Below are 55753 nucleotides of genomic sequence, written 5' to 3'. Positions count from 1 at the left end.
ACCCCATGACCTCGGCATAACTGCGGATTGCATCCCTCTGGTTATCGAGTGAGTAGGTCTGGTGGTCGGTGGACATTCGCAGGTATTGCGCGGCACGAACGATCCTCCTCCGAAGGGGGTCGCCTGCCGCCGCAAACTTGTCCATGGGCTTTGCACCGTCGTGCCGGCACTTTAAATTAGCGGTCGTGGGCCGTACGGCAAGGGGACTGGAATGCAGCAATATGTCGGGCTGATTCATAAAACAGAGGCGAGCGACTACGGCGTGTCGTTTCCCGATTTTCCCGGGCTGATCACGGCCGGTGCAACTATCGCCGAGGCGCGTGACCTCGCGGAACAGGCCCTCGCCTTCCATGTCAATGGAATGATCGAAGACGCGGCGCCAGTTCCAAAACCCACCCCGATCCGACGGATCGAGGCAGATCCGGATCATCCCGACCGAACCTTCATCCTGGTGCAGTTGAACATCAGCTGACCGCGCGGATATTTACCGTTCCCAAGGCCACTTTTCGGTTTGGCAACCATGGCATTCAACCGGCGGGAAACCGTGATTCACTTCGTGAGAGGTTCCGCCGCCGTTCCGCCGCAATGCGACCGCACTCGGAATTTTGTTCGCCCCAGTCTGTCAGTCCCCGGGGCTTCAGAGGAGTTCGAGTGATGTTTATCAAGAAGGCCATTCTCGCGGTGGTGATGACCGCGGCGCTCGCCGGCTGCGAGACGCAAACCGAAGGCCAGCAGCGGGCCACCACTGGCGCATTGCTCGGCGGCGCCGGCGGCGCGCTGGTCGGCCAGGCGATCGGCGGCAACACCAAGAGCACGGTGATTGGTGCCGCGAGCGGCGCGCTTCTCGGCGCTGTGGTCGGCTCAGCCACCACACCGCAGCGCCGTGGCGAGCAGCTCTGCCGCTATCAGGACCGCTACGGGCGCATCTACACCGCGCCCTGCGACGACCGGTATTACAACGGCGATTATTGATACTGTCGGGTCTTCCTTCTCTCCTTTAACGCATCTCGTTTGGGGAGAAGGTGCCCTCCCGTTCCCGCGGACCAGGGAACCGCGGTGGGTGCATACCACTAGCGTGCGCCGCAAAAGGTTCTTGTGCGACGCAGCAATCAATGCGTAGATTGATTTGGGCGACTTTGGCGGGTTCGGGATGACCGGAGATCGGTTTGAGACCGGAGACGACCCACTTCGACGCGCTTCACGGTTTGCGTGGCATCGCCGCTGTTCTGGTGATGCTTGGACATTTTCGCGAGCTGACGGCGCAGCACCTTGATCTAGCGCCGTCGGGTTTCCTCGCAGTCGACTTGTTCTTTCTGCTGAGCGGCTTCGTGATTGCCCACGCCTATGACGAGAAGTTCCGAAAAGGGATGTCTTTCCGGGAATTCGCGGAAGCCCGCATCGTCAGGCTCTACCCGTTATATTTCGCCGCCATAGGTATCGCCATGGCCGGCGTGGGCGTGTCCATCGCGATGCACGGGCTAGGCTCGTATTCGCGGCTGGATTTGCTTGCGAGCCTTGCTTTTTCCCTGCTTTTCCTGCCGACGCCGCCGACGCTTTCGATCGTTCCAAGCGTGCTTTTTCCGCTTAACGGTCCGGCTTGGTCGCTTTTCTACGAACTGGTCGCGAACGCTTTTTTCGCCGCGCTGGCCTTGAGGCTTACCGGCCGCTCGCTCATCGCTATCTCCGGCCTTGCTTTCCTGGCGCTAGCGCTGATGGCCTGGGACGGCATGATGATCGGCGGCGGCGCCCATTGGCACAGCACAATCGCTGGTCCCGTCCGGATCGCCTTTTCCTTCTTTCTCGGCGTTTATCTGCGGCGATACTCGATGGGGGAAAACCGGGACGGCAATCTCTACATGCCGTTTCTCCTGGCGCTTTGCGCCGGGCTGATGATCTTCCGTCCGGCCACAAATGCGCAATTGTACGATCTGGCGATGATAGTGCTGGTCTGGCCCTGGCTTGTTCTAACGGCTTCCCGCTTGCGGCTCTCGGGCTTCTGGCGCGCAATCGCCCTGTTCTCCGGCAACATCTCCTACGCCATCTATGCGCTCCACACGCCGCTGACCTGGATGGTGAACGTCCTGAACGAGTTCGCCACCGGAACTCCATGGAACCAGCACGGCCTGACGTTCATCGTGGTGACATCCATCCTCGTCATCGCGGTTTCGACATTCGCGCACTATGTCTACGACAAGAATGCCCGCACCCTGCTGCGGCATCTGCTTTCGCTGCGGCGCGCACGCGAAGAGGTGACGCAGTTCTAGCCGAAGGCCGGCATGGCTGGCGATCGGACCACGCGCTAGTCGGTGCTAATGCTACTCGGCGGGACTTGGCTTAAGCGCCGGCTTCTTCCGCGCGAACCGGCTCAGCACCGCCCGGCCGAGTTGCTGGCCGGGCATCTCGATGACCCTGTAGGTGACGAAGGAGAGAAGGCAGACCACCGGCAGCACGATCGCCAGCACGATGGCGAAGCGCAGCGGCGCGTCCATCTCCTGGCCGTAGCGGGCAATGACGAATGCCGCGACGGGCTGCAGCACCAGAAGATGGATCAGATAGATGCTGTAGGACAGCTCGCCGAGCACGTGGAAGACGCCCCCGCCCAAGGCGACGGCGGTCCTTCGCGCCACCGTGCCCGCCACGCCCGGCAGCATCCGATAGAGGACAAGGGCAAAGAAGCCCAGCACCAGCGCTTCGCGTATCAGGAATTTCGAAAGCCCGTAGCCGTCGCCAAAGGGAATCGCAGCAAGCGCCATGGCCAGGGCCAAATGCAGCAGTGGCCTCGGTTGGCTTTGTGCCAGCACGCCCGCCAGCAGCATGCCGCAAAGAAACACCTGGATCTTCAGCGGCAGGAAGGATGGCATCGGGAAATGGACCGACAGCGACTTGAGGATCATCACAGCCAGGCCGCCGAGCGCCGCCACGAGTATGGCGCTCCATGTCCAGTCGAAGCGGCGCACCAAAAGCATCAGCGCCGGGAAGGCTGCGTAGAACTGCATTTCCAGGCCAAGGCTCCAGTCTGGCAGCGGCGTCCGGTAGGCGAGGTTCGGCGACAGGCCGAACAGGAATGCCAGATGGGCGACGATGTTCTTCAGGCTGCCGTCGAGGAATCGCTCGGGCGCCTGTGGCGCGCGCTGCAGGAAGGCATCGATAACCGTCCGTGACTCATAGAGATACGGCCCGAGCGCCAGGGCGAAGAGCAACATGACGTAGAACAGCGGCGCAATGCGAAAATAACGTCGCGACCAGAATTTCAGCCAGGTCTCAGGCCTTTGCCAGGGCTCCTTGTCCTGGCGCAGCTGATAGTGGAACACCATCAGGAAGCCGGAAAGCATGATGAAAAGATCGACGCCAAGCGCAGGGTCGCCAAGCACCGGAAGATGCCAGCCAGTCAGGAGCAGGCAGTGTCCGACCAGCACCCACAATGCTGCGGCGGCGCGAAGGCCGTCCAGGCATTCGATGCGTGATGACTCGGTAAGGCTACTATTCATGCTGCAATGCAGCATGGCGAGCGAGCCACGAATGTCAACCCGCGATGTGACCAGAACAAGCCGGCGGCAACGGCTGGGTTGGCGCTCTACAACAATCTCGTTGCTAGACGGGAATTGGCCGGACGCCCGCTCGGACGTTCGATGCTAAGGCCGAAGCGCTGCGGCTACACGCCGAGATAAGCCACTCGCTGCTGGATATCGTCCTGGATGCCGGACATATGGTGCATCAAAGCAAGCCGCAGGCGGTTCTAGCCATGATTGATAAGATTGCGGCTCTCGCGAGCGTTGCCGACCCTGTCTTTGGAATCACTCGATGATGCGACAGCTCCAAGCGCGCACCGTCGGGTTTCGATCGGTGGCGGCTGCGAGCCCACAGGGGCGGCCGCCAAATAGGTAGTGAAGATATTTTTCTGCGTATTTTGTAATGACGTGCTCGCGACACCCAGAGTTGTGGCAGCGTGGGTTTTCGCTGCCACGAGATCAGTGGGGATTGCCGGCTTTGGGACGGTAGCAGCAGCACTGCTTTGCAAGGGGGTACTTCGGGCTGCTTATGGGCTGAGATCCCAAGGACCGCGCGTTGGCCAGCCGGGCGCACAGGCCGAGATAACGATTCTAAAGACCTCCCTGGTGCTCGTCCCCATTGATCGTAAGATCAGCTCTGCGAGAGCTATTGCCAGTCCTCCAGGCCGCCTCGCGCTATGGCTGGAGAAGTGCGCCACCATATTGCGCCCAAAGGTGTTCGCAGTCCCATATCCTCAAGCTTGGCGCTCCTGGTTCCCCATATAAGACCATTGCACCGCGAACGTCGTATCCAAGCACCGAGGCATTGGCGACGAACTGGATGGCGTGCCCTAAGCTGATGGCGCCGATCCGGGCTTCAATCTTGCTGGCGAGGTCGATCACTCCGAAGATTTCCGCATCCGTGCCTCTGCCGGCCAAAACAGCCATCGAGATCGCACCGTCCAGGGCAAGGAGCATCGCGTGAGTCCCCGTAAGCAGCGCTTGCTAACTTCGATAAGCGAAATTGGTTCCGCGTCCTGCATGAACCTGAGATCAACCTTCAGTTTCCGTCGCCTGGTGGATATCCGTTAGGGGGAGCGAGTGATCTGGCGCTATGAGTAAATGAACAGCGGGAGCGGCTGCGACACTCTGCTCGGTGGGCCAGGACGAGTCGGGGCCTAACAGTCAAGGACGCGGCTCAGCGTTATCGCGGAGAACGCTTTTTACCCGTGTCCTTCGCCGGCTTAACTCCCCGGCTTGCGGCCAAGATTTGCTAGCCGGGTATCATTTGACGCCGGCGTCGGAAACGGTCCTGGACGCCCACAGGCTTGCTTACAACAACGTCCGAACACCATAAAAGGTGACCAGGTCTGGCGGGCTACGCCATCCTCGCTATGGGAATATTGTGAAGCATTTCAGGCTTCAAATGGGTGTATCGTTTCAACATCTTCCAGTCCTTGTGCCCGGTAACCAGTGCTACTTGTTCAATCGTGAAACCCGCCTCGAAAAGGCGGCTTGTGCCCTCATGACGCAAGTCATGGAAATGGAGGTCGTGGATGCTCAGGACAGCGCATCCCCGACGGAAGGCGGTCCCGACTGATTTGTGATTGAATGGGAAGATTGGATCATCGTCATTGCTTCGCTTTGCGCGCTGTTCCTCAACGATGGCCCATGCGTCGTACCCAGTTGCCGCGAATAGCGGTATGCGCTGATTATTGCCATTCTTGTTGCGCGGGTCTTTCCGGTCGCGGATGAGAAGCATCCGCGTGCGAGAATCGACGTCAGACCACCGCGCTTTGCAGATCTCCTCCTGCCGCATGGCCGTAGCGACGGCAAAACGTATGATGCGACCGACGGGCGCTATCTGCAAAGGGTTTGAATTGAAGTGGGCGATGAGCCTGTCGAGTTCATCCTGGGTAGGCCGCCTGTCGCGCTCACATCCCTTGCCGACAAGGCCGAGGCGCTTAAGTGCGATGCGCGCGAGATCCACGGGTTCGACCTTGACCGGTAGGCCATGGACGGCCGCAGCATGAGACAGGACAAGCTTTATAAAGCCGATGTCAATGCCGAGAGTCATCGGTCCAGCACCTTGCGCGGCCCGGTCACGACCAAAACGAATGAGCCGTTCGCGATCGAGCCCCGCGACATGGCACTTCCCCAGATCTCTTTTCAGCATCGCAAGGGCCGCAGCCTTGGAGCGGCGAGGGGACTTGCCTACATCGCACATGTCCTCGATATGAAGGTCTATGAGTTCGCCGAAAGTTTTCAGGCGCGCTATACGGGACTTGGTCGGCGTCTCACCGCGATCAACTTGGCGCTCGGTTTCGGTCGCCCAGCGGCGTGCGTCGTCTCTCCGCAGGAAAGTCTCGCTGGCGTAGCGACCTTTGCGACGGACTTGCACACGCCAGGAACCGGACGAGAGCTTTGTGTAGGTGGCCATTTTTCGTGTGCGCTCCGTGTGCAATGAGAGGTCGAAACGTGGCGAAAAGGGTCGTATTCTGGCGTAAATTAGTGTGCACTCGGCGCCCTCTAACGATTTGATACTAAAGAAAAAATGCTGAAAAATCAAGAGCATAGGATAGCCGTTGCGCCCATGATGGACTGGACGGACCGGCATTGCCGGTTCTTCCACCGTCAGCTGACGCGCCGCGCGCTGCTTTATACCGAGATGGTGGTGGCGGATGCGGTCATCCATGGCGCGCGCGAGCGACTGCTCGGTTTCGACAATGTCGAGCACCCGGTTGCGCTACAACTTGGCGGATCGGATCCCGCAAAGCTCGCCGAGGCAGTGCGGATCGGCGAAGCCTTCGGCTATGACGAGATCAACCTCAATGTCGGCTGTCCATCCGATCGCGTCCAGTCGGGGACGTTCGGTGCCTGCCTGATGAAGACGCCGGTTCTGGTCGCCGAGTGCGTCGCGGCGATGAAGGCCGCGGTGAAAATCCCCGTCACGGTCAAATGCCGCATCGGCGTCGACGATCAAGACCCAGGGCCTGCGCTCGACATGCTCGCCGACGGCGTGCTCGCCGCCGGCGCCGACGCGCTCTGGGTGCACGCCCGCAAGGCTTGGCTGGAAGGGCTGAGCCCCAAGGAAAACCGCGAGATCCCGCCGCTCGATTACCCGCGCGTCTATCGGCTGAAGGCCAGAAAGCCGGACGAATTCATCGGCATCAACGGCGGCATCCAGTCGCTCGCCGAGGCGTCGGCGCATCTTTCCCATGTCGACGGCGTGATGCTCGGCCGCGCGGCCTATCATACGCCGGGGATCCTGACCGGCATCGATGCCGCCTTCTATGGCGAGACGCCTGCCGCCTTCGATTATTCGGCGCTGATCGATGCCATGGCCGGCTATGCCGCGCGCCATATCGAGCGGGGCGGGCGGCTCGGCCACATTACCCGCCATATGGTCGGACTGTTCCACGGCTTGCCTGGCGCGCGCCGCTTCCGGCAGATCCTCTCCACCGACGCGAACAAACCTGGCGCCGGGCCGGAGGTGCTGAAGACCGCGTTTTTGGCAATCGATTTCGCGGCGGCAGAAGCCGAGGCAGCCTGACTGTCGGCTAATGCGTGTCGCGCCGCATACTGCCGCGCGACACGCATCAGTCCCGCAGGATCATGCGGTCGCCGCGTACGTCAAAACCCGATAATGAGCCGATGAAGTTCATGCCGAGTAGGCTTTGGTCAAGCATGCCGGGCGCGGCGACCATCACCGACATGTCCTTGCGCACGATGCCGCCGATCGCTACCTCGTCGGTCCTGACCGTCGCAGCGCGCGCCCTGCCATTGGCCGTGGCGACATCCACGCTGTAGCTGAGCGCCGCCGGGTTGAAGCCCGCGGCTTGAGCATCTTCAGATGTCAGCACCGTGCTGGTTGCGCCGGTGTCGACCACCGCGCGCACCGGCGTGCCGTTGACCAGGATGCGAGCTTCGAAATGGCCGTTGTCGGCTTTGTCGAGCGTGACGGTCGGGCGGCCATTCTCCACGCCTAAAGCCAACGGACTGCCCGGGACAAAGCCGGCGGTGACGCGGCTCGCCACATCCTGCAACTCGTAGCGATACTGGTAGCCGGCGATCAGCACGAGCACGAATGCCGCCCAGACGCCCAGATTGCGCGCCATGTCGCCCAGCGGTCGGCCGGAGCGGAGCAGGCTCGCACCGATCACCATCACCAGGACGCCGACCCAGATAAGCCGGCCGAAATCATTGTTGTTCATGCCGAAAGTGCGGCCGGCCGAATTGTTGAGCATGAGCAGCACGACCCCGACGCCGATCACCGCCATGACGATCCAGAACAACCGGTTCATCGGTTTCTTCTCACAGAACGCCGCGCTCGCGCGCCATGCGGGTACGCCGGGTTTCGCGGCGCGGCCGCCGCTCGACCGTTTCGAGCCGCGCGGGCAGTTCGGCCATCACCGCCCGGCGCGTTTCAGGGGTCATCGCGAGCCAGGCGGAAATCTCGTCGCGTGTTCGGCCGCAACCAAAGCAGAAGCCGGTTTTCATATCGATCGAACAGACCAGGATGCAGGGAGATTCGATGGCGGTCATGCTGTTCTCTTGGCTTTATTCCACATGGTGCAACCGCCGGAGCAATGCAAGCCCTCCGCATTGCGCCGCAAGGCGACGCGTTCGCGGCATCGCCAGGCAGTTGTGCCGGATGGAGAAGGCGGCTATGCCGCCTGCGACTTCCGCAACGAACTGCGACCGACATAATGCCTGCTAAGCCTTTCGACGATTTCCGAAACCTTCTGGCGGCCCTGCCGCCGGCCGACGATGCGGCGAGCGCCCGCGTCCGGGCGCTTTTCGCCAAAGCCGAAAAGCCGAAGGAATCGCTCGGCCGCGTCGAGGACATCGCAGCCTGGATTGCTGCCTGGAGCGGCCGCGCGCCGCCGGCGATCAATCGGCCCCTGGTGGCGATCTTCGCCGGCAATCACGGCGCCGTCAGGCACGGCATCTCGCCGCGGCCGGTGGCGGCGACCGCAAATGAAGTCGAACTCTGCGCCGCCGGCGGGGCCGCGATCAACCAGGTCTGCATCGCCAACGATCTCGGCCTGAAAGTCTTCGACCTCGCCTTGGATATCCCCACAGGCGACATCACCGAGGAGGCCGCGCTCGATGAACGCGGCTGCGCCGCAACCATGGCCTTCGGCATGGAAGCGGTCGCCGGTGGCGCCGACCTCCTTTGCCTGGGCGATCTCGGAGTCGGCAATTCGACGATCGCCGCCGTGCTTTGCGCCGCGCTGTTCGGCGGCAACGGCATCGACTGGGTTGATCCAGGGGCGGGCGCCGACGCAGCGATTATTGCGCGCAAGGCTGAGGTCGTCGATCGGGCGCTGGCATTCCACGGGCCGGATTTGAGCGACCCGCTCGAAGCCTTGCGCAGGGTCGGCGGACGCGAATTCGCGGCCATCTGCGGCGCCATTCTCGCGGCGCGCATGGAGAAGATCCCCGTCCTGCTCGACGGGTTCGCGGCGACTGCGGCGGCCGCCGTCCTTTATGCCGCCAATCCAGGCTCGCTCGATCATTGCCTGCTTGCCGGCCTGTCGCCGGAACCCGGCCACGCCAAGGCGGCCGAAAGGCTCGGATTGCGGCCGCTGTTCGATTTCGGGATCAGCCATGGCGAAGGGGTAGGGGCTGCTCTCGCCGCCGGTATCGTCAAGGCCGCGGCACTGACCAGCTCGGGCATGGCGCTGGCTGTGCGGCTTTAGCGCCCGGCGGAAATTGCTTCAGCGGCGCCCGCGCGCGGCAACCGTCTTGGTCGGCAAGGCCGGCAATTCCTCCATCACCCGGCTCAACGGGAAGATGGCGATCGCCTCGGTGCCTTCGCGCAGCTTGGAATGAAGCTCGAATTCGCCGCTATGCATGGCAAGCAGCCCCTGCACGATCGGCAGGCCGAGGCCGGTTCCCTGCTCGGCGCTCTTGATGGCGATCGAGCCCTGGCCGAAAGCGGAAAGCACCACCGGGATTTCTTCTTCCGGTATGCCCGGGCCGTTGTCCTTGACCGAAATGTACTGGCCGCCGCCGGCGGTCCAGCCGACACGCACGCGCACTTCGCCGCCGGACGGGGTGAACTTGATCGAATTGGACAGGAGATTGAGCGTGATCTGCCTGACGGCACGCTCGTCGGCGAAGAGGCGCGGCAGGGTCTCCTCGAACTCCTGGATGATACGGATGTCCTTGTTGCGGGCGCGCAGCTCCATCATATGGCAGCAGTCTTCGACAATGGTCACCAGCACGACCGGCTCCTCGTTGAGCTGGTAGCGGCCGGCTTCTATGCGCGACAGGTCGAGGATCTCGTTGATCAGGTCGAGCAGGTGCTGTCCGGACTCATGCACGTCATGGGCATAGTCGCGGTAGGTCGGATTGCTCATCGGCCCCAGCACTTCATTGGCCATCACTTCGGAGAAGCCAAGGATGGCGTTGAGCGGCGTCCTGAGCTCGTGGCTCATCGAGGCGAGAAAACGCGATTTCGCCAGATTGGCGTCCTCGGCGCGCCGCCTTGCTTCATCCGACATCGATTTCGCCGTCTCCAGCTCGGCGATCAGCGCGTCCTTTTCCGAGCGGAAGGACAGCACCATCAACGAAGCCTGATTGAGATGACGCGCGACGTAACCGAAGAAGGGAAGCGCTGCGATGAGCAAGGCCGCCATCGTGGCTTCGATCGGCGTCCACAGGCGCATGACCGTGTAGACATAAACGGCAACGGGAATGGCAAAGGTCGCGAACAGCGCGCCGCCAAGCGAGGAGGCCATCACGGCGGTCGTCGCCATGGCGATCAGCAGCACCATGGCCTTGGCCACATTGAACTGGTCGATCTGGCATGTGGCGCAGCCGAACCAGGCGAACCACGCCCACCCAAGGCCGCAGAGGAAATGGCCGATCAGGAAGTCGCGACGTGTCTGCGCCGGGTCGAGTTCGGCCGCCTCGGTCCGCTCCACGCGACGCGCCATGAAAGCGACGATCGTGTAGCAAAGCAGCGTCGACAGGGCCCAGATGGCGATCTGGCTGTCCAGGCCCGCCAGCCGGCCGATGGCTGCCACGGCTAGCACGAGCAAGGGGATCGCGACCGCGCTGACCACCATGGCGCGCGCATGCAGCTTCAGCAGTTCACGGTCAAAATCGAGGCTGCCCGCCTGCTGCGAAAGGCGGTCGCGCGTCTTGCGCACCGCGCGCGCCACATCGCTGTTGCGGTGCGGTTTACGGCGGTCCACAATAAATTTATCCGCTGTGTTCGAGCGTTGCAAAGGCATACAGACTTCAATTTCTGCGCGCAGCGATTTTCAGTTCGTTAAGCTACGTTCGAATGATTAAGAGACTGTTTGCCATATGAGCCGTTTCGGGCCGCGAGGACCGCGCCGACGCTATGCGGCGAGCCCGCCGCGCAGCCGCTGGCGCAAGCTGCTGGACTACGGACTTGCTATCCTTCTGCTTGGTTTGCTCATCCTGGTGGCGGCACGCCTCGACCGCTTCGAGAGGCGCCAGGAGCAAGGCACGGCGATCGTCAATGACGGCGATTCGATCACGCTCGGGGCCGAGCGCATCCGCATGCGCGGCATCGACGCTCCGGAGTATCAGCAGACCTGCCAAAAGGCCGGTGCCGACTATCCCTGCGGCAAGCTGGCGCGGCAGTCGCTGGTGCGCCTGATCGCCGGCAGGCCTGTTGTCTGCAGCGGCTGGCGGCGCGATCGCTACGGCCGCCTACTCGGCGATTGCAAGGCAGGTGATACCGACCTAAACCAGGCCCAGGTGCAGGCCGGATGGGCGGTTGCGTTCGGCGATTTCGAGACCGAGGAAGCAGCGGCGAGAGCGGCCAAGGCCGGCATCTGGGCAGGCACCTTCGCGGAGCCGCAGGACTGGCGCGACAGCCATCATGGTGCGCCGGTCGAGCGACAGCACGGCGTGCTGGTCTCGTTCGGCGATGCGTTGCGCGAATTTGTTCGCTTCTGGTGATGGGCGGACCCGCACCTATGATCCGGTGGAGAAGCTGGAGGATGGAATGAAGCTGTTTGACGGCGGCCGCGCGCCCAATCCCCGGCGCGTGCGTGTTTTCCTTGCCGAGAAGGGGCTGACGGTGCCGCTGGTGCCCGTCGACATGGGCGCGCTGGAGCATCGCGGCGAGCAGGTGGCTGAGCGCAATCCGCTGCGGCGCCTGCCGGTGCTCGAGCTCGACGACGGCACCATCATCACCGAATCGATCGCCATTTGCCGCTATTTCGAGGAATTGCACCCCACGCCCGCTTTGTTCGGCACGGGTGCGCTCGGCAAGGCAAAAGTCGAGATGTGGCAAAGACGCTTGGAATTGAACCTGATGAGCAGCGTCGCCGCCGCTTTCCGGCACATCCATCCGGCGATGAAGGAATGGGAAGTGCCGCAAGTTCCGGAATGGGGCGAGGCCAACAAACCGAAGGTGATCGAATTCCTGCACCTGCTCGACGACGAACTGGCGGATCGCGAATTCGCCGCCGGCGATGTCTATTCGGTCGCCGACATCACCGGCATGATCGCCATCGACTTCATGAAACCAGCGCGAATCAAGGTGCCGGAAGAGTGCACGAACGTACTGCGCTGGTATGCGGCACTTGCAAGCCGGCCGAGCGCGACGGCCTGAGCGACAGAAATTGGATAATCCGCCCGATACGAGACAAGCGCTGCAGCGCCTCACCGAAAGGGTGCGGGCCTGCCGCATCTGCGTCGACCAGCCGCTTGGCCGGCCTTTGCCGCATGCGCCGCGGCCGGTGCTGCAGCCGTCCTCCACAGCGCGGGTCCTGCTTGCCGGCCAGGCGCCGGGGACAAAAGTGCATGCGTCGGGCATGCCCTTCACCGACGCCTCGGGAGACCGGCTGCGAAACTGGCTCGGTGTCAGCAGCGATGAGTTCTACGACGCTGAAAAATTCGCTATCGTGCCGATGGGCTTTTGTTTTCCTGGACAGGACGCCAAGGGCAGCGACCTGCCGCCGCGTCGCGAATGCGCGCCGGTCTGGCGCCCGGAGCTGATGGCGCTGATGCCGCAGATCGACCTTGTGCTGACCATCGGCAGTTATGCGCAGGCATGGCATATGGGCACGACGCGGCTGCCGTCACTGACCGAGACGGTCAGGAACTGGCGCGCCATATGGGATCGACCGTCGCTGCCGAAAGTGCTGCCGCTGCCGCATCCGTCGTGGCGGAACACCGGCTGGCTGAAGAAGAATCCCTGGTTTGAAATGGATTTGCTGCCCTTCCTGAGGGCGGAAATCCGCTATCGCATTGATTAGGCATTCTGCAAGAAATCGCTCGCATTTACCGCCATCGGCAGAATTTCTTTCTTGTGAAAGGCTCCGGTAAAAGGGATTATAGCCAAACTATTCCCCTGGAGCCTCCCATGGATCGCCTCGATAGAAAAATTCTCCGCCTCTTGCAGGAGGACGCGACGCTCGCGGTCGCCGATGTCGCCAAGAAAGTCGGCTTGTCGACGACGCCATGCTGGCGGCGCATCCAGAAGCTCGAGGAGGAAGGCGTCATCAAGCGTCGCGTCGCCATTCTCGATCATGAGAAGGTCAATGTGCGCGTTACCGTCTTCGTGTCGATCCGCACCAATTCGCACAGCCATGAATGGCTGCGGCGCTTCTCCGAGGTCATCCAGGAATTCCCGGAAGTGGTCGAGTTCTACCGCATGAGCGGCGACGTCGATTACCTGCTGCGCGTGGTGGTGCCCGACATCGCCGCTTACGATGCCTTCTACAAGCGGCTGATTGCCAAGATCGAGATCCGTGACGTCTCGTCGTCCTTCGCCATGGAGCAGATCAAGTACACGACGGAAATTCCGCTCGATTACATGGTGCTGGACAAGGAATCGGGCGCGAACGCGGCGTGACGCTGGTTGCGCCGATCGGCCCTAATTCTTCTTTTTGTTCAGAAAATTCCACGGCGAGTTGACCGGCAGGGTGACCGTGTCCGGCACGCTGTCGACGCTCGCCACCTCGGCCTTTCGCACCGTGTAGCCCGACTGGACCATCGAGACGCCGTCGAGGATGAACAACTGGCTTTTCTCCATGCCGGGCTTCAGCACGCCGGTGACTGCGACCGGCTCGTAGGCCTCTTTCATCTTGTAGGGATGCGCCGGCGTCACCAGCACGATCTGATTGGGCGGCGGCGTCGGCATGTGGCTGCAGGCGCCCGTCCACGGCACCAGCAAGAACTGGTAGACGAGGTCGCCGTCACGATCGACCGGCAATGCATATCCGGCTAATTGTATCGTCTTGTCCTGCAGATTGAGCGACAAGGTCTCGCCATGGTCAGGCAGTTTTGCCGCGATCATCGGCAGGTTCGCGTCTTCGGCTATCGCTTGCGTCGCGGGGCGCAGATCCTTCCAGACAATATGCGCGACATCGGCCGCGGCATCGGCTCCAGTGGCTGCGAGGAGGAGCGCAGCCGCCAGCGCAGCGCATGACTTGAAACGCTTGCTCATGATCGCTCCATCCTCCGCCAGTCCATTTGCTGAATCGAGTAAAAGCGTCGTGACCGGTCCGGGCTCACCGACCCAGCCGCATCACATGCCGTCGCGTACCGGCGGTGCCGGTCTCATGGAAGCCCCTCGTAGTAAACATGTCGCGAAAACCCATGAAGCGATAGCTCGGGGCGGCCTCGTCGACGGGATAGGCCTCGATTGTATGCGCGCCTTTGCTGAAGGCATGGTCGATCGCAGCGTCAAGCAAAGCGGAGGCCAGCCCGCCGCCACGCAGGGCCCTGGGCACATAGAAGCAGACGATCGACCAGATGCCGGTTTCGGTGTCGTCCTGCTGCTTTGAAAGTTTCCGGTAGGTCTCGCGTGGCGCGACCGAGCACCAGCCGACCGGCCTGCCGTCCATCTCAGCGATGATGCCGACCGGGGTGCCTTTGTCGATGAGCGCCATCATCATGCGCTTCTTCTCATCGTTCTGAATGTGTTCGCGGGTGGAATGGCGCCAGGCCATGCACCAGCAATATTTCGGTGCGCCGGGCTGCTCGAACAGGTTTTCGAAGTCGGCAAGTGTCTCTGGCGTCACCCCGACGAACCGAATCCCGGCAAGGTCATGCTTTTGCGGCTGCGAGCCTTTCGAGCTGTCTGGCATCCGTCAGTTCCTTCACTGCATCCTTGCCGATCCAGCGCGCCGTCTTGTCCGGCGATGCCGCTAATCTTTCCGCCAGCGCAAGGGCAGGGGCGTGCAGGCTCATCGACCGTTTGCCGATTTGCCGCAGCGCCCAATTGACTGCCTTGCGGACGAAATTGCGCGGATCGCCGGCATGCTTCTCGATCAGCGGCAGATAGGCGAGGAAGGTCGCGTCCGGTTCTTTCTTGAGATGCACCGCGCTCCAGGCCAACATGGCAAAGGCGGTGCGGCGAACGAATTCGCGTTCGTCTCCAGCGAACTCGTCGATCAATTCGCGCCAGAACGGTGTTTCGGCAAACAGGTCCGCAACGGTGTCGACGATCTCCCAGCTGTCGAAATCCGCGGCCCAGCGCCGGCATTGATCGATATCGACCTTCTTCGGCTCGCCGGTGAAGGCGGCCATCAGCCGCGCTTCGCGGATGCCGCTGTTCCAGAGCTGCAGCGACCGCTCGTGGTTCCTCTTCAGCTTGCGCGCCAGCAGCCGCAATTGTGAATTCCCGACGCCGAGCGCGCTGGCGGTGTTGATGCCGAAGCGCGCCATGCCCGCCCGATTGTCCTCAGTGCCGACCGAACGCAAATGAGCGACGATGTCATCGGCGCTCCAGCTCGGATCGGGCAGGGGCATCGTCACCTATCTTTCCAGGCGCGCCAGCAACGAGGACGTGTCCCAGCGCTTGCCGCCCATGTCCTGCACATCCTTGTAGAACTGGTCGACCAGGGCGGTCACCGGCAGCTTGGCGCCGTTGCGATTGGCCTCCGCCAGGCAGATGCCGAGATCCTTGCGCATCCAATCGACGGCGAAGCCGAAATCGTATTTGCCGGCATTCATTGTCTTGTGGCGGTTTTCCATCTGCCAGGAGCCGGCAGCACCCTTGGAGATCACCTCGATGACCTTCTCGATGTCGAGGCCGGCCTTCTTGCCGAAATGGATGCCTTCGGCCAGGCCCTGGACGAGGCCGGCGATGGCGATCTGGTTGATCATCTTGGTCAACTGGCCTGCGCCAGCCGATCCCATCAGGCCGACCATGCGGGCGTAGGCGTCGATGACGGGCCTGGCCTTGTCGAAGGCGGCCTCATCGCCGCCGACCATGACGGTCAGCACGCCGTTCTCGGCGCCGGCCTGGCCGCCTGACACCGGCGCGTCGAGGAAGGAGAAGCCCGCCTTGCGCGCGGCGTCGTCAAGCTCGCGCGCGACCTCGGCCGACGCGGTGGTGTTGTCGATGAAGACGGCGCCCTTCTTCATGGCGGCGAAGGCGCCGTTCGCACCTGTGGTGACCGAGCGCAGATCATCGTCATTGCCGACGCAGGAGAAGACGAAGTCCTTGCCCGCCGCCGCATCGGCCGGCGTCAGCGCCAGTTTGCCGCCATGCTGGGCCACCCACTGCTCGGCCCTTGCCTTGGTGCGGTTGTAGACGGTGACGTCATGGCCGCCTTTGTTCCTGAGGTGCCCGGCCATCGGATAGCCCATGACGCCAAGACCGAGAAATGCAACCGATGCCATAGACCTGCCTTCCAACAAAACACAGTTTCCAGTGGCGGAAGGTCTAGGCCATGCGAAAAATTCGTCAAGGCACGGCTGGTCGCATCGACTGGCACAGGCACGGGCGGCTTAATCTAGCGGTGCAGATGGATAGTGATGCGGCGCTCGATCCATTCGACGCCGTGGCGCAGGATCTCGACCATCACCAGATAGACGATCGCCACCCAGATATAGGCCTGGATGTCGAAGGATTTCGCATAAGCGAGCTTGGCGTTGCCCATCAGGTCGTAGACGGTAATGATGGCGACGATCGCGGAAGCCTTGATCATCAGGATGAGCTCGTTGCCGTAGGGCCTGAGCGCGACAATGATCGCCTGGGGCATGATCACCTTGCGCAGCGTCTGCAATTTGTGCAGTCCGAGCGAGGCCGCACCTTCCCATTGGCCGCGCGTCACGCTTTCGATGGCGCCGCGCAGGATTTCGGCCTGATAGGCGGCGGTGTTGAGCGAGAAGGCAAAGACGCCGCAATAGAAGGCCTCGCGAAAGAACCACCACAGCCCGACCGTCTCAAGCTCAGGCCGGAACGAGCCGATGCCGTAATAGACCAGGTAGGTCTGCACGAGCAGCGGCGTGCCGCGGAAGAAATAGACGTAGCAATAGGCAAGCGCGGACAAGATCGGGTTCTTCGACATGCGGCCATAGGCGACCGGCAGCGACAGGAGCGCGCCAACGACCATCGAAATGCTCACCAGCGATAGGGTGGTCCCCAGGCCCTGAAGATAGGCGGGAGCATATCTGGCGAAGAATTCGGCGTTCCAGGCATAGACCAGATAGGCGACGATGCCGGCGCCGAACAGCACCCAGATGCCGACCAGCGCGTAGCCGAGGAAGCGGACCCGCTGCCAGCCGCGCGCTGGCGGCGGCGGCTTGTCGATGGCGATAGCCTGGCTGACGCTCATCGCGCTTCCCTCCGTCCGAGATAGCGCAGGATATAGCTCGTGGCGATCGACGACAGGACGGCCAGCGCCAGGAAGATCAGCGCCGCGACGCTGTAAAAGAGGAAGGAATGCTTGGTGACGCGGGCCGCCACGCCGGACTGGCGCAGGGTCTCCGCGAGATTGACGACCGAAACCAGCGAGGTGTCCTTGAGCAGGCTCAGCCAACAATTTTCGAGACCCGGAAAAGCGATGCGTATCAGCTGCGGCAGGATCACCAGCCGCATTGTCTGCCATTTCGACAGGCCAATGGCGTAGCCACCCTCATATTGGCCTTTCGGAATGGCGCGGAACGCGGAGAGGAACACCTCGCTGGCGTAAGAGGAGAAGATCAGCGCCAGCACGATCATGCCGGCGACGAAGCTGTTGACGTCGATAGTTGCGTCCGGATTGAACAGCCGGACGAGATATTGCAGCAGAAGCGGCATGCCGAAGAAGAACAGGAACAGCGTCACCAGTTCCGGCAGGCCGCGAAAGACCGTGGTGTAGATGTTGCCGGCAAGGCGGAGCGACGGCTCTTCATGCTGCTTGGCAAAGGCGACGAAAAAGCCGATCACTAGGCCGATCGGCAGTGTGGCGAGCGCCAGCGCGATGGTGACCAGAACGCCAGAGGCAATGTCGTCACTCCAGCCCTCCGGTCCCCAGCTGAGAAGTGTCCAAATGCTTTGGGCCGGCATTGACGGGTCGTGTCTCCGTGGCGATCCCGGAAGGATTTAAGGGCGGCGAGGGATGCCTCACCGCCCTTGGCTTATCGATCAGGACTCGGCGCCATAGACGTCGAACTTGAAGTATTTGTCGTTGATTTCCTTGTACTTTCCGTTCTTTCGGATGGTGTCGATCGCTTCATTCAGCTTGTTGACCAGATCGGTCTCGCCCTTGCGCACGGCGATGCCGGCGCCCGGTCCGAAGATTTCGACCGGCTGCGGCGAGGGCTGGCCGAGGATCTTGCAGCAGGCGCCGTCCGGCGAATCCAGCCACTGCTGCAGCACGACGATGTCGTCCTCGATGGCGTCGAGACGGCCATTGGCGAGGTCTGCCTGCTCCTCGGGGCTGCTCGGATAGCCCTTGATGGTGCTGTCCGTGTAGGTCTTCGAAGCATAGTTGTAGTGCGTGGTGGTGGTGGCGACGCCGATGGTCTTGCCGGCGAGGTCTTCCTTGGCCACGCCTTTGAGTGGTGAATCCTTCGGCACGGCGATGGCCGAGGGGGTGTTGTAGTATTTGTGGGTGAAGTCGACCTTTTCCTGGCGCTCGGGCGTGATCGACATCGAGGCGACGATGGCGTCGAACTTGCCGGCCTGGAGCGCGGGGATGATGCCGTCCCAATCCTGCGCGACGAAGGTGCACTTCACCTTCATCTCGTCGCAGAGCGCCTTGGCGATATCGATGTCGAAGCCGACCAGCTGGCCGTCCGAGGTCAGGTTGTTGAAGGGCGGGTATGCGCCTTCGGTGCCGATCCTCAGGGTCTTTTCCTGAGCCTGGGCGACGCCGAGTGTCAGCAGCGCGGCCGAAGCGGCGAGCGCGATACGCAGTGCAATACGCATGATAATCCTCTCATATTGTCATGGCCGCTGTCCCGTGCGGCTCTTGTGGGCGGTGCTTTCTTGACCGCCCGCTGAGGCGGATACTCCCACTCTTTGCGAGAAAAAAGCAACTGCAAATCAACGGCAAACGACAATCAGGATGTGCCGCTGCGTTACTTGGTCTGAGCCACGAGACCTGTGCTGCGCTCGATGAAGTCGGCTATCGATTTCGTGTCGTCGAGGTCGAAAACCGGCAGGTCTTCGCCTTCGACCGTGAAGTCGGCGGCGACCGCGACAATGTTGGGATCGTTGGCCGAAAGCGGCGTCCGATCCTTGGCTTCAAGCCGCCTTGCCTCGATCTTCTTATGCGCTTCGCGCTTGTAGCCTTCGACCAGCACGATGTCCGAGGGCGACAGCCGCGCCAGAATGTCGTCCAGCGTCGGCTCGTTCTCCTCGCGCAATTCGTGCATCAGTGCCCAGCGCCGGCCGGAGACGATGGCGACTTCCGTCGCGCCCGCCTGGCGGTGGCGGAAGGAGTCGGCGCCCGGCTTGTCGATGTCGAAGTCATGGTGCGCGTGCTTCACCGTCGACACCGTCCAGCCGCGCGCCACCAGCTCTGTGACCAGCTTTTCCGTCAGGGTCGTCTTGCCGGAGTTCTTCCAGCCGGTGATGCCGAATACGCGTCTCATGGCCCGAGGCTTTGCAATAGACGCTCCGCCGCCGCAAGGTCGTCCGGCGTGTTGATGTTGAAGAACGGATCGATCTTTTGGCCGCGAGCCTCGATCATGGGGAACTCAACCTCGACATGGCCGTGCCGCTCCATAAACGCGGAAACCCGTCGGTTGTTCTCGTCGACCAGGAAATGGCGCAGGGCGTCGCGCAGGCCGAGCGGCCAGAGCGCGAAGGTCGGGTGCCATCTGCCGTCGGAGCTGGCGACGGCGATCGTGCCGGGCCGATCGAGCGCTGCCACCACCAGGCGCTCGACGAGGTTGTCGGGAAAGAACGGCGTGTCACCGGCGGCGCTCACCAGCCACCGGCAGCTTGTTTGCTTTGCCGCCCATTCGAGGCCGGTGAGAATGCCTGCGAGCGGGCCGGCATGGCCCGGCACCGTATCTTGGATGACCGGCAGACCCATGCCGGCAAATCGCGCCGGATCGCCGTTCGCGTTGAGCCCCAGTGTGGCGACCTGCGGCCTCAGTCGCGTGGCGACATGGTCGATCAGCCTGGCTTTGCCCAATGAAAGGAGCGGCTTGTCGCCGCCGCCCATCCGGCGCGACTGGCCTCCGGCCAGAATGATCCCCGCAACACTTCGGTCCATTGCGCCTATATGCCGTCCGGTGCCATGTCGGGTCCAGCGCTTTCGGCGGCAGGTTGCTGCCGGCCGACGACGCGCTCGCGGTAGAGCGCATAGAGGCCCGAGCCGATGATGATGGCGGCGCCGACGGTCATCGGCGCATCGGGGATATCGCCGAAAATGACGAGGCCGAGCAGGATCGACCACAATAGCGCGGTGTAGCGGAACGGGGCGATGAAGGAGATGTCGCCCGAGCGCATCGCCATGATGATGAACTGATAGCCGATGAGCACCAGTACCGCCGCCAGCGCCAGAAGCGTGGTCGCCCGGCCGCTCATCGGCGTCCAGCCGCCCATCGGCGACAAAAGCAGCGCGCCCAGCACCGTCATGGCAAGCGCGGTCGCCGTCGACACCAGCATGGTCGGGATCGCGTCGGGGATCCGCTTGGTGGCGAGATCGCGCACCGCGCAGCAGGCGACGCTGGTCAATGCCAGCAACGAGTAGACGCTGAAGCCCTCGAAGCCCGGCCGCACGATGATCAGCACGCCGGTGAAGCCGATGGCAATGGCAAGCCAGCGCCGCCAGCCGACGCCTTCGCCGAAGAACAGCGCCGCGCCCATGGTCACCGCCAGCGGCAGCGCCTGCAGCACGGCCGATACGTTGGCGATCGGCAAATGCGCAAGCGCGATCAGAAACGATACCGTGGCGCCGGCTTCGCCCGCGACGCGCGTCGCCACCATCGGCTGCAGCATGGCCGCCGGATTGGCAAGCGCGCCGCGCCGCCAGGCGAGCAGGCCGACGAACAAGGACGCGAAGGCGCCCCGCACCAGCATGACCTGCGCCATGTTCATCGATTCCGACGAGAATTTGGCGATCGCGTCGTTCAAGGTGAAGCCGACCATGGCCACGATCATGAACAGCGCGCCGCGCAGATTTGGCGAGAGAGGCAAGGGCGTTTCCGGACTATTTTAATTCAGCCGTCTAGCAGGCAGCCGGAAAACAGCAACGGCAAAGAAATGGGCCACGAATTTCTGCGTGGCCCATGAGATCGATTTGCCGAGCTTTGGAAGGCTTACTTCGGCGTCAGCACCTCGGTGCCGTTACCGTTCTGGCCGGCGATGGTCCACAGCCCGTGCAGGGAGCCGTCCTTCTCGATCTTGTAGACGACGAGACCGATCTCCTTGCCCATCGCGTAGCCGGCGGAAAATGCATTGTCGTTACGCATGCAGATGCCGTCCGAGGTCGAGCCGCCGGTTTCCCAGTGGATGGTGCAGGTCGTGTCGCTGGTCAGCGTGATGGTTGCCTCGCCGTCATATTTCGAGCCGTCGAAATTGGTGCCGGCGACGGTGTAGGTGCCGCCGATCGACTGAGCCGCGGCCGATACGGAAGCAACCCCAAGCATTGCCAGTGAAAGCATGAATGTGCGCATGTGCACTCCCCCTAGAGCGATAATCGCGCGCGAAGGCTAGGCTGGAAAAGGCCGGCGGTAAATCGGCCGGAAGGCGACGCCAGCGCTTTATTTTCAGTGTGGGCTCAGGCTGACCTCAAGGGCCGCGCAGGGTCTTGGCGATGGAGCCGGCCAAAGGGTCGTATTTTGCCTTGAGCGCGGCAGGGTATTCGATCCAGACGGTGCGAATGACGTCGTCCTTTCCGAACAGGCGCCGTCGTAAAAAATGTTGCCGTCCTTGGTGCCGGAGAGCACCGCCCAATTCTTGCCGGTCTTGCTGTAGGTGATCTTGTAACCCGGTTCGGTGTTGGCTTTCTCCTGGACGACGAAAGCTTGCGGCGTGTCGCTGTCGATGTTGTAGATGCCGGAACAGGTCAGGCTGGCGCCGTCGGCGCTAACCCATTGCTGTCCGTCGCCATTTTCCGGCTCGGGCATCGGCTTGTTGAAGATGTCGTCGGGAAAAGTGCAGGACTGGCCGAACCGCGCATTCACATAGGTGAAGGGCTTGGCCATCGCGGTCGCCGGCACGATTGTCGACAGGGACAAGATCGCCGCTACCGACGACCAACCGATGCGCTGCGGACGTTTCATGATCCCCCCTTTGGTCGATGACCGAAGGTGATCCTGCACCAAATCGCAGAAAAAATCAGCCGCCGGTGACGCTCATATGCCGAGATACCGATGGGCGGCTGGTGCGGCGGTCGATGACGAAATCATGGCCCTTGGGCTTGCGGCCGATGGCTTCGTCGATCGCCTCGCCGAGCAACTCGTTGCCTTCGGTGGCGCGCAACGGCGCCCGGAGGTCGGCGGCGTCCTCCTGGCCAAGGCACATGTAGAGCGTGCCGGTGCAGGTCAGCCGCACGCGGTTGCAGCTTTCGCAGAAATTATGCGTCATCGGCGTGATGAAGCCGAGACGGCCGCCGGTCTCCGTGACATGGACATAGCGGGCCGGGCCGCCGGTCTTGTAAGGAATATCGGAGAGCGTGAACTGGCGCTCCAGCGAGGCGCGCAGCAGCGACAGCGGCAGATACTGGTCGGTGCGGTCGGCCTCGATCTCGCCCATCGGCATCGTCTCGATGAGAGTGAGATCCATGCCGCGGCCATGCGCCCAGCGCATCAGCTCGGGGATTTCGGCGTCGTTGAAGTCGCGCAGCGCAACCGCATTGAGCTTGATCTTCAACCCGGCCTTCTGTGCGGCATCGATGCCCTCCATCACCTTGCCGAGATTGCCCCAGCGGGTGATCTGGTGGAATTTCTCGGCATCGAGCGTGTCGAGCGAGACGTTGATGCGCTTGACGCCGCAATCGGCGAGCTCAGCGGCGAAGCGCGACAGCTGCGAGCCGTTGGTGGTCAGCGTCAGCTCTTCCAGGGCGCCGCTCTCCAGATGCCGCGACAGCTGGCGCACCAGATGCATGATGTTCTTGCGAACCAGCGGCTCGCCGCCGGTCAGCCTGAGCTTCCTAACGCCCTTTTCGATGAAAACGGTGCAGAGCCGGTCAAGCTCCTCGAGCGACAACAGATCCTTCTTGGGCAAGAAGGTCATGTCCTCGGCCATGCAATAGGTACAGCGAAAATCGCAGCGGTCGGTGACCGACACGCGCAGATAGCTGATGGTGCGACCGAAGGGGTCGATCATGTCCATTTGCAAACGTTTCCCATGGCCTGAGCGGCACCGTTATATACAGCTATGTGATACGATCCAATGCCGCATTCAAGATAGACGGTCTTGATCTTTGGTAACATTCCCCGGCCGACATCGCGTGTCGGCTGGCTGAAAGCCTTTGTCGGATGCATGTCGTTTGTCCCAGAACCGCTGCCCACTTCTGGGCGACATGCATTGGGCACCGGTCTTTCCGGATCGCGCGAAGCGGCGTAGGGAAGGGCGCAACCCAGAGCATGATGCCGAAAAGTGTGAAGCGGTTTTTCGGACGACATCATGCTCTATCTCTTTGACTTAGAGACGGATTCAGATTTCAGGTCGAACAGACCTGAAATAATCCGGCTCTAGACAGGACAGTCATGACCGCGCCAAAGGAACTCAGGGTCTCGAAGGACCGCAAGCTGCTGACGGTGACCTTCCCGGGCCATCAACCGTTCGAATTGCCGGCGGAGTTTTTGCGCGTGGCTTCGCCATCGGCGGAAGTACAGGGCCATTCGCCGGAGCAGCGGGTGACAGTTCCGGGCAAGCGCAATGTCACGATCCTCAAGATCGAGCCGGTCGGCAATTATGCGGTGCGCATCACCTTCGACGATTTCCACGACACCGGCATCTTCACCTGGAATTATCTGCATACGCTCGGCCACGAAAAGGACGAGCGCTGGAACGCCTATCTCGCCGAGCTGGCCGAGAAGGGGCTGAGCCGGGATCGCTAGCCGGCGCGTGGCAATCCAATGTCGGCAGCCGCCGTCGTCAAGGCGTCATGGACATGGAGTAGCGCCGGCAAAAGGTCAGGAGGCGAAAAAGATGTCGCGCATCACATCCGTCGAGCAGCTCGAGGCCCTCTACGGGCTGCCGGGCGAGGCTTCTGTCGTCAAGGAACTCGACCATGTGATTCCCGAATATGCCGCCTTCATCGAGGCCTCGCCCTTCGTGGCGCTGGCGACGAGCGGGCCCGAGGGCCTCGACTGCTCCCCGCGCGGCGATCTCGCCGGCTTCGTGCGCATTGTCGACGACAAGACTCTGATGATGCCCGACAGGCGCGGCAACAATCGCGCCGATTCGCTGAAGAACATCATTCGCGATCCGCGCGTCGGGCTGCTCTTTCTGGTGCCGGGCTCGGGCACCACGCTGCGCGTCAACGGCCGCGCTCACATCACGACCGATGCCGGGCTTTGCGCGTCCTTCACGGTCGACGGCAAGCCGGCCCGCTCGGTCACTGTCATCGATGTCGATACGGTCTATTTCCAATGCGCCCGCGCTATCGTCCGCTCGGAACTATGGAACCCGGCCAGGCATATCGACCCGAAGTCGCTGCCGACACCCGGCCAGATTCTCGAGATCACCAGCCGTAAGAACATCGACGGCCAGAAGTACGACGAGGAATGGCCGGAAAGAGCGAAGAAGACGATGTGGTGATTGGAAGCCGCGCTCAGGCTTCCTTCAGCACGTCGGCGATCTTGCGCATCTGCTCGCCGATCATGTCGCACTGCTCCGGCGTCGACTGGCTCATCGCCTTCTCGATCAGCGCCATATGAACCTTCAGGGCCTTCATCAGCAGAGCCTCGCCCGCCTCGGTGAGGTTCAGCCGCAGCACCCGCTTGTCCTTCTCGTCGCCTTCGCGACGCAGCAACCCGCGGGCCTCGAGCTGCGGCAACAGCATGGTGATGTTGGAGCGGCCGACGAGCAGCTTGCGGGCAAGGTCGTGCTGCGACATGCCGGGGTGGCGGTAGAGGTTCATCAGCACGTCGAGCTGCGCCGGCTTAAGGTCGAGCGGGCCGAGCTTAACCGCCAGCGTGCGCTCCAGCACATGGCAGGCGCGCGCCACCGCAACCCAGTTGCGAAAGCGAGGGTTGTCCCAGGGTAGCTCTTGCTTAATGTTCATCTTTGAACTATTATGTTCATGCTTGAACGAATGGATGGACTGCCAATATGGCATCATTTGGAATGAAGGTCATCCGGGGCGTTTTCGGCGCGGCCGAGCATGTTGCGCCGCGTCTTAGCGGCCGTGCCGCCTTCGAATTGTTTTGCCGCACACCAAACGTCAAGACCTTGAGCGACGGCGAACGCCGGGCCGTCGAGCGGGCCTCAGCCTTCATGGCCGAGGCGCGCCATCACAGGCTGAAAACCAGGACCGATTGCGTCGCAGTGCATGAATTCCGGCCGGAGCCGGGCAGGGAGTCGCGCGGCACGGTGCTCGTCATTCATGGTTGGCGCTCGCGTACCGAATATATGCGCGCCCTTATCGAAGGATTTCGCGGCGCCGGCTACAAGGTTGTTTCGCTCGACCTGCCTGGGCATGGCCATTCGCTCGGCCGCCATCTCAACATGGTGACTGCCGTGGACGCGGCGCGGGTCGCCGGCGAATGGTTCGGCCCCTTTGCCGCCGTCGTCGGCCATTCCTTCGGCGGCGCGATTGCCGCCAATGCCGTTGCCGCATCGGTCAAGGGCATGCCGCCGCTTGCGGCGCAAAAGCTGGTGCTGATTGCGGCGCCGAGCTCGCTGCCTGCAATCTTCGACGACTTCAGCGATATGATGAATGTCGGGCCGCGCTCGCGCGTCGCCATGGCGGACCGGGTGAAGCATCTGTCCGGGCGGCCGCTCAGCGAATTCACCGGCGACCGCCAGCTTGCGGAGGCGTCGGTGCCGACGCTGATCATCCACGCGCCGGACGATCGCGAAGTCCATGCCGATCATGCGAAGCGTTATGCGGGCGCCGGCGAGCATGTCCACCTGCATTGGGCCGAGGGGCTTGGCCACCGGCGTATCCTCACCGACAGGGACGTCGTCGCGCGCGCGGTCGGCTTTGTGACTGGGCAGCGGGAAACGGCCCTGCACTAATCGCCTATCAGTCCGCCTTCTTTTTCTGCCCCGGCTCTACGGGCAGGCCCGCTGCTTTCCAGGCGCTATAGCCGCCGAGGATATGCTTGACCGGCGTCAGGCCCATGTCCTGGGCCGTCTTCGTGGCAAGCGCCGAGCGCCAGCCTCCGGCGCAGAAGAAGACGAAGGTCTTGCCGCTGGCGAAGAACGGCTTGTGATACGGGCTTTCGGGATCGATCCAGAATTCCAGCATGCCGCGCGTCACATGCTTGGCGCCGGGGATCTTGCCGTCACGTTCGACCTCGCGCGGGTCGCGCAGATCGACGAAGATCGTGTCCTCATCCTCCAGCAGCCCCGCTGCCTCCTCAGGCGACACGACCTCGATCTCGGCATTCGCCTCGTCGAGAAGCTGGCGATATCCCTTCTTCACTGCACATCCTCCAGGCCGTGGCTCGAGGCCGCCGGAATTTCGATCACAAAGACCGCGCTTTGTCACGCCTTGGCCGTCCCGCACAGGGCGGCCGTCGAATCCGCCGGTGATTCCTGCTTGACGACAGTCCACTCGAAACGCTGCTCGCGTACCTATGTGACTTTTTCGCCTATCAGCAACGCCACGCCTGATTGTCCCGGGTGTCGGAACACTTGGAACGGCCAGCTCGTTTTAGGTCTCACAAGGATGTGAAACCGTTCTGCAACACGGCTCCGAAAATTTATGGAAGCTTAACGAAATCAGTATGAATCGGTATAGTCACGTCATACATCCGCCTTGCGGAGGGCGGGACCGTCCAGCGGCGTGGAACGGGAACCGGTTTCAACCGGTGCGGGTGAAGCATGAAAATCCTCGGAAACAAAAAAGCCGTCCTGCCGATCGCGGTCGCGGCGACTCTTGCCCTCGGGCAGCAGTCGGCAAGCGCGCAAGGGCTGTTCGACATGCTGTTCGGCGGCGGCATCCGGCACAGCCCGCAAGGCGAGTTTCCGCCGCCGCCAAAGCCGCGCAAGGTGCGGCCGGCCGGAGAGGATGGTGGCGGCGTCAGGATCAGTAGCCCGACCTATAACACCTACAGGGCCGACAAGCTTGTGCGGGTCGATTTCAAATCGCTGCTGCCGGCACCGCAGGCCGCGACCGCTCAGGACGCCGCCTTTGTCCCGTCGGTGACGAGCAATAGCTTCCGTGATGCCGTCGCAGGCTTGAGCGACTACGAGTTGTTTGCCGAGCCGGATATCGCCAAGGCGCTGATCGCCTATTATTCGGCCAATCCGGATTTCATCTGGGTGAGCGACAATACCCCCAACAGCCGGGCGCAGGATGCAGTGCGCGTCCTGGGGGAGGCGGCGAGTTATGGCCTGACGCCGGCCGACTACTCCGTCGATGTCCCGGCAGCCGCCAATTCCGCCGCCACACCGGAAGAGCGGACCAAGGAACTGGTCCGCTTCGAGATGGCGCTGTCGGCGCGCGTGCTGCGCTATGCCCATGATGCCCAGAGCGGTCGCGTCGATCCCAACCGGATGACCGGCTATTACGATTTCCCGGCCAAGCCGCTCGATCTTGAAGGCGTGCTGAAGACGCTGGCGCATACCCAAGAGGTCCGCACCTATCTCGAATCGCGCCACCCGCAGAATGCCGAATACCAGGCGCTGCGCGTCGAGCTGGAAGCGCTCGAGGCGAGCGAGGAAAACGAGATCGTCGTCGATCCCAAGCTCCTGCTCAAGCCCGGCGAAAGCAGCCCGGAATTGCCAAAGTTGCTGACGCTTATTTCCCGTAATCTCGATGACGAGATGGGTGGCAGCTATGGCGAAGTGCTCGCGAGGCTCGGCAAGAGCGAGCTCTACGATCCCGAGCTGGTGCCGGTGATCAAGGCGGTGCAGCAGCGCGCCGGCATGAAGGGCGACGGCGTCATCGGCCCGCGCACGGTGGCTTCATTGGCCGGCGCCTCAAAGGCGGACAAGGTCGAGAAGGTCAAGGTCGCGCTCGAGGAACTGCGCTGGATGCCGTCTGATCTCGGCAGCCCGCGCGTCTTCATCAACCAACCCGCCTTCACCGCCAGCTATATCGACAATGGCGAGGAGAAGCTGAAGACCCGCGCGGTCATCGGCCGGGTCACCAACCAGACCGCCTTCTTCTACAACCAGATCAAGCAGGTCGACTTCCATCCTTATTGGGGCGTGCCGCAGTCGATCATCGTCAACGAGATGCTGCCAAGACTGCGCGGCGATCCGGGCTATCTCGACCGCGCCGGCTATGAGGTGACGGATTCGCGCGGCAAGCGCATTCCGTCGGCGGCGGTCGATTGGGGTGCCTATGGCGCCAACATTCCGTTCAGCGTGCGTCAGCAGCCGAGCGAGGCCAATGCGCTGGGCGAGTTGAAGATCCTCTTCCCCAACAAGCATGCCATCTACATGCACGACACGCCGCAGAAGTCGTTCTTCGAGCGCGACATGCGCGCGCTCAGCCATGGCTGCGTGCGGCTACAGGATCCGCGCGGCATGGCCGCCGCCGTGCTGGGCACCACGGTCGACGATATCGCCGAGAAGCTGAAGCACGGGCATTCGACCGAGAATGTCACGCGCGTCATCCCGGTCTATGTCGCCTATTTCACCGCATGGCCGGACATGTCCGGCAAGGTCGAGTATTTCGACGACGTCTATGGCCGCGATTCCAAGCTGATACAGGCGCTCGACGCGACCGAAGCGGTGCGCACGCCGTCAAGCTGAGCGCTTTTTACTCTCGGACGGAAGGCCACGGCGAAGCCGCCGAGCCGGACCGCTTCACAATTTTCCTGGAATTGCTTTGATCAACGACCGGCGCAAGCCGGCGTTGCGCCCGGCAATCAGCCAATAGATCAGGCCGGCCACGAGGCCGCCGCCGGCGATGATGCCCATGTCCGCCCAGCGTTCCGGATCATTGGCGGCGTCCGGCCAGATCAGCATGAAACCGGCTGCCGCGGCAGCGGCGCCGAACAGCATATGCAGCCAGAAGCTTCGCAGCGAAAAGAACTCTGCGATCATTGCAAAGACCAGCGTCTGCATAGCCGTCAGGAGGATCGTAAGAAAGTAGATGAACATGCCGAGCGGCGGCACCACCAGTGCGGCGACCGGCGTGAACGCCATAAGCTCGAAGTAACCCGGAGCATTGGGCAGCGAACTCAATATCGCGTAGATCACCACCACGGCGATCAACCCGACAAGCACCGCGACCAGATAGCCGACAAGCACCATCAGGATGCGCTTCAGGACGTAGCCAATCATTGCCATGCACCCCCGTGCCCGCAATCATGGCGGGCAGTCAGCCACCAAAGCTGTGACGATGCAAGGGCGGTCCGTCGCGTTGGAACGCGGCACAGGAGCATTCAGGCGCTAGATCAGGATGACGTTTCGTTGAATCGCCATCCGATCTAACTCTTGTTGGAGACGATCTTCTCTGAAAACCGGTTCCCACTTGTCGGGATAATGCTCCAACGCACAGATGCCGGGATCGGGCAGGGGTCCATTTGCCCCTAGTAGGCCTGGCGGAATGGCCGCAGGCGGACGCGGCCTATTTGGGTTCGCCGGTCACGGGATCGTAGGTGATTTGGACCTTGGCCTTGTCCGTCGTGTAGTAAGTGATGGTGTAGCCGTCGCTATCCCATTCGACCTCCTTCACATAGCGGAAGTCTGTGCGGTGCTCGACCTTGGCGACGATCTCCGAGAGCTTCTTGGCATTTTGCGACGGCAGTGGCTGGTCGTCCGCCGCAAAGGCTTGTCCACTGATAAGCAGGAAAGCGATACCGGTTGCTGAAACAACAGTGCGCATGAGAGCCCTCAAATCTCGTCGGCGTCAGTGCCGTCAGAAACTCGCGCGCAGGCAGGTTGGTTCCGCAGCGCCGCAACAACCGACTTTTGCGGCGCATGCCTCGATGCGGCCGCAGGAACCAGCCAATATTGCCTGGCGGAGAAAATGTAACAATTTCAACTGGTGAGGTCGCACTTTGGATGTGTCTCCTGACGTAATGAACGACTAACCATGCGCCGGAGGGTGAATTCGCCATATTAGCTGTTCGTGGTAGAGCTTTCGGCAAGACCCTGATAGAATTCTGGTCATAAGAGGGTGGCAACAGTGCGCCGGGCCTGCCGAGGATTTCCGTCGGCAGCCGGCGACGCGTTTCTTTGAGCGCAGGTCGCCCGTTCTGGACTGCAGCGGGACTGGGGGCTCAATCATGGCTGAACGGAATTATACCCGTCAGCTTGCGACAATCATTTCAATCGACGCCGTAGGATTCTCGAGGCTTATGGGCATCGACGACGAGTTGGCTGTTGCCGCCTTCGAGGAAAGGCGCGACATCATCGCCGACAGTTGCGGAGCATTTGGCGGGCGCACGTTCGGCGATGCCGGCGACAGCATCATGGCCGAATTCGGCAATCCAATCGAAGCCTTGCGGGCAGCCTTCGATTTCCAGGCCCGGATCGTGGCGCTGAATGCCGCTGTCGCCGAGGACATGCGCATGCCTTTTCGCGCCGGGATAAACACCGGCGACGTCATCGTCCGGGAGGGCCGTCTCTACGGCGACGACGTGAATATCGCGGCCAGGCTTCAGGAATTCGCGCCGCATGACGGCGTCGCCATCTCGGCCACGACGTGGCATCACGTGAAGGACAAGACGGCGGCCGTCTTCACCGATCTCGGCGAGTTCAGCCTGAAGAACATCGCCCTGCCGGTGCGGGTCCTGATCGCCGGTCGCGGCGGCAACGGCCCTGCCGCGACGGCTTCCTTTGCTTCCATTCCCGCCACGCCCAGTCATTCCAGGCCGATCGCCAAGGGCCCCCCGGCAATCGCCGTGCTGCCGTTCCAGGGCAACGGCAGCGAACCCGATGTCGGCTACATGGCCGACGGTATCGCCGAGGACATCATCTACGGTCTTTCCAACACGCGCTGGCTTTCGGTCATCGCCAAGGGCTCGAGCTTTCAGTTTCGCGACGATAGCCTCGGCACAAGGCTCATCGGCAACGCGCTGGGTGCCCGCTACATCGTCAGCGGCACGTTGGCGCGCTCCAACAGGCAGATCCGCCTCAATACGTCGCTCACCGATACCTCGAACGGGCGCCTGGTCTGGTCGCAACGTTTCGACCGCGATCTCGTCGATATCTTCAGCCTGCGCGACCAGATCGGCAGCGAGATCGTTTCCATACTCGACAAGGAGGTCGACCGCGCCGAGCAGGCGCGTACGTTCCAGGTGCCGTGGGAAAGTCTCGAGACCTGGCAATTGGTCAGGCGCGGCCGCTGGCACATGAACAGGCGGACACGTCGCGATACCGAAATCGCGCTCGACTTCTTCGACAAGGCCTACCAGGAAGATCCGAATTCGAGCGCCGTGCTCAATGAGCTCGCATGGTGGTATTTCTGGCGGGCCTGGCTGCGCTTCGGCGACAGCGACGATCTGGAGAAAGTCGAGACGCTTGCGCGCAAGGCGCTGCTGATGGATAGCCTCGATGCGCGTCCGCATGCCTATCTCGGCGCAGCCGACATCATGCGCGGCCAGCCGGCATTGGCGGCCGAGCATCTTGCCGAAGCGATCCACATCAATCCGAGCTTCGCCTTCGCCCGCTCGGCCATGGGCAGCGCACACCTTTTGCTTGGCGATGCGACCAGCGCGATCCCCTTCTTCCTCGACACTGACCGATTGAGCCCGTTCGACCTCTATCGCTTCCATAATCTGGGGGAACTGGCCGCGGCCTATTGCTTCGTCGAGGACTGGCAGGCCGCGATCGCCACCGCCGAGCGCTCGCTCAACCTGTCGCCAGGTTACTTCTACGCAAGATTCCTGAAGATAGGCGCCCTGATGAGAAGCGGTCGGCGCGACGAGGCGGCGCATGAACTCGCGATTTTCATGACCAGGCACCCCGATTTTTCCGAGCAGAGGATACGCTGGATACCATTCGTGGACCCAGCCAAGAACAATTTCCTGATCGGCAATTTCGATCAGGCCAAGTCTGCCGCATGATCGCCGGGGCCGACAACAAATGACTGTGAACGAATTCACATACGGCGGACCGATGCAAACCTAGGCCAGACAATGCCGGCATCGCATTGACGTGGATAGCCGGGGGGCTTGAACGCGATGATCACTTTGAAGTACTTCGCCGCCGTCCGCGCTGCTCAGAAGAGCCAGCGTCCGCTCGCCGAAATGCCATCGTTCGACATCAACCGGCTGCGTTCCAAGAGCGGCTTTGCTTCCCGCATCGCCGGTTTTCTTCTCAGCGATCCGCGCTGGCTACTGGCGCTGCTGCGCCGTTTCTGGCCGAATCTCGGCTTCGGCAATTTCCTGCTCGTCACCAAGGGCGCGGATGTTCGCGACATATTGGAGCGGGGCGACGAGTTCGAAACGCCTTACGGGCCGGAAATGGCCGAACTCGCCCGGGGCTCGAATTTCATTCTCGGCATGCAGGACGGCGCCGCGTACCGGCAGATGAAATCGGCGGTGCTGAGCGCGTTCCCGCCGGCGGAGGTCGAAGCCGCCGTCAGGCCGATCGCCGAGCGCCATTCGCACGATATCATGACCCGCGCCAGCCCCGGCTTCGATGCCATCGCCGGATTGATGAAGATCGTGCCGGTTCGCATCTGCCGCGACTATTTCGGCCTCGAGATCGACGACGAAACCGAGTTCGCCGACTGGTCGATCGCGCTCAGCGCGCTGTTCTTTTCCGATCCGACGGCAAGTCCCACCACGCGCCAGCTTGCCGTGGTCGGAGGCGATCGGCTGATCAAGGTCATAAACCGATCGATCGCCGCGGTCAGGGAGAGAGCGGGCAAAGACGACCGGCCGCTTGCCCGTCTCGTCGCGCTGATGGACCAAGGGCGCCTGTCGTTGCCCGACATTCATTCCATCATGCTCGGCATGGTCGCGGGCTTTGTGCCGACGAACGTGCTTGCCGGCAGCAATTGCCTGGATGTGATCCTGTCGCGATCCGATGCGCGGCAGGCTGTGGATGAGGCCATCGCGGCCGGCGACACCGACAAGCTCGACCGGGCGATCATGGAAGCCATGCGCTTCAAGCCGATCTGGATCGGGCCGTGGCGCTATACCAGGCGTGACGCGGTCATCGGCAAGGGCACGCGCCGCGAGCGCCTGGTCAAGGCCGGAACGGTGGTCATGCCGGCGACGCTTTCAGCAATGTTCGATCCGGAGATCGTGCAGCGGCCGAACGAGTTCGATACGTCGCGCGCGCATCGCGACTACATGGTTTTCGGTTACGGCATCCATCTGTGCATCGGCGCCGAGATCGCCCGCATCCAGATCGGCGAATGCATCCGCGCGCTGTTCGGCAAACCGAAGCTCGCCCGCGCGCGGGGCAGGGCCGGCAAGATGGTCAATGTCGGCGCCTATCCGGCAAGCCTCAAGGTCGATTTCGAGCGCCCGCCGCTTTGCCGCACCGCCGACCAGTCGATGGTGACGGTTGTCTGCCCGATCACCCGCGCCATGCCGCTCGATGCGGTGCGCGACAAGGTCGCCGACCTAGGCAATCCCGCGATTGGCGAGATCAGCGCCGCACTCGACAAGGTCGCCACCATACATTTCACCAGCCTGGCCGTCGCTCCCACAGGCAGGGACAAGAAGACGGGGGTCGAGACCGGCGCGCTGGTGTTCGAAATCTCCGGCGACGGCAGCACCGACGACGTCATTGCCGCCATTGCGCAATCGATCGGGTATCGGCTGCGGCCGATCTTCAGGGATGTCTGCGGCCTGCCGGATGGCGGCTCGCTGGAGGACTTCCTGAAGAAGAACCAAATCAAGATATCGCCCTCCTTCGGCAGCGCGGCCGGGCTGGTTTTTTCCGGCACGCCTGGCCATTCCGTACGCCGCATCCTTGCCGAGGCGCGGCTGGCCGACAGCGTGCGCGAGATCGTCGAAAAGCCGCGCGTGGGCGCCGGCAACGCGATGGATGTGCTGGCCGAAGCGCGCCGGCATGTCCGCTGCCTCGGGCAATTCGGCTGGGCGTTCGAGCCCGCCGAAAGCCTGCTGGAAAGGCCGCCCGGCCACTGGTCGCGCGCGCTGACGACGACGCTTTTGACGCCGGCGATGTTCGCCACTGTCGCGATCGTCGTTCTCGCCTTTTGGCGCATGACTTATGTGCTCGTGTTCGGGAACCCGCATGGCGTCACCTTCGCCAATATCGCTATCGCCGGCGCCGCGCTTCTGCTGACGGTGCTCGGTCTGCTCGCTATTCTGGCTCTGTTCGTGGGCCTTTGCTTCCTGGCGTTGCGGCGGCTCGAAGACAAGGACCGGCCGGCGAACAAGCCGGTCGATATCGGCGCGCTGGAAAAGATCCTCGCCAATGAGGACCACTGCGCGCAGAACAACCTGACGGCGATCTCGACGATGAAGCCGGGGATCTTGCGGCGGCTGGCGCTGCGGCTCTCCTTCTACCTGATCTCGATATCGGCGCAGAAAGTGTTCAGGCCTGGTTTCCTCGCCACCATTAACACCATTCATTTCGCCCGCTGGGTGCTGCTGCCTGGCACCGACAGGCTGGTGTTCTTCTCCAATTACGGTGGCAGCTGGGAGAGTTATCTGGAGGATTTCATCGCCAAGGCTTCGGCCGGCCTGACCGGCGTGTGGAGCAACACCGAAGGCTATCCGCGCACGCGCTGGCTGTTCCTGGACGGCGCGCGCGACGGCGATCGTTTCAAACGCTGGGCGCGGCGCCAGCAGGTGCCGACGCTGTTCTGGTACAGCGCCTATCCGCATCTCAACACCACGCGCATCCGCATCAACTCCAGGATCAGGCGCGGTATCGCGTCGGCCACCGGCAACGAGGCGCGCGACTGGCTGAGCCTGTTCGGTTCGCTGCCGCGCCCGCAAGCACGGCCGGCGGACGCAACCGGCCTGGCTGGACCGGCGTCCGCGCCGCTCGAAGAACTGGAATCCGGAGAAATCCAGTCCATCTTCTTCGGTCCGTTCGGCGCGCTCGGCCATGCACACATGCTTGCGATCGGGGTGCCGGACGGTTTGCCGGCAGCGAAGCGCAAGGCGTGGCTCGACTTCGTGACCGAAAAAACCAGCTTCGGCGACGGCGTGCCTGCCGGCCGCGCCATGACCGTGGCGTTCGGCCCCAACGGACTGCGCCGGCTGGGGCTCGAGGGCGGCGTCGATGACGAGCCGCTGGACACGTTTCCTGTCGCTTTTCGCCAAGGCATGGGAACGCCCGAGCGCAGCCGCATCCTCAACGACACCGGTCCCGACGCCCCCGACAAATGGCAGTGGGGGTCACCCGCCAATCCCGCCGACGTCGTCATCGTCTGCTATGCCGGGACGCCGGCCGCTTTGAAGGCGGAGATAGCGGCCATGAAGCGACAGACGACAGGCGCGGGGATGTCCGTGGCCGCCGAACTGCCGCTGATGGTTCGGCGCGACGGCAAGCGGGCCGTCGAGCATTTCGGCTTCGTCGACGGCATCTCGCAACCGATCGTTCGGGGTACGTCGCGCGCCGCCAAGGGAGCCGCGCCGATGCATTTGCTGGCACCGGGCGAGTTCCTGTTCGGCTACCGCGACGAGCACGGCTTCTACCCGGCTTCGCCGTCGGTGGACGCGGCGCTGGACCGAACCGGCATCCTGTCGCAGGTGCGGCGCAACCGTCAGATACCGGGGCAGCCGCCTCCGCCGCGCGATTTCGGCCGCAACGGCACCTTCCTCGTCCTGCGCCAGTTCGAGCAACATGTCGAACTGTTCGACGATTATTGCAGGAAGGCCGCGACGCAGGCAGCATACGAGACTGGCGACGCCGCCATCACACCGCATTGGGTGGCGGCAAAGATGCTCGGTCGCTGGCAGGACGGAAGCTCTCTGGTGCGCAATCCGAACGGACGCCCGGGCCGCGGCGTCGACAATGATTTCGCGCTCGGCGCCGAGGATCCGCAGGGGCATGCCTGTCCGCTCGGCTCCCACATACGCCGGTCCAACCCGCGCGATTCGCTTGGCGAGGACCGCGAGACACAGATCAGGATCGGCAAGCGCCACCGTATCCTGCGCGTCGGCCGCACCTATGAGAAGAAGGGCAAGGGCGGGAAGATCGAGAAGGGCCTCCTATTCATGTGCCTCAATGCCGATATCGAGCGTCAGTACGAATTCATCCAGCAAACCTGGGTCTCGTCGAACTCGTTCCAGGGTCTTGTCGGCGAGACCGATCCGACGATCGGCGCGCGGGGCGGCGGCGGCCGGTTCTCGATCCCATCCTGGGAAAAGGTCACGGTGCTCAAGGATGTGCCGCAGTTCGTCACCACGAAAGGCGGCGGCTATTTCTTCATGCCGAGCCGGTCGGCGCTGCGCTATCTGATCTCGCGGCTCTGACCGGGTGCGCTGAAAGCAGTTCGTCGTTTCTCGAAAGCGACGAACCAGCGGAGCAATGGCGAAGCTTCCGAGCGGACTATGGCGAAGGCGCCGCGCGGGCTACGGCGAAGTCGCCGAGCCTGCTCAGTCGTCGTCCTGCGATTCGGCGATGTGGTTCAGCGCGGCGGCGTTGGTGATGCGCAGGCCGCCGCGCTTGATGGCGATCATGTGCCGGCTGCGCCAGTCGTTCAGCGTCTTGTTGACGGATTCGCGCGTAGCGCCGAGGAATTCGCCGAGCTCCGACTGCGAAATCGGAATCCAGCCGGCGGCGTCTGCCATCACGCCGCTCAGGAACACCAGCCGCTTTGCCAGCCTGGCCTCGATACCGAAAAAGGCCTGGTCGCCCAGCTCGCCGCTGACCCAGCGCAGCCGCGTGCACAGCAATTCGATCATCGCGCGGGCCAGAGACGGGTTTTTCTCAATGCGATCAAAGAGTTGTGTCCGGCTCAGCGAAACCAGCTCGCATGCCGTTAGGCAGATGGCGGTCGCCGTGCGCGGGCGCCCATCCAGGGCTCCGATCTCGCCTACGAGGCTGCGCGACAGCTCGATATTGGCCACCAGCTTTTGCCCACCGGGCGAATAGATCGAAATCTCGACGGTTCCGCTCATCACGCCGTAGATGCGGTCGGAAGCGTCCTCCTGGACGAACAAATGCTGGCCCGCGGCATAGCGCTCAAGTTTGCAGCCGCCGAACAACAGATCGAAGTGGCGCGGGTCGATGCGCGCCAGGCGCGGCAGGTTCCTGTCGTCCGCGCCGTTTGTAGCCATGATACGATTCCGCCTCTCGTTAGACGGAAATTGTAGGATAAGTGCGTGCTCGATCAAAGCGTCGTCTCCTTCTGTGGTGGCTGACCGAAATCGGCAGGTGGCGGACAGACGTTCCAGGTCACGCGTCACACGCCGAAATTGGATAAGCCGGCAAACTGTAAGGAGACCGGGCGCACTGGCGGTTGCGGGCCGATCTTGGAAACGCCATCCGCGCGCTTGGGTGGGAGGTGCCCATGCGCGCAGACGGCAAACCTGAAAATGGCTAGGTGATCGAAATTTCTCCTCGAGAACCGCATCCATATCGCAGTCCGGCAGCAGCTTCGGACGCCGTAGTCAGCTCGGGCCGTCGATGCCGCCGTTGCAAGATCTGAGCGCAAGCCCTGTCCGGCGTATGTGAAGGCGCTCACAGATATACGCATCTGGCGGACCGATGGTTATTTTAGAAGTGTATGGTCTTTGCTTTGCAACCGGCACGATTGCCTAGTCGGCAAAGAGATCAACCGAAGTATGGCTGGAACCTTGTCTTGACTGCAGGTGACGGTCGGCCTCATGGTTCATTTTGGGGAGGGGCAGGCCATGGCAGCCACGAAGGGACTCCTTGTAAAGGTTCGCGGCGACGGCGCGGGGCTCTCGGTCCGAGGCGGGCCGCCCCGGATTGGCGGCATCGAAGCCGAGCCGATCCTCTCTCTGCCTGCCGACGCAAGTGCCGGCACGGCCGCGGCCGGGGATCGCGGCGCCACCTGGTTGCGGTTGGCCACGGACGCCGCCGATACAGACAACCCCTGGGACCATGCCCACGATCTTGTCGCCCGGAACCCGGCGCTGGCGGCCGCGGGAGCCGAGGTGCTCGCAATCGAGCCCGATATCGTGCAGCAGTGGGATTATAAGGACAGCGGCGGCGATCGCGGCATGGCGGCAAGCGCAGCTCCGGTCTGTGCATTCGACGATCAGGACCCGCAGGGCGGACAGGCGGTGGTCGCGGGGCGCATCGCCTGGAATGCCGCGCCGGACTTCAGCCAGTTCGCGGCGGCGCGCGAGAAGGTAGGCGCCAAGCAGGCCAACATCACCATCGCCCATCTCGATACCGGTTTCGATCCGGGCCATCAGACCATTCCCGCCGCGCTTCTTACAGCGCAGCAGCGCAATTTCGTCGACGACGGGACGGGTCCGAACAACGCGACCGACCACGCTCCGGCCGGCACGCTGACCAGCAATCGCGGCCATGGAACCGGCACGCTCAGCCTGCTTGCCGGCAACAAGCTCGACGGCTCCTCGCCGCACTGGCCGGGCTTCAACGATTTCGTCGGCGGTGCGCCACTGGCGAAAATCCTGCCGGTGCGCATCGCCGACTGGGTGGTGCGGCTGACCACCGGCACCATGGTGCAAGGCATCGACTATGCACGCAAGCAGGGCGCGCAAGTGTTGTCGATGAGCATGGGCGGCCTCGCCTCGCAGGCGCTGGTCGACGCCGTCAACCTTGCCTACGACCACGGTGTGGTCATGGTCACGGCGGCCGGCAACAATTTCACCATCACGCCGCGCAGCATCGTCTATCCCGCGCGCTACAATCGGGTGCTTGCGGCCTGCGGCGTGATGGGCGACGGGCGCGCCTATGCCGGACTCTCCTTCGGCACCATGCAGGGCAATTACGGGCCGCCTTCGAAAATGGATACGGCGCTCGGCGCCTACACGCCGAATGTGCCCTGGGCCGAGATCGATTGTCGCAAGGTGGTCGACATGGACGGCAGCGGCACCTCCGCCGCGACCCCGCAGGTCGCGGCCGCGGCCGCTCTCTGGCTCGCCGAGCACTGGGACGTGGTGAAGAATTACCCTCAGCCCTGGATGCGTGTCGAAGCCGTACGCAAGGCCTTCTTCGCGAAAGCCTTGAAGTCGACCGCCAAGATGAATGCGGCGGAGACGAAGGAGAAGATCGGGCAGGGCGTCTTGCGGGCCTTCGATGCGCTGGGCTTCCCTCCGCCGGCGGCAAACAGCCTGACCAAGCTCGCTCGAGCCACCTATACGTGGAGCTGGCTGGACCTTTTGACCGGAGGGAATTCGTTGGCGGCGCCACCACCGGCGACGCTTCGGCAGCGAACGATGTTCGCGCTGGAACTGATGCAGATGGCGCAAACCACGGCGGCAGTCGACCAGGCGATCGCCGACCCGGATGGCGATCCGGACAAGGTTTCGGCCGCGGCGCGCAACCGCTACCTGGAGGCGGCGCTCGACCAGGGCAATCCGTCGAAGCCGTTGAAGGCCTTTCTGGAAGGATGGCTGGGCCGGCCAGGCGCCAGCGTAGCGGTTCCGGCGCCAGTCATGGGCCCGGCACCGGCCATTAGGCGCAAGCCGCGGCCGCTGCCGCCGCCGCAACGGCGCCTGCGCATCTACGCGCTCGACCCGTCGGTGGCGAAACGGCTGGATTCGGTTTCGGTCTACCAGGCGACGCTTTCGGTGCCGTGGGACGACGAGCCTGCGACCGACAGGCCGTTGCTGCCCGGTCCGATCGGCGAATATCTCGAGGTGGTCGATGTCGACCCCGCGTCCGACCGCGTCTACGATCCGGTCGACCTCAACGACAAGGTGCTGCTGGCGCAGGACGGCCTGCCGCCTTCGGAGGGCAATCCGAAATTCCACCAGCAGATGGTCTACGCGGTGGCCATGACCACGATCGGCCATTTCGAGCGCGCTCTCGGCCGTCGGGCGTTGTGGGCGCCGCATTACGCAGCGGCTCCCGGCCGCACCGGCGATATGACGGTGAAGGCGCATTACGTGCCGCGCCTGCGCATTTATCCGCATGCGTTGCGCGCCGAGAATGCCTATTACAGCCCGGAAAAGAAGGCGCTGCTGTTCGGCTATTTCCCGGCGACCAGCAATCAGGGCGATGTCACCACGCCCGGAACGACGGTGTTCTCGTGCTTGTCCAGCGACATCGTCGCGCATGAGATGTCGCATGCGCTGCTCGACGGGCTGCATCGTCGCTTCCAGGAAGCGTCCAACCCGGATGTGCCGGCCTTCCACGAGGCCTTCGCAGACATCGTCGCGCTGTTCCAGCATTTTACGTTGAAGGAGCTCGTCGGCTTCGAGATCGGCAAGGCGAGGGGCGAATTGTCGGCCGCTTCGCTGCTCTCGGGCATCGCCAAGCAGTTCGGCGAAGGCAGCGGCAGGGCCGGGCCATTGCGTGAATATGGCGGCGCCGGCATGGCCGAGCTCGACTACGACAAAACCTTCGAGGCGCATGACCGAGGCTCGATCCTGGTTTTCGCTGTCTACCAGGCTTTTCTGGCCATCGCCGACCGGCGGACGGACGACCTGATCCAGCTTGCCACTGGCGGCTCCGGCATCCTGCCGGCGGGCACCTTGCATCCGAGCCTGGTCGAGCGCCTCACCGACGAGGTTGCCAAGACCGCCACGCAGATGCTGACGATGTGCATCCGCGCGCTCGACTATTGCCCTTCCGTCGACATCACTTTCGGCGAATATCTGCGCGCGCTGATCACCGCCGACCGCGACGCCTACCCGGACGATCCGCTGCACTATCGCCTCGCCTTCCTGGAATCGTTCCGCAAGTGGAAGCTGTTGCCGCGCGACGTTCGCACCATCTCGGAGGAGACGCTCGCCTGGAGCGCGCCGGAGGATCCGTCGCCGGTCTGGCTGAAAGGCCTGCTCGGCAAGATCGACCTCGGCTGGAACCAGAAATTGAAGCGGGCCGAGATCTTCGCGCTCAACGACAAGAACCGTTATGCGCTGTGGAAGGCGATGCACAAGGCCTTCGCCTCCGATCCGGACCTCTACAAGCAGTTCGGCCTGATGCCCGATCTGCCGCGCTACAATGACGACGGCACGGTCATGCACCCGCCGAAGAAAGGCGAGACGACCTTCGACATCTACAGCGTGCGCCCGACGCGACGCGTCGAGCCGGACGGCTCGTTCCGCGTCGAGGTGGTGGCCGTGATCCAGCAGCGCATTCCGGTTGCGCTGGACGGCACGGCGATGCCGCAAGGCATGGCCAAGGGCGAAGGCTTCTTCTGGTTCCGCGGCGGCGCCACGATCATCATTGATCCGCGCGAGCGCTTCGAGGAAATCCGCTACTCGATCATCAAGAACACCGGCAGCGCGGACCGGCAGAAGCGTCAGGCCGGGACGATGGCGGCCAACTATCTCTCGCCGCTGCGAGCGCTCTATTTCGGCGGCGAAGTATCGGAGCCTTTTGCGTTGTTGCATGCCAGCGACGGAGACGACGACCATGTCTAGAAAAACGGCGGCAAGAACAAGGCCGGCAAAATCGGCTCCCGCGGCGACGCCGGCATCGGGCATCACCGTCAGGCATTACTGCCAGGGCATCGGCGACTGCCACTTGCTGACGTTCAAGAAGCCGGACGGTAAGCCGTTCCGCATTCTCATCGATTGCGGCATTCATGTCTCGATCAAGAGTGGCTCGGCGCTGGTCTCCGACATCGTCGCCGACCTCAAGAAGGAGACCGGCGGCAAGATCGACATCCTCGTCGTCACGCACGAACACTGGGATCATGTTTCCGGCTTCCTGACCGCCAAGGACCTTTTCAAGGATTTTGTCGTCGGCGACGTCTGGATGGCCTGGACCGAAAATCCTGCCGACGCGGAGGCCGCGGAGCTCGACAAGTTCAAGGGCCAGGCGCTGGCGGCCTTGCAAGGCGTGGGCCAGAAGCTCGACGGGATGCAGGGGCTCAGTTCTTACATGGCCGGCATCCGCGACGGCCTGCAATCGGTGCTCGGCTTCCAGTTCGGCGCCGCAGGCGAGCGGGTGCGCTCGGCCCGCGACGCGGCGGCAAAACTGTCGCAAAAACCGTCGCCGACCTATTTCGAGCCTGGCGGGCCGCCTGTGACGATCGACGCATTGCCAAACCTGCGCGTCTATGTGCTCGGTCCGCCGCGCGACAAGGCGGCGCTTCGCCTCGAGGAAAAGGCGAGCGAGATGTTTCCGCTGGCCAGCGGCGGTCCGTACGCGCGGGCGCTGACGAGCGGCCTCAAGATCAACGAGGCGGCCGATGCCGGTTACGTCGACGAGCTCAGTCCGTTCGAGCGCAATGTCGGCACGCCGCTCTCCGCGGCGCTCGCCGGCGACAAGGGCAGCGATCCGGCCATCGACATCGCCGCCTATGTGCGCAAGCATTATTCTGGGCCGGTCTCGGCCGCGGCATCCATGGAAGACCGCGACCAGTCCTGGCGGCGCATCGACGCCGACTGGATGGGGATCGCCGCCGACCTGGCCTTGCAGCTCGACCGCGGCGTCAACAACACCAGCCTGGTGCTTGCCTTCGAGTTCATCGACAGCGGCCGGGTGCTGCTGTTCCCGGGCGACGCCCAGATCGGCAACTGGCTGAGCTGGAAGGACCTGAAATGGCCGGTCGGGCAGGGCACCGTCACATCGGCCGATCTTCTGGCGCGCACCGTCTATCTCAAGGTCGCGCATCACGGCAGCCAGAACGCCACGCCGCAGAAACAGGGTTTCGATCTGCTGATGAGCAGCGACCTGTCGGCCTTTATCCCCACCAACAAGGTCGACGCGGTGAAAGTGCACTGGGGCGAGATGCCCTATGACGGCGTCCTGACCGCGCTCGAGACAAAGACCAAGGGCCGCGTCATCCGCGCCGATGATCCATGGCTGGCGGACAAGAACGGAAAGCCGGCTTTTGCCGCGCCGTCCGGCTCGGTCCAGGCGGTGCGCAGCGCGCCACGCGATGCGGCACGCGGGCCGGGCGGACTGTGGGTGGAAGTGGATCTGGTTTAGGACCACCGGAACGCCGCCGCGCGGCAGGCGCCGATCAGTCCGGCCTCAAAGCCGATTGCGAAAAATCGAAAACCGATTTATGGAGCGAGCGGCTGAATGAGGGCGGCCACTCAACACATTGCACAAGGTCGCCCCATGCCCGATCAATTCTCGCGCGTCATCGCCTTCCTTGCCGTGGTCACGGCCCTGCTGTTTGCCGGGCTGCATTTCCATCAAGGCCACATCATCGCCACGCTCTATTTTATGACCGGCGCCGTTCTGGTGACCGCCGTGACGCGCATGAATGTGAGGCGAGGGCTGATCTAGAATCCGGTTGTCGGGCCATCCAAGCAGGTCGAATAGACGGTGCGTGGATTGAATCTGAGACCTTCTGTGTTCACCCACGCTGGACGGCGGCGGGCTGAAGCTTCGAGCGGAGGCGCCATGCCATTGCGTGGCCCAATCGAACGCCTGGACGTTCGACTGCCGTATGCTGCATGTGAGCCAGCGGAGTGATGACGAGGACCGAAAAGGCAAACGAGGCGAGTGCCAGTGTGATGGGAGAAACTCCTGCATTGACGGCCTTTGCGAGTAGCTCAGGCATGTTCCAAAGAGCGATCAGCACCAATGGGTGCAACAAGTAGAAGCTGAAAGAGATGCGGCCGAAATACCTGGCCACAGCCATCAGACGACCTTTCCGCAACGGAACGCCATAGGCGATCAACGCCGAGATAAAATCCGCGAAAGCCGTCTCGAAAATCACGGACCAGTTGGACCACCATCCAAGCAAGGGGCGCGAGAGTGCGAACCCGGCGACCGCGAGGGCGAGCGACAGGGCCGGACGAGGAAGGCGAGCGACTATCTTCCTTCCATAGGCACAAGCGATCATTCCGGACACGAAGGAGTAGAGGTTCCCTAACGAAACGCCCTTTCCGGGCGTTCCAGACCACTGCCCGCTGAATGACAGGCCGAGCAAGATGAGGGCGGGCAGAACCAGAGCGACAGCGCCCCATCGCCGCCAGGACCAATAGAGCAAAAAAATCAGTGGGGCCGCGATCATTTCGGTTTGGAGCGACCACATCACGCCGTTGATGTCGGTACGTAGCAACAGCGCATTGGCCATCACATTCCTGGTCGTATAGACCTCGGCCGGCCCAAGCGACATGCCGGTCAGCAGAAACAGTCCGACGAAGATCGCGATGGTTGAAAAGATGGCAGGGTAGATGCGCAGAACGCGTCCTATGAAAAATGGGCCGGCGCTGGCCTTGAGGTCATCCGTCTGCCGACTGAGCATCATCATGAGAACGAAGCCGCTCAGGACAAAAAAAATACGACGGCGCCGTGGCCGTTCCCGGCTATGCGGAAAGCCGCATCAAGGTAGCTTTGGCTTCGATGCGAGCCCTGCACCAAAGAGACCGCTTGCCGCGTCGCATCATAATATGTCGCCTGACCGCAATGAAAGAGCGCGACCATCAGCGCGGCGACGCCGCGAGCTGCTTCGAGGCCAGGTACGAATTCACGGCGCGAGATAGCGATATCCCCCATGTCGCTGACGTTTCCCCCGCAATCTCCTCTTGATGCGCTCGGACGGCACCGGGCGGCATCCCCCGAAACCGACTGTGCCCAATTCGAGCCGCATAAGCTCCATTCCCTACGCGCATTTGCGCGGAGGTCGTCATAAGAACTGTGGAAAACCAAGGGAAATGGTGGGCGATGCAGGGATTGAACCTGCGACCCCACCCGTGTGAAGGGTGTGCTCTCCCGCTGAGCTAATCGCCCGCCTTGGGCCCGAAGGCCGAAGCGAGCCGCGATATAAGGTAGGCGGGTGCGCGAAGTCAAGGCGATGTGCCAAGCTTCTCGCTCGGACCAGTTTCCGGTTTGTCAGCCGTCCGATCCGAGTCCCGCTCAGCGTGCCGCCGCGATCAACCGCTCGGCCAGTTGCGGCGTCAGCGTGTCGAAATGCGAGATCACCAGAGTTGGCTCGAATTCGCGCACATGGCGGTCGGTGTAGCCGAAATCGACCGCGACCACCGGAATGCCGGCTGCCTTGGCAGTGTCGATGTCGGTCTGCGAATCGCCGATCATCAAGGCGTTCTCCGCATCGCCGCCCGCCAGCCGGATCGTCTCGGTGAGATGGCGCGGATCGGGTTTGCGGAAGGCGAAAGTGTCCTGGCCGCAGATCGCGGCAAAGTAGTTCGACAAGCCCAGCGCGCCGATCAGCGTCGCGGAATTGGCTTCGTATTTGTTGGTGCAGACCGCCATCAGATAGCCGGCAGCCTGGAAACGGTCGAGCGCGGCGACGACGCCGGGATAGGGGCGCGACTTGCCGGGAATGTTCAACGTGTAATGGTCGAGGAACAGCTTCAGCAGCCGGTCGTGCTCCTCCGCCATCAGCGCCTTGTTCTGCGCAGCATGCGCGCGTTCGATCATGACGCGGCCGCCATGGCCGACGAAGCGTCTGAAGCCGGCTTCGTCGACAGCGGCGAGGTCGCTCGCCGCCAGGCTGTGGTTGAGGCTGTCGAGCAGGTCGGGCGCGGTGTCGATCAGCGTTCCATCCAGGTCGAAGACGATGATCGGGCGAGTCATGGGTGGATCCTGCGGCAATTGCGTTGCCGCAGCCGATACAGGCTGGCCCAAGTTCAAGCAAGAAGCCTCGATCGGTCCACAGAGCCTTTGAGGGCGAGCCTTTGACGGGACAGGCAAAAATGCTAGGAGGCGCGCGAAACCGGCGAAATCGGGGCTCCCCATGGATGCAAGGCAGTTGAAGGTCGAGGCCGCGCGGGCAGCGCTCGCCCATGTCGGCAGCGGCATGCGGCTTGGCATCGGCACCGGCACCACGGCGGAAGAATTCGTGCGGCTGCTGGCCGAGAAGGTTGCGACCGGCCTCAAGGTCATTGGCGTGCCGACTTCCGAGCGCACCGCAGCACTCTGCCGCGAGCTCGGCGTGCCGCTGTCTACACTGGAAGAAACACCCGAGCTCGACCTCACCATCGACGGCGCCGACGAGGTCGACCCGGAGCTGACCCTGATCAAGGGCGGCGGCGGCGCGCTGCTGCGCGAGAAGATCGTCGCGGCGGCGTCCGAGCGCATGATCGTGATTGCCGACAAATCCAAGATGGTCGGAACCCTCGGCCGGTTCCCGCTGCCGATCGAGGTCAACAAATTCGGCCTGCGCGCCACCGAGATCGCGGTACGCGCCGCCGCGGCAGGGCTAGGCCTTTCCGGCCCGCTTACATTGAGGATGACGGGAAGCCACCCATTTGTTACAGACGGCGGCCACTTTATCCTCGATGCATCTTTTGGCCGCATTCCGGATACAAGAGCGCTGTCGAATGCTCTCTTCGCCATTCCAGGCGTAGTCGAGCACGGTCTATTCATCGGGCTGGCGTCAACGGCCATCATCGCCGGCGGCGACGGTATCGAAACCGTCCATGCAGCCTGAAACCAGGGAGTTCTACCGACTATGATTTTGCCTAAACGAGTTCGCCGCTTTTCGACGCTTCTGGCGGCCTCGGCCGTCCTTGCGCTGTCGTCACCGGTGTTTGCTCAGGACATCAGCGAATCGCATCTGAAGGCCGCGCGCGCGGCTGTCGCGGCGATCCATGCCACGGACTCGTTCGACAACATCCTGCCGCAGGCGGCCGGCGCGCTGGAGTCGCAGCTCATCCAGAAAAACCCCGACATGCAGGAACTGATCGGCAAGACCGTGACCGAGAAGGCGCTTGGCATGGCCTCGCGGCGCGCCGACCTGGAAAAGGAGGCGGCCATGGCCTATGCCAAGGTGTTCTCCGAGAAGGACCTCAACGATATCGCCGCCTTCTACAGCTCCGAGGCCGGCAAGAAGCTGCTGGATAGCGGCCCCGCGGTGACGCGCGACCTCGTCAAGGCTGCCGACATCTGGCAAAATGGCGTTGCCCGCGATCTCGCCCAGCAGGTCGGTGAGACGCTTGCGGCCGCCGCCAAGGCCAAGGCGCCGGCAGCGCCGGCTCCGGCCGCCGCACCTGCCGATGGTTCCGCTCCGGCGGACAATTCGGCTCCGGCTGACGATTCGCAGAACTGATCGCTGTCAATCCGCCGACAGCGGCCGGACCACAAAGCCCGGGTTTGCCCGGGCTTTTCTTTTGCCGCTTGGCAGCCTACCTCTGACCCCCGTCTTTCTCATTCGCAGGAGCCCAAGCGATGGCCGCTTATGACTATGATCTGTTCGTCATCGGCGGCGGCTCCGGCGGGGTAAGGGCGGCCCGGGTGGCGGCGGCTCTCGGCAAGCGTGTGGCCATCGCTGAGGAATACCGCTTCGGCGGCACCTGCGTCATTCGCGGCTGCGTGCCGAAGAAGCTCTATGTCTATGCTTCGCAATTTCCCGAGCATTTCGCCGACGCCGCCGGCTATGGTTGGACGGTGCCCGAGGCGAGCTTCGACTGGCCGACGCTGGTCGCCAACAAGGACAAGGAGATCGCGCGGCTCGAAGCGATCTACAAGAAGAATGTCGAAGGCTCCGGCGGCGAGACCTTTCATTCACGCGCAGTGCTCGTCGACACGCACAGCATCTATCTGGTTGCCGAGGACCGCACGGTCAGCGCCGACCAGATCCTGATCGCCACAGGCGGGCGTCCGGCGCCGCATCCGGCGCTGCCAGGCCATGAATATTGCATCTTCTCCAACGAGGCCTTCGATCTCAAGGAGCTGCCGAAGGCGATCATGATCGAGGGCGGCGGCTACATCGCCATCGAATTCGCCAACATCTTCCACGGTCTGGGCGTCGACACCACGCTGGTCTATCGCGGCCAGGAGATTCTGAGCCGCTTCGACATGGATCTGCGCCGCTCGCTGCACGAGACAATGGAGAGGAAAGGCATCAGGATTCTTTGCCATGCGGTTTCGGAATCGGTGCGCAAGACACCGGAGGGCAGGCTGGACGTGCTGCTGTCTTCCGGCCAAACGCTGACGGTCGACCAGGTGATGCTGGCGATCGGACGTATCCCCAATACCGAGAATATGGGCCTGGAAGGCGTCGGCGTCGAACTCGGCAAGACGGGCGCGATCGTCGTGGACAAATATTCGCGCACCAATGTCGATAACATCTGGGCGATCGGCGACGTCACGCATCGCGTGCAACTCACGCCAGTGGCGATTCACGAGGCGATGTGCTTCGTCGAGACGGCCTTCAAGGACAACCCGACAGCGCCGGACCACGACACCATTCCGACGGCTGTATTCTCGCAGCCGGAAATCGGCACTGTCGGCCTGTCGGAAGACGACGCAATCGAGCGCTATGCGGATGTCGAGATCTACCGCGCATCCTTCCGTCCGATGCGCCACACGCTGTCCGGCCGCGACGAGAAGATGCTGATCAAGCTGGTGGTCGACGGCGCATCCAGGAAGGTGATCGGCGCCCATATTCTGGGCCCCGATGCCGGCGAGATGGCGCAGCTTCTCGGCATTCCGCTGAAGGCTGGCCTGACCAAGGAGGACTTCGACCGCACCATGGCCGTGCATCCGACCGCGGCCGAGGAGCTGGTGACGATGTACAAGCCGACCTATCGCGTGAAGAACGGCGAACGGGTCTGACCGGATCGTGGGATTGCGACGGCCGCCGGCGATGCCGGTGACCGTCAAGACGCTTCTACAAAAGCGTGCCGCGCAGGATCATCAGCGCCACCGAGAAGTAGATGACCAGCCCGGTGACATCGACCAGCGTGGCAACGAACGGCGCCGAGGCGCTCGCCGGGTCGAAGCCGATGCGCTTCAGCGCGAAGGGCAGCATCGATCCCGACAGCGAGCCGAAGGTGACGATGCCGACAAGCGCCGCTCCTACCGTCGCCGCGATCAGCATCCAGTGCGGGCCGTAGTCGTAGAAGCCGAAATACTGCCAGAGCGCGATGCGGCAGATGCCGACGATGCCGAGGATCGAGCCGAGCACCAGACCGGTCGGCAGCTCGCGCAAGGCCACTCGCCACCAGTCGCGCAGCCCGATCTCGCGCAACGCCAGCGCGCGAATGACGAGCGAGGTCGCCTGCGAGCCGGAGTTGCCGCCGGAGCTCATGATCAGCGGGATAAACAGCGTCAGCACGATCGCCTTCTCCAGCTCGCCTTCGTAGCTCTGCATGGCGTTGGCCGTCAGCATCTCGCTGAGGAACAGCGCGCAAAGCCAGCCGGCCCGCTTCTGGATCATGGCGAGGAAGCTCATCTTCATATAGGGCTCGTCCAGCGCCTCCATGCCGCCGAAACGGTGCACATCCTCGGTCGTCTCCTCGATCATCGTGTCGATGATGTCGTCGATGGTGACGATGCCGAGGAGCTTGCCGTGGTCGACGACCGGCAAGGCGAGCAGGTCGTATTTGGAGATTGTCTGCGCCAGGGTCTCGCGATCGGTGAGCGGCGTTACCGTCACCGGCATGCGATCGGGCGCCACCGACAGGATCGAATCCTCCGGATTGCCGGTGATCAGCCGGCGCAATCCGGTCGCCCGCAGTAAAAGATGCGTCTCCGGGTCGACGATGTAGATGGCGTAGATGGTTTCGCGGCTGCGCTCGACCTTGCGGATGTAGTCGAGCGTGCGCCCAACGGTCCAGTCGGAAGGCACGCTGACGAATTCCGTCGTCATGATCGAGGCGGCGCTGCCTTCCGGATATCCCAGAATGGACAGCAGCGTCGCGCGCAGCGGCGGCGCCAAGGCGCCGAGCAACTCCGAGCGGGCCGGCTCGTCCAGCTCGCGCAGGATGTCGGCGGCGCGGTCGACCGACATGGCAGTCAGGAGCTTGCTCGCCTTCGGGCGCGGCAGGGCCTCGGCAAGCTCGGGTGCTGCTTCGAGCTCAGGCTGGTCGAAAATCTCAACCAGCCGCTCGAACGGCACGGCGCAGAGAAGCTCGATGGCTGTCTCGCGGGTTTCGTGGTTGAGGGCTTCAACGACGTCGGCGACGTGATCGTTGGCAAGAACACGGGCGACGGCAACCGCTTCGTCGTCCAGTACGGGTGCGAATTCGTTCATGGCTCACTCCTTGCCGTCCGGCAGGACGTGAGCCGTCAGGTCACGTCAGGGCGGACGGCGGTTGCGTTCGACTGTGACTGTCGCCAGGCATGGCGGGTTGACCTTTCTGCTCGCGGGGTTCGAGTTTGAATTTGGCGAGCGGGCGCAACATAGGAGCGGTTTTTGCCGAGTCAATCGCGAAGGGCGCCGAAAAGGGACGCGGGCAGGCCGGATCGCGAGACTGTGATCGAAGACAGACCAAGCGGGGCTACGGTCGCCGGTCAAGGGCTTGGTAGGACTGCTATTTCTGCTTCAGCCGGCGGAAGCGCAGCCACTTTTCCTCGACCGGCCGAGGCTGGGCGAGAATGGTGGTGAGCTCGCGCGGCAGGCTGGGCGCAAGCGGCTTCTTGGTGGCCACGCCGTCGGCAATCGAAACCACGCTGTGGTAGAACTCCTCACCGGACAGCGAGCGCGGCGCCACCGCCTCGTGCATGACGCTGATCACGGTGACGTTCGGGCAATTGTCCTTGATCGCCTGGTGGAAGGCGATCTTACCTTCGGGATCGAGTGCGCCGGTCGCTTCGTCGAGGAATAGAAGTCCCGGCTGCTGCAGGATGATGCGCGCGACCACCAGCTTCTGCTTCTGGCCGCCCGAAAGCACCTGGTCCCAGATCTTGCCCTCGCGGCTCTCGTCGGCCAGCTGCCCGATGAAGTCGCCGAGGCCGGCCTTGTGCAGGGCCGCGGCAACCTGCGTGTCGCTGTGATCGCTCTCTGAACCCGGCAGGCAGACGAGCTGCTTCAGCGAGACCTGCTGCAGCTTTACCTCCTGAGCGGCGTAGAAGCTCGTCACGCCCTCCGGGAAGACGATGGTGCCGCGGCCATATGGCCACAGGCCGTTGATAGCCTTGATCAGCGAAGTCTTGCCGCAGCCGGATTCGCCCTTGAGGAAGGTCCATTCGCCGCGGCGGAAGCGCAGATTGGCGGCGCTGAGGAAAGGCGTCGCGTCCTCGCCCTGATGCGCCAGCTCGAGCTTCTGGATGGTCAGGCCGAACACCGGGTTCTGGGTGGCGTAGCCGAAGTCGGAGCGGCCGGTCTGCTGATAGAATTCGCGCGGGTGCTGAACGTTCTCGATGGCGTCGGCGAGCTCGGTGACGCGCTGGCTGTTGGCCCTGAGCGTCGCGATCGCCGGCATCACATGGATGAACCACGAGCACTGGCTGATCAACTGGGCGACCATTTCGGAGCCGGTGATGTAGCCTTTGTAGTCGAGACGGTTATGGATGAACGACACGAGGCCCGGGGCGTAGGCAACGATACGGGCGCCGACGAAATTGTAGATCAGCTCGAACGAGGTGTAGCTGGTGTTGACGATATTGAGCCGCCCCCACGTTTTGTCGATGTCGACATAGAGCCTGTCATGCATCGACTTTTGCACGCCCTCGCCATGCGAGGCGGCGACGTGGAAGCTGCGGCGCAGGAACGTCGTCAGTTCGCTGCGGTAGCTGCCCTCGGCCTGCTGCATGCGCACGTTGAGCCGCTCGAGCAGCCGCCCGAGCTTGACGGCGATCCAGGTGTTCAGCGGCACGTAGATGGCGACGGCGAGGAAAGCCAGCACCGCGGTGCCGTAGCCGCCGAGGAATTCCAGGCCCTTGACCTCGACCGAGGACCCGATCAGGTTTTCGCCGATGAAATAGAGCGAAGTCGCGACACCCAGCACGCCCATGGCAAGCCCGATGGCGCCGCCGGTCATGTCCTTGATCGATTCCTGGATGCGCTGGTCGATGTTGTCCGGAGCGACGATGCCGCCGGCCGCCGAGCCGTGCTGCGCATGAAAATGGGTATGGTTGCCGTCGAGCAGCGCCTGGTTGAACTGGCTGTTCAGCCAGCCCCGCCATTTGCGGTGCAAGGTCGTTGAAACGAGATTGCGCACGCCGGTGAAGCCGGCATCCTTCAGCACGACCAGCAGCACCAATATGCCGGCATTGGTCAGAATGGTCTGCAACGGGTGGGTGTTGGCGGCGTCGTGGAGGAAGGCGATCGAATTGCCCAACTCGCCCAGTGCCAAGGCGAACCAGACGCCAGCCTTGCTGGACAAAGCCGTCAGCAGCGCGATGACGAATGTGAGGGTCCAGGCTTCCTTCCACCGGTCGGAGAACCAGTAGGCTCGCATCAGCCCCCAGAAGGTGCGCATCGACGATACCGGCGTCAGCGACGAGGTCTTCGCCTCGTTGGATGTTTGCTCCGGTACTGTTCGTTGCGGTCTACCGACCCCAGTCACGATCCCGCCCAAACCTTTCTTAGTTTTGTTACACAGGGTAACACCAATTGATCATTTTCCATTAATTTTCTGCCAACGAATGTGAACAGGGTTACTCGCCGTGGCATCAGGGCAACAGAAAGGCTGCGCCGGGCGATCGCTACTCGTGGCGATTTCATCTTGTATTTCAGTTTGCTAGAGCTGTTTTTGCCAGCCGGCGGCAACCTTCCCTAAGGGAAGTGGAAAACACGGGTTTGTGAATGAAAAAGAGGTGTCCGCAGGCCGCGATGACTACTGGCGGTGACCGGAATGACCGAAAATTTGCCGCCCGTGAGCTACTCAGGGTTTACCTGATTCGTCCTTTCCGGAGGCGCTGAAAATGGCCGGAAATGGTCTTGTCGGCAGCGTCGTATCTGTCGAGGGCGATCTCGCCGCTGCCGAAACGGACATGGCCCTCCCGGCGATCAGGGCTGTTGCGGCGAGCTGACCAAGCTTGGCTACGGCAACAGCTTCTTCCTGAGCAAAGCCAAGGCGACCGCGAAACAGGAGGACAATTTTCAGGAAAGCGCGCGGCGGTCAGGTCGGCGGCTACGGATCGCGCTGACGGAACATTCAGTTCGCGGTTTCGAGCTCGCCGCGCGCCTTGGCCTGGGCCACTTGGCGGATGGCGTCGGCAAGCGTGTCAGCATCCTGCGCGCCCATCACGGCGTATTTGCCTTCGAGCAGGAAGCAGGGCACGCCGGTGATGCCCATGCGCGAAGCGGTGGCGATCTCGTTGCGGACGGCCTCAACGTCGGCGTCGGTCGGCAGTAGCGTCTCGACCACCGACGCATCCATGCCGGCCTCGCCGGCGGCCGTAACCAACACGGCATGGTCGCCGATGTTCACGCCTTCCTCGAAATTCAGCTGGAAGAGGCGGCGCACCAGCCGATTCTGCACGTCTTCGCCGGCTGCGCCCGCCCAGCGGATGACGCGGTGCGCGTCGAGGGTGTTCGGCGCGACCTTGATGGCGCCAAAGGCAAAGCTGATGCCCTCGGCTTCGCCGAGCGGCTCGATGCGCGCGTGGATCTGATGGATGCGCTCCTCGCTGCCGAACTTGCCGAGCATATATTGGCGGCGGTCCATGCCGGCGGGCGGGATGGTCGGATCGAGCTGGAATGGCCGCCAGCGCACGCGCACGTCGATGTCGCTTGCAGAAGCGATGGCCTTGTCCAGCCGCTTCTGGCCGATGAAGCACCAGGGGCAGACGACATCGGACACAACATCGACGGTGATGGTGTTCTTGGCGCTCATGCTCGTCTCCTGTTTGGTCTCTGCCGGTCGGGCCTGCCTCAGTTGGGCTTTCGCCACCAGGTCGGCAGCTGATAGCCGAATATGGGGGTCTTTTGCGGATGTTCCAGATAGCTCCAGTAAGCGACCCATTGCTGCGTGTTGTACTGCATCGGCACCATGTAGCTGCCTGAGATCAGCAGCCGGTCGAGCACGCGCACCGCGGCGACATAGTCTTCTTTGGTGCGGGCGTTCAGCATCGCGTCGATGGCGGCGTCGATCGCCGGATCGGCGACGCCGGCGAGGTTGAACGATCCTTCCGTTTTCGCGGCGACCGATCCCCAGCGGCCGACCTGCTCGCTGCCGGGCGACAGCGAATTGCTGAAGCCGCTCGTCCCGATCAGAACCTCGAAGTCGAAACGCTGCTTGCGCGACTGGATCTGGTCGCCGTCGAGGGTGCGGATGCCGACGTCGATACCGATCTTTTCCAGTGTGCGCTGATAGACGGCCGCCAGCCGCTCTTCGTCCTGCGACGAGGTCAGGATCTCGAAGCCGAACGGGTTTCCTTGCGCGTCGAGCATCTTGCCGTCCTGCACGTGGAAGCCGGCGCTCTTCAGCAATTCGAAGGCGGTTTTGAGCACCTTGCGGTCCTGGCCTGAACCATCCGTCACGGGTGGGCGCCAGGTGCCGTCCATCACGTCCGGCGGCACGCGGCCGGGGTAGGGCGCAAGCAGCGCCTTTTCGCGATCGTCGGCAGGGTGGCCGAGCGCCGAAAGCTCGGAATTCTGCCAATAGCTCATGGTGCGGTTGAACTTGCCGCCGAACAGATTCTTGTTCGTCCATTCGAAATCGTAGAGCATGCCGAGCGCGCGGCGGACGACGGGATCGGCGAATTTGGGCAGCCGGGTGTTGAACAAAAAGCCGGTCACAACCGGAGGAATGCCGGTGTTGAAATACTCTTCCCTCACATCCCCCTTTCGGAAGGCTGGAAAGTCGATGTCGCGCTCACGCTTGACCGGATCGGTCTCGTCATCGAGAGCGCAAATTCCTTTCTTGAACGCTTCCGTCTTGGCGTTGGCGTTGAGAAAATACTCAATGGTGACCTGATCGAAATTGTCGAAGCCGCGCTTCGACGGAATGTCTTTGCCCCAGTAATCCGGATTCCGCTTGAAGACGATACGCTGCCCCGGCAGCACCTTATCCACGGTGTAGGGGCCGCTGCCGATCAGCGGCTTCAGCGTGGTCTTGTCGAACGTGTCCTTGTCGAAGGCGTGCTTGGGGACGATCGGCGTCAGCGCGACGATCAGCGGGAATTCGCGATTGGCCTTGTCGTTGAAGGTGAACTTCACGCTGTGCTCGTCGGTCTTCTCCAGCTTGGCGATCATGCTCATGCGGTCGCTGTAGGGCGGGCGGCCCTTTGCGGCGAAGACGTCGTAGGTGAACAGCACGTCCTCCGGCGTCACCGGCTGGCCGTCCGACCATTTTGCATTGGGGTTCAGATGGAACTCGATGCTCTTTCGCTCCGGGTCCATATCGGCGCTATCGGCAAGCAGCCCGTAGAGGCTGAAGGGCTCGTCATAGTTTCGCTGCATCAGCGGCTCGAAGACGAGATTGCCGTAAACCGTATCGATCATCCCGCGCGCCGTGGTGCGCAGGCTTTTCAGGATAAAGGGATTGAGATTGTCGAAGGAGCCGACGACGCAATAGGTAACGCTGCCGCCTTTCGGCGCATCCGGATTGACGTAGTCGAAATGCTGGTAGTCGGGCGGCAGCGCCGGCTCGCCTTGCATGGCTAGGCCGTGCTTCGGCTCCGACTGTGCCGGAAGGAGCGAAAGAGCCAGAAACGAGGTCGCGGCGATCAGCCGGACGAGAACGCGGTCCATGACCGTCTCCTTGCCGGACGGCTTTGTGATTCGTCATGCACCCTAGAGCATTTCGCTATCCGATTGAATCGGCGCGCCAATGGGAATCGGGTTCCGCCGCTCCAGCGCCGATCGATGCTTGCCCTGGACATCGAACCGCGAAGAAATCGCGGAAACCGGGCTGGATTCGACGTCGCTGGCAGTGTAACACGCGCTCCGAAGTCATCCTGTTGCCTCATTTGGGCAACAGGTAGCTGGACCACACGGCACGAAGAAGCCGGTCCCCGGGATCATTTGAGAGGAAAGTGCACCATATGACGATCAACGCGTACCGCCTTTCGGTGCTGGCCGCAGGCGTGGTCGGCGTTCTGGGCGCCGGGCTTTTCAACGCCTCGGCCCAACAGCAGCCGCAGATCCCGCAGGGCTGGTTCAAGGCCTGCACCAAGCAGGAAGACGTTGACATTTGCAATGTGCAGAACATCGTCACGGCCGGCAACGGCCAGCTCGTCACCGGCGTCAGCCTGATCGAGCTCAAGGGCAAGGTGAACCGCAAGGTCTTCCAGGTCACGGTGCCGACCGGCCGCCTCGTGCCTCCCGGAATTGCGCTGCAGATCGATGCCGGCAAGGCGCAGAAGCTGGACTATGTGATCTGCTTCCCGGATCGTTGCGTGGCGGAAGTGCCGCTGAGCGACCAGCTCG

At 62.9% G+C, this 55753-nt stretch carries 54 protein-coding genes and 1 tRNA gene (2 of these 55 running past the window's edge); 22 read left to right on the top strand and 33 right to left on the bottom strand.

All coding sequences use genetic code 11. From position 1 onward, the window contains the following. On the bottom strand, window positions 1-145 hold the 5' end (the start) of the coding sequence (locus LB526_RS15810) for a recombinase family protein (protein WP_224628293.1). 1415 nt of this gene lie to the left of the window's left edge; the window shows 145 of its 1560 coding nt (coding positions 1-145); its start codon is at window positions 143-145; its stop codon lies off the left edge, out of view. A gap of 66 nt (window positions 146-211) precedes the next feature. Between LB526_RS15810 and LB526_RS15805 the strand changes: the two genes are divergently transcribed. From LB526_RS15805 to LB526_RS15795, 3 genes are all read left to right on the top strand, one after another. After that, entirely contained in the window at window positions 212-472 is a 261-nt protein-coding gene (locus LB526_RS15805; protein WP_224628292.1) for a type II toxin-antitoxin system HicB family antitoxin, read from the top strand. A gap of 182 nt (window positions 473-654) precedes the next feature. Further along, window positions 655-972: a YMGG-like glycine zipper-containing protein gene (locus LB526_RS15800; protein WP_224628291.1), complete on the top strand. Its 318-nt coding sequence runs from the start codon at window positions 655-657 to the stop codon at window positions 970-972. Between the two features lie 194 nt (window positions 973-1166). After that, entirely contained in the window at window positions 1167-2264 is a 1098-nt protein-coding gene (locus tag LB526_RS15795) for an acyltransferase family protein (RefSeq protein WP_224628290.1), read from the top strand. A 51-nt stretch (window positions 2265-2315) separates the two neighbouring features. Here LB526_RS15795 and LB526_RS15790 read toward each other — a convergent pair whose 3' ends face one another. The 3 genes from LB526_RS15790 to LB526_RS15780 all read right to left on the bottom strand — a co-directional run bounded on the left by LB526_RS15790 (window position 2316) and on the right by LB526_RS15780 (window position 5928). Further along, window positions 2316-3488, bottom strand: a complete 1173-nt coding sequence (locus LB526_RS15790; protein WP_224628289.1) for an acyltransferase family protein — start codon at window positions 3486-3488, stop codon at window positions 2316-2318. Window positions 3489-4184: 696 nt separating this feature from the next. Continuing rightward, entirely contained in the window at window positions 4185-4466 is a 282-nt protein-coding gene (locus LB526_RS15785) for a hypothetical protein (RefSeq protein ID WP_224628288.1), read from the bottom strand. Window positions 4467-4866: 400 nt separating this feature from the next. Continuing rightward, on the bottom strand, window positions 4867-5928 hold the full coding sequence (locus LB526_RS15780) for a site-specific integrase (protein ID WP_224628287.1): 1062 nt from the start codon (window positions 5926-5928) through the stop codon (window positions 4867-4869). 114 nt (window positions 5929-6042) lie between these two features. Here LB526_RS15780 and dusA point away from each other — a divergent pair, with 114 nt between their 5' ends. Then, the gene (dusA, locus tag LB526_RS15775; RefSeq protein WP_224628286.1) at window positions 6043-7041 is read left to right on the top strand and encodes a tRNA dihydrouridine(20/20a) synthase DusA; all 999 of its coding nucleotides are present in this window, start codon (window positions 6043-6045) and stop codon (window positions 7039-7041) included. A 46-nt stretch (window positions 7042-7087) separates the two neighbouring features. On the opposite strand, the gene LB526_RS15770 is transcribed toward dusA, so the two are convergent. Further along, window positions 7088-7792: a TIGR02281 family clan AA aspartic protease gene (locus LB526_RS15770; protein ID WP_095765387.1), complete on the bottom strand. Its 705-nt coding sequence runs from the start codon at window positions 7790-7792 to the stop codon at window positions 7088-7090. Between the two features lie 10 nt (window positions 7793-7802). Then, window positions 7803-8033 carry a DUF1289 domain-containing protein gene (locus LB526_RS15765; RefSeq protein ID WP_095765388.1) on the bottom strand — a complete coding sequence of 77 codons (231 nt, stop codon included), beginning with the start codon at window positions 8031-8033 and terminating at the stop codon, window positions 7803-7805. Between the two features lie 164 nt (window positions 8034-8197). Between LB526_RS15765 and LB526_RS15760 the strand changes: the two genes are divergently transcribed. Next, window positions 8198-9193, top strand: a complete 996-nt coding sequence (locus LB526_RS15760; RefSeq protein WP_263483281.1) for a nicotinate-nucleotide--dimethylbenzimidazole phosphoribosyltransferase — start codon at window positions 8198-8200, stop codon at window positions 9191-9193. Window positions 9194-9211: 18 nt separating this feature from the next. On the opposite strand, the gene LB526_RS15755 is transcribed toward LB526_RS15760, so the two are convergent. Then, the gene (locus tag LB526_RS15755) at window positions 9212-10735 is read right to left on the bottom strand and encodes an ATP-binding protein (protein ID WP_224628285.1); all 1524 of its coding nucleotides are present in this window, start codon (window positions 10733-10735) and stop codon (window positions 9212-9214) included. 76 nt (window positions 10736-10811) lie between these two features. Here LB526_RS15755 and LB526_RS15750 point away from each other — a divergent pair, with 76 nt between their 5' ends. The 4 genes from LB526_RS15750 (at window position 10812) to LB526_RS15735 (ending at window position 13338) form a co-directional block, all read left to right on the top strand. Beyond that, on the top strand, window positions 10812-11435 hold the full coding sequence (locus LB526_RS15750; RefSeq protein WP_224628284.1) for a thermonuclease family protein: 624 nt from the start codon (window positions 10812-10814) through the stop codon (window positions 11433-11435). A gap of 46 nt (window positions 11436-11481) precedes the next feature. After that, complete coding sequence (locus LB526_RS15745) at window positions 11482-12093, top strand: glutathione S-transferase (RefSeq protein WP_224628283.1); 612 nt, start codon at window positions 11482-11484, stop codon at window positions 12091-12093. 10 nt (window positions 12094-12103) lie between these two features. Next, complete coding sequence (locus LB526_RS15740) at window positions 12104-12739, top strand: uracil-DNA glycosylase family protein (RefSeq protein WP_224628282.1); 636 nt, start codon at window positions 12104-12106, stop codon at window positions 12737-12739. A 107-nt stretch (window positions 12740-12846) separates the two neighbouring features. Beyond that, complete coding sequence (locus LB526_RS15735; RefSeq protein WP_006205209.1) at window positions 12847-13338, top strand: Lrp/AsnC family transcriptional regulator; 492 nt, start codon at window positions 12847-12849, stop codon at window positions 13336-13338. A 21-nt stretch (window positions 13339-13359) separates the two neighbouring features. Here the strand turns inward: LB526_RS15735 and LB526_RS15730 are convergent, their stop codons facing one another. The 13 genes from LB526_RS15730 to moaA form a co-directional block, all read right to left on the bottom strand. After that, window positions 13360-13932, bottom strand: a complete 573-nt coding sequence (locus LB526_RS15730) for a DUF3299 domain-containing protein (protein WP_224532262.1) — start codon at window positions 13930-13932, stop codon at window positions 13360-13362. A gap of 64 nt (window positions 13933-13996) precedes the next feature. After that, the gene (locus LB526_RS15725; protein ID WP_140843284.1) at window positions 13997-14575 is read right to left on the bottom strand and encodes a GNAT family N-acetyltransferase; all 579 of its coding nucleotides are present in this window, start codon (window positions 14573-14575) and stop codon (window positions 13997-13999) included. Then, window positions 14535-15239 (bottom strand): DNA alkylation repair protein, encoded by a 705-nt coding sequence (locus tag LB526_RS15720; protein ID WP_140843286.1) that lies wholly within the window; start codon window positions 15237-15239, stop codon window positions 14535-14537. Before LB526_RS15720 ends, LB526_RS15725 begins: the two co-directional genes overlap by 41 nt. Before the next feature lie 6 nt (window positions 15240-15245). Then, window positions 15246-16115 carry an NAD(P)-dependent oxidoreductase gene (locus tag LB526_RS15715; RefSeq protein ID WP_224628281.1) on the bottom strand — a complete coding sequence of 290 codons (870 nt, stop codon included), beginning with the start codon at window positions 16113-16115 and terminating at the stop codon, window positions 15246-15248. A 113-nt stretch (window positions 16116-16228) separates the two neighbouring features. Then, window positions 16229-17053, bottom strand: a complete 825-nt coding sequence (locus tag LB526_RS15710; protein WP_224628280.1) for an ABC transporter permease — start codon at window positions 17051-17053, stop codon at window positions 16229-16231. Next, the gene (locus LB526_RS15705; protein ID WP_224547740.1) at window positions 17050-17766 is read right to left on the bottom strand and encodes an ABC transporter permease; all 717 of its coding nucleotides are present in this window, start codon (window positions 17764-17766) and stop codon (window positions 17050-17052) included. Before LB526_RS15705 ends, LB526_RS15710 begins: the two co-directional genes overlap by 4 nt. Before the next feature lie 78 nt (window positions 17767-17844). Further along, a complete protein-coding gene (locus LB526_RS15700) occupies window positions 17845-18630 on the bottom strand; it encodes an ABC transporter substrate-binding protein (protein ID WP_224628279.1) in 786 nt (261 codons plus the stop codon). Window positions 18631-18782: 152 nt separating this feature from the next. After that, window positions 18783-19298, bottom strand: coding sequence for a molybdopterin-guanine dinucleotide biosynthesis protein B (mobB, locus tag LB526_RS15695; RefSeq protein WP_095765398.1), 516 nt, complete (start codon window positions 19296-19298; stop codon window positions 18783-18785). Beyond that, window positions 19295-19927: a molybdenum cofactor guanylyltransferase MobA gene (gene mobA / locus LB526_RS15690; protein WP_224628278.1), complete on the bottom strand. Its 633-nt coding sequence runs from the start codon at window positions 19925-19927 to the stop codon at window positions 19295-19297. The genes mobB and mobA overlap by 4 nt, the downstream gene beginning before the upstream one ends. 5 nt (window positions 19928-19932) lie before the next feature. Then, on the bottom strand, window positions 19933-20853 hold the full coding sequence (locus LB526_RS15685; protein WP_224547732.1) for a DMT family transporter: 921 nt from the start codon (window positions 20851-20853) through the stop codon (window positions 19933-19935). Between the two features lie 122 nt (window positions 20854-20975). Further along, entirely contained in the window at window positions 20976-21332 is a 357-nt protein-coding gene (locus tag LB526_RS15680; protein ID WP_140628062.1) for a hypothetical protein, read from the bottom strand. A 93-nt stretch (window positions 21333-21425) separates the two neighbouring features. Next, complete coding sequence (locus tag LB526_RS15675; protein ID WP_224547722.1) at window positions 21426-21941, bottom strand: hypothetical protein; 516 nt, start codon at window positions 21939-21941, stop codon at window positions 21426-21428. 55 nt (window positions 21942-21996) lie between these two features. Continuing rightward, window positions 21997-22992: a GTP 3',8-cyclase MoaA gene (moaA, locus tag LB526_RS15670; RefSeq protein ID WP_095765403.1), complete on the bottom strand. Its 996-nt coding sequence runs from the start codon at window positions 22990-22992 to the stop codon at window positions 21997-21999. A gap of 377 nt (window positions 22993-23369) precedes the next feature. Here moaA and LB526_RS15665 point away from each other — a divergent pair, with 377 nt between their 5' ends. Beyond that, a complete protein-coding gene (locus tag LB526_RS15665; RefSeq protein ID WP_224547720.1) occupies window positions 23370-23723 on the top strand; it encodes a gamma-butyrobetaine hydroxylase-like domain-containing protein in 354 nt (117 codons plus the stop codon). 91 nt (window positions 23724-23814) lie between these two features. After that, a complete protein-coding gene (locus LB526_RS15660; protein WP_224547718.1) occupies window positions 23815-24426 on the top strand; it encodes a pyridoxamine 5'-phosphate oxidase family protein in 612 nt (203 codons plus the stop codon). 13 nt (window positions 24427-24439) lie between these two features. Here the strand turns inward: LB526_RS15660 and LB526_RS15655 are convergent, their stop codons facing one another. Further along, window positions 24440-24892 carry a MarR family winged helix-turn-helix transcriptional regulator gene (locus LB526_RS15655; protein WP_095765406.1) on the bottom strand — a complete coding sequence of 151 codons (453 nt, stop codon included), beginning with the start codon at window positions 24890-24892 and terminating at the stop codon, window positions 24440-24442. 47 nt (window positions 24893-24939) lie between these two features. Between LB526_RS15655 and LB526_RS15650 the strand changes: the two genes are divergently transcribed. Next, complete coding sequence (locus tag LB526_RS15650; RefSeq protein ID WP_224532252.1) at window positions 24940-25848, top strand: alpha/beta hydrolase; 909 nt, start codon at window positions 24940-24942, stop codon at window positions 25846-25848. A gap of 7 nt (window positions 25849-25855) precedes the next feature. On the opposite strand, the gene LB526_RS15645 is transcribed toward LB526_RS15650, so the two are convergent. Further along, a complete protein-coding gene (locus LB526_RS15645; RefSeq protein WP_224532251.1) occupies window positions 25856-26257 on the bottom strand; it encodes a rhodanese-like domain-containing protein in 402 nt (133 codons plus the stop codon). Between the two features lie 401 nt (window positions 26258-26658). Between LB526_RS15645 and LB526_RS15640 the strand changes: the two genes are divergently transcribed. Further along, window positions 26659-28539, top strand: a complete 1881-nt coding sequence (locus LB526_RS15640) for a murein L,D-transpeptidase (protein ID WP_224532250.1) — start codon at window positions 26659-26661, stop codon at window positions 28537-28539. 54 nt (window positions 28540-28593) lie between these two features. On the opposite strand, the gene LB526_RS15635 is transcribed toward LB526_RS15640, so the two are convergent. Both LB526_RS15635 and LB526_RS15630 read right to left on the bottom strand, forming a co-directional pair. After that, the gene (locus LB526_RS15635) at window positions 28594-29073 is read right to left on the bottom strand and encodes a hypothetical protein (protein WP_411967615.1); all 480 of its coding nucleotides are present in this window, start codon (window positions 29071-29073) and stop codon (window positions 28594-28596) included. A 286-nt stretch (window positions 29074-29359) separates the two neighbouring features. Next, window positions 29360-29617 carry a PepSY domain-containing protein gene (locus LB526_RS15630; RefSeq protein WP_224532248.1) on the bottom strand — a complete coding sequence of 86 codons (258 nt, stop codon included), beginning with the start codon at window positions 29615-29617 and terminating at the stop codon, window positions 29360-29362. A gap of 403 nt (window positions 29618-30020) precedes the next feature. Here LB526_RS15630 and LB526_RS15625 point away from each other — a divergent pair, with 403 nt between their 5' ends. Together LB526_RS15625 and LB526_RS15620 are read left to right on the top strand one after the other, a co-directional pair. Beyond that, window positions 30021-31802 (top strand): adenylate/guanylate cyclase domain-containing protein, encoded by a 1782-nt coding sequence (locus LB526_RS15625; protein WP_224532247.1) that lies wholly within the window; start codon window positions 30021-30023, stop codon window positions 31800-31802. A gap of 117 nt (window positions 31803-31919) precedes the next feature. Next, the gene (locus LB526_RS15620; RefSeq protein WP_224628276.1) at window positions 31920-36146 is read left to right on the top strand and encodes a cytochrome P450; all 4227 of its coding nucleotides are present in this window, start codon (window positions 31920-31922) and stop codon (window positions 36144-36146) included. Between the two features lie 123 nt (window positions 36147-36269). Here the strand turns inward: LB526_RS15620 and LB526_RS15615 are convergent, their stop codons facing one another. Beyond that, entirely contained in the window at window positions 36270-36953 is a 684-nt protein-coding gene (locus LB526_RS15615) for a Crp/Fnr family transcriptional regulator (RefSeq protein WP_224628483.1), read from the bottom strand. A 576-nt stretch (window positions 36954-37529) separates the two neighbouring features. Between LB526_RS15615 and LB526_RS15610 the strand changes: the two genes are divergently transcribed. The 3 genes from LB526_RS15610 (at window position 37530) to LB526_RS15600 (ending at window position 43026) form a co-directional block, all read left to right on the top strand. Continuing rightward, window positions 37530-41204: a S8 family serine peptidase gene (locus LB526_RS15610; RefSeq protein ID WP_224628275.1), complete on the top strand. Its 3675-nt coding sequence runs from the start codon at window positions 37530-37532 to the stop codon at window positions 41202-41204. Beyond that, window positions 41197-42720, top strand: coding sequence for an MBL fold metallo-hydrolase (locus LB526_RS15605; RefSeq protein WP_224628274.1), 1524 nt, complete (start codon window positions 41197-41199; stop codon window positions 42718-42720). The genes LB526_RS15610 and LB526_RS15605 overlap by 8 nt, the downstream gene beginning before the upstream one ends. Before the next feature lie 135 nt (window positions 42721-42855). Next, window positions 42856-43026, top strand: coding sequence for a hypothetical protein (locus tag LB526_RS15600; RefSeq protein ID WP_224510045.1), 171 nt, complete (start codon window positions 42856-42858; stop codon window positions 43024-43026). A 70-nt stretch (window positions 43027-43096) separates the two neighbouring features. On the opposite strand, the gene LB526_RS15595 is transcribed toward LB526_RS15600, so the two are convergent. The 4 genes from LB526_RS15595 to LB526_RS15580 all read right to left on the bottom strand — a co-directional run bounded on the left by LB526_RS15595 (window position 43097) and on the right by LB526_RS15580 (window position 45285). After that, window positions 43097-43999 carry an acyltransferase family protein gene (locus tag LB526_RS15595; protein WP_263483280.1) on the bottom strand — a complete coding sequence of 301 codons (903 nt, stop codon included), beginning with the start codon at window positions 43997-43999 and terminating at the stop codon, window positions 43097-43099. Between the two features lie 14 nt (window positions 44000-44013). Next, window positions 44014-44244: a hypothetical protein gene (locus tag LB526_RS15590; RefSeq protein ID WP_224628272.1), complete on the bottom strand. Its 231-nt coding sequence runs from the start codon at window positions 44242-44244 to the stop codon at window positions 44014-44016. 159 nt (window positions 44245-44403) lie between these two features. Further along, window positions 44404-44478, bottom strand: a tRNA-Val gene (locus tag LB526_RS15585). A 126-nt stretch (window positions 44479-44604) separates the two neighbouring features. Next, the gene (locus LB526_RS15580; protein ID WP_224532291.1) at window positions 44605-45285 is read right to left on the bottom strand and encodes a phosphoglycolate phosphatase; all 681 of its coding nucleotides are present in this window, start codon (window positions 45283-45285) and stop codon (window positions 44605-44607) included. Window positions 45286-45445: 160 nt separating this feature from the next. Between LB526_RS15580 and rpiA the strand changes: the two genes are divergently transcribed. From rpiA to gor, 3 genes are all read left to right on the top strand, one after another. Next, complete coding sequence (gene rpiA / locus LB526_RS15575) at window positions 45446-46141, top strand: ribose-5-phosphate isomerase RpiA (RefSeq protein WP_224628271.1); 696 nt, start codon at window positions 45446-45448, stop codon at window positions 46139-46141. 21 nt (window positions 46142-46162) lie between these two features. Then, complete coding sequence (locus LB526_RS15570; protein ID WP_224628270.1) at window positions 46163-46759, top strand: DUF2059 domain-containing protein; 597 nt, start codon at window positions 46163-46165, stop codon at window positions 46757-46759. A 119-nt stretch (window positions 46760-46878) separates the two neighbouring features. Further along, window positions 46879-48267 (top strand): glutathione-disulfide reductase, encoded by a 1389-nt coding sequence (gor, locus tag LB526_RS15565; RefSeq protein WP_224628269.1) that lies wholly within the window; start codon window positions 46879-46881, stop codon window positions 48265-48267. Between the two features lie 55 nt (window positions 48268-48322). Here gor and mgtE read toward each other — a convergent pair whose 3' ends face one another. The 4 genes from mgtE to LB526_RS15545 form a co-directional block, all read right to left on the bottom strand. Continuing rightward, window positions 48323-49687, bottom strand: a complete 1365-nt coding sequence (gene mgtE, locus LB526_RS15560; protein WP_224628268.1) for a magnesium transporter — start codon at window positions 49685-49687, stop codon at window positions 48323-48325. A 280-nt stretch (window positions 49688-49967) separates the two neighbouring features. After that, window positions 49968-51857: an ABC transporter ATP-binding protein/permease gene (locus LB526_RS15555; protein WP_176476918.1), complete on the bottom strand. Its 1890-nt coding sequence runs from the start codon at window positions 51855-51857 to the stop codon at window positions 49968-49970. 678 nt (window positions 51858-52535) lie between these two features. Then, entirely contained in the window at window positions 52536-53216 is a 681-nt protein-coding gene (locus tag LB526_RS15550) for a DsbA family oxidoreductase (RefSeq protein ID WP_140843327.1), read from the bottom strand. Window positions 53217-53254: 38 nt separating this feature from the next. Further along, on the bottom strand, window positions 53255-55075 hold the full coding sequence (locus LB526_RS15545) for an extracellular solute-binding protein (RefSeq protein ID WP_224628267.1): 1821 nt from the start codon (window positions 55073-55075) through the stop codon (window positions 53255-53257). Between the two features lie 293 nt (window positions 55076-55368). On the opposite strand from LB526_RS15545, the gene LB526_RS15540 reads away from it, so the two are divergent. Further along, window positions 55369-55753, top strand: partial view of an invasion associated locus B family protein gene (locus tag LB526_RS15540; RefSeq protein WP_224628266.1) — the 5' portion only. The gene runs 236 nt beyond the window's last position; the window shows 385 of its 621 coding nt (coding positions 1-385); the start codon lies at window positions 55369-55371; its stop codon lies beyond the right edge, outside the window.

Origin of the sequence: Mesorhizobium sp. CA6 (assembly GCF_020165035.1) — a bacterium.
In the GTDB taxonomy this organism is placed as follows: domain Bacteria; phylum Pseudomonadota; class Alphaproteobacteria; order Rhizobiales; family Rhizobiaceae; genus Mesorhizobium.
The sequence above is the reverse complement of the archived record's forward strand: the minus strand, read 5'-3'. Positions and strand labels throughout refer to the sequence as shown.

What these genes read in the sequence shown, in the direction of transcription:
- LB526_RS15640 (WP_224532250.1), top strand. Translation starts at nt 26,659, where the DNA reads ATGAAAATCCTCGGAAACAAAAAAGCCGTCCTGCCGATCGCGGTCGCG.
- LB526_RS15630 (WP_224532248.1), bottom strand. Translation starts at nt 29,617, where the DNA reads ATGCGCACTGTTGTTTCAGCAACCGGTATCGCTTTCCTGCTTATCAGT.
- LB526_RS15655 (WP_095765406.1), bottom strand. Translation starts at nt 24,892, where the DNA reads ATGAACATTAAGCAAGAGCTACCCTGGGACAACCCTCGCTTTCGCAAC.
- LB526_RS15675 (WP_224547722.1), bottom strand. Translation starts at nt 21,941, where the DNA reads ATGAAACGTCCGCAGCGCATCGGTTGGTCGTCGGTAGCGGCGATCTTG.
- LB526_RS15770 (WP_095765387.1), bottom strand. Translation starts at nt 7,792, where the DNA reads ATGAACCGGTTGTTCTGGATCGTCATGGCGGTGATCGGCGTCGGGGTC.
- LB526_RS15750 (WP_224628284.1), top strand. Translation starts at nt 10,812, where the DNA reads ATGAGCCGTTTCGGGCCGCGAGGACCGCGCCGACGCTATGCGGCGAGC.
- rpiA (WP_224628271.1), top strand. Translation starts at nt 45,446, where the DNA reads ATGGATGCAAGGCAGTTGAAGGTCGAGGCCGCGCGGGCAGCGCTCGCC.
- LB526_RS15715 (WP_224628281.1), bottom strand. Translation starts at nt 16,115, where the DNA reads ATGGCATCGGTTGCATTTCTCGGTCTTGGCGTCATGGGCTATCCGATG.
- LB526_RS15570 (WP_224628270.1), top strand. Translation starts at nt 46,163, where the DNA reads ATGATTTTGCCTAAACGAGTTCGCCGCTTTTCGACGCTTCTGGCGGCC.
- dusA (WP_224628286.1), top strand. Translation starts at nt 6,043, where the DNA reads ATGCTGAAAAATCAAGAGCATAGGATAGCCGTTGCGCCCATGATGGAC.
- LB526_RS15620 (WP_224628276.1), top strand. Translation starts at nt 31,920, where the DNA reads ATGATCACTTTGAAGTACTTCGCCGCCGTCCGCGCTGCTCAGAAGAGC.
- LB526_RS15710 (WP_224628280.1), bottom strand. Translation starts at nt 17,053, where the DNA reads ATGAGCGTCAGCCAGGCTATCGCCATCGACAAGCCGCCGCCGCCAGCG.
- LB526_RS15720 (WP_140843286.1), bottom strand. Translation starts at nt 15,239, where the DNA reads ATGCCCCTGCCCGATCCGAGCTGGAGCGCCGATGACATCGTCGCTCAT.
- LB526_RS15545 (WP_224628267.1), bottom strand. Translation starts at nt 55,075, where the DNA reads ATGGACCGCGTTCTCGTCCGGCTGATCGCCGCGACCTCGTTTCTGGCT.
- LB526_RS15555 (WP_176476918.1), bottom strand. Translation starts at nt 51,857, where the DNA reads ATGCGCACCTTCTGGGGGCTGATGCGAGCCTACTGGTTCTCCGACCGG.
- gor (WP_224628269.1), top strand. Translation starts at nt 46,879, where the DNA reads ATGGCCGCTTATGACTATGATCTGTTCGTCATCGGCGGCGGCTCCGGC.
- LB526_RS15780 (WP_224628287.1), bottom strand. Translation starts at nt 5,928, where the DNA reads ATGGCCACCTACACAAAGCTCTCGTCCGGTTCCTGGCGTGTGCAAGTC.
- LB526_RS15805 (WP_224628292.1), top strand. Translation starts at nt 212, where the DNA reads ATGCAGCAATATGTCGGGCTGATTCATAAAACAGAGGCGAGCGACTAC.
- moaA (WP_095765403.1), bottom strand. Translation starts at nt 22,992, where the DNA reads ATGGACATGATCGACCCCTTCGGTCGCACCATCAGCTATCTGCGCGTG.
- mgtE (WP_224628268.1), bottom strand. Translation starts at nt 49,687, where the DNA reads ATGAACGAATTCGCACCCGTACTGGACGACGAAGCGGTTGCCGTCGCC.
- LB526_RS15650 (WP_224532252.1), top strand. Translation starts at nt 24,940, where the DNA reads ATGGCATCATTTGGAATGAAGGTCATCCGGGGCGTTTTCGGCGCGGCC.
- mobB (WP_095765398.1), bottom strand. Translation starts at nt 19,298, where the DNA reads ATGAGACGCGTATTCGGCATCACCGGCTGGAAGAACTCCGGCAAGACG.
- LB526_RS15755 (WP_224628285.1), bottom strand. Translation starts at nt 10,735, where the DNA reads ATGCCTTTGCAACGCTCGAACACAGCGGATAAATTTATTGTGGACCGC.
- LB526_RS15790 (WP_224628289.1), bottom strand. Translation starts at nt 3,488, where the DNA reads ATGAATAGTAGCCTTACCGAGTCATCACGCATCGAATGCCTGGACGGC.
- LB526_RS15735 (WP_006205209.1), top strand. Translation starts at nt 12,847, where the DNA reads ATGGATCGCCTCGATAGAAAAATTCTCCGCCTCTTGCAGGAGGACGCG.
- LB526_RS15660 (WP_224547718.1), top strand. Translation starts at nt 23,815, where the DNA reads ATGTCGCGCATCACATCCGTCGAGCAGCTCGAGGCCCTCTACGGGCTG.
- LB526_RS15705 (WP_224547740.1), bottom strand. Translation starts at nt 17,766, where the DNA reads ATGCCGGCCCAAAGCATTTGGACACTTCTCAGCTGGGGACCGGAGGGC.
- LB526_RS15605 (WP_224628274.1), top strand. Translation starts at nt 41,197, where the DNA reads ATGTCTAGAAAAACGGCGGCAAGAACAAGGCCGGCAAAATCGGCTCCC.
- LB526_RS15680 (WP_140628062.1), bottom strand. Translation starts at nt 21,332, where the DNA reads ATGCGCACATTCATGCTTTCACTGGCAATGCTTGGGGTTGCTTCCGTA.
- LB526_RS15580 (WP_224532291.1), bottom strand. Translation starts at nt 45,285, where the DNA reads ATGACTCGCCCGATCATCGTCTTCGACCTGGATGGAACGCTGATCGAC.
- LB526_RS15590 (WP_224628272.1), bottom strand. Translation starts at nt 44,244, where the DNA reads ATGGGGGATATCGCTATCTCGCGCCGTGAATTCGTACCTGGCCTCGAA.
- LB526_RS15610 (WP_224628275.1), top strand. Translation starts at nt 37,530, where the DNA reads ATGGCAGCCACGAAGGGACTCCTTGTAAAGGTTCGCGGCGACGGCGCG.
- LB526_RS15800 (WP_224628291.1), top strand. Translation starts at nt 655, where the DNA reads ATGTTTATCAAGAAGGCCATTCTCGCGGTGGTGATGACCGCGGCGCTC.
- LB526_RS15600 (WP_224510045.1), top strand. Translation starts at nt 42,856, where the DNA reads ATGCCCGATCAATTCTCGCGCGTCATCGCCTTCCTTGCCGTGGTCACG.
- LB526_RS15765 (WP_095765388.1), bottom strand. Translation starts at nt 8,033, where the DNA reads ATGACCGCCATCGAATCTCCCTGCATCCTGGTCTGTTCGATCGATATG.
- LB526_RS15745 (WP_224628283.1), top strand. Translation starts at nt 11,482, where the DNA reads ATGAAGCTGTTTGACGGCGGCCGCGCGCCCAATCCCCGGCGCGTGCGT.
- LB526_RS15760 (WP_263483281.1), top strand. Translation starts at nt 8,198, where the DNA reads ATGCCTGCTAAGCCTTTCGACGATTTCCGAAACCTTCTGGCGGCCCTG.
- LB526_RS15665 (WP_224547720.1), top strand. Translation starts at nt 23,370, where the DNA reads ATGACCGCGCCAAAGGAACTCAGGGTCTCGAAGGACCGCAAGCTGCTG.
- LB526_RS15595 (WP_263483280.1), bottom strand. Translation starts at nt 43,999, where the DNA reads ATGATGATGCTCAGTCGGCAGACGGATGACCTCAAGGCCAGCGCCGGC.
- mobA (WP_224628278.1), bottom strand. Translation starts at nt 19,927, where the DNA reads ATGGACCGAAGTGTTGCGGGGATCATTCTGGCCGGAGGCCAGTCGCGC.
- LB526_RS15615 (WP_224628483.1), bottom strand. Translation starts at nt 36,953, where the DNA reads ATGGCTACAAACGGCGCGGACGACAGGAACCTGCCGCGCCTGGCGCGC.
- LB526_RS15730 (WP_224532262.1), bottom strand. Translation starts at nt 13,932, where the DNA reads ATGAGCAAGCGTTTCAAGTCATGCGCTGCGCTGGCGGCTGCGCTCCTC.
- LB526_RS15785 (WP_224628288.1), bottom strand. Translation starts at nt 4,466, where the DNA reads ATGCTCCTTGCCCTGGACGGTGCGATCTCGATGGCTGTTTTGGCCGGC.
- LB526_RS15635 (WP_411967615.1), bottom strand. Translation starts at nt 29,073, where the DNA reads ATGATTGGCTACGTCCTGAAGCGCATCCTGATGGTGCTTGTCGGCTAT.
- LB526_RS15550 (WP_140843327.1), bottom strand. Translation starts at nt 53,216, where the DNA reads ATGAGCGCCAAGAACACCATCACCGTCGATGTTGTGTCCGATGTCGTC.
- LB526_RS15625 (WP_224532247.1), top strand. Translation starts at nt 30,021, where the DNA reads ATGGCTGAACGGAATTATACCCGTCAGCTTGCGACAATCATTTCAATC.
- LB526_RS15700 (WP_224628279.1), bottom strand. Translation starts at nt 18,630, where the DNA reads ATGCGTATTGCACTGCGTATCGCGCTCGCCGCTTCGGCCGCGCTGCTG.
- LB526_RS15725 (WP_140843284.1), bottom strand. Translation starts at nt 14,575, where the DNA reads ATGCCAGACAGCTCGAAAGGCTCGCAGCCGCAAAAGCATGACCTTGCC.